Annotated in this window: 54 protein-coding genes (2 of these 54 running past the window's edge); 28 read left to right on the top strand and 26 right to left on the bottom strand. The window is 67.2% G+C overall.

Annotation, left to right across the window (positions count from 1 at the left end; translation table 11 throughout):
- The 4 genes from CBY09_RS13940 to CBY09_RS13925 all read right to left on the bottom strand — a co-directional run.
- Window positions 1-526 carry the 5' portion of an alpha/beta hydrolase gene (locus CBY09_RS13940; RefSeq protein ID WP_094290181.1) on the bottom strand. Its footprint begins 125 nt before the window's first position, so 526 of the gene's 651 nt are visible here — the first part of the coding sequence; it begins with the start codon at window positions 524-526; its stop codon lies beyond the left edge, outside the window.
- Between the two features lie 90 nt (window positions 527-616).
- On the bottom strand, window positions 617-976 hold the full coding sequence (locus CBY09_RS13935) for a (2Fe-2S) ferredoxin domain-containing protein (RefSeq protein WP_063460178.1): 360 nt from the start codon (window positions 974-976) through the stop codon (window positions 617-619).
- A gap of 9 nt (window positions 977-985) precedes the next feature.
- Window positions 986-2089 (bottom strand): VanZ family protein, encoded by a 1104-nt coding sequence (locus tag CBY09_RS13930; RefSeq protein ID WP_240515722.1) that lies wholly within the window; start codon window positions 2087-2089, stop codon window positions 986-988.
- 19 nt (window positions 2090-2108) lie between these two features.
- Window positions 2109-2537 (bottom strand): CopD family protein, encoded by a 429-nt coding sequence (locus CBY09_RS13925; protein WP_094290180.1) that lies wholly within the window; start codon window positions 2535-2537, stop codon window positions 2109-2111.
- A gap of 340 nt (window positions 2538-2877) precedes the next feature.
- On the opposite strand from CBY09_RS13925, the gene hemB reads away from it, so the two are divergent.
- Together hemB and CBY09_RS13915 are read left to right on the top strand one after the other, a co-directional pair.
- A complete protein-coding gene (hemB, locus tag CBY09_RS13920; RefSeq protein WP_094290235.1) occupies window positions 2878-3885 on the top strand; it encodes a porphobilinogen synthase in 1008 nt (335 codons plus the stop codon).
- A 68-nt stretch (window positions 3886-3953) separates the two neighbouring features.
- A complete protein-coding gene (locus CBY09_RS13915; RefSeq protein ID WP_094290179.1) occupies window positions 3954-5108 on the top strand; it encodes a magnesium transporter CorA family protein in 1155 nt (384 codons plus the stop codon).
- 87 nt (window positions 5109-5195) lie between these two features.
- Here the strand turns inward: CBY09_RS13915 and CBY09_RS13910 are convergent, their stop codons facing one another.
- Together CBY09_RS13910 and CBY09_RS13905 are read right to left on the bottom strand one after the other, a co-directional pair.
- The gene (locus tag CBY09_RS13910; protein ID WP_240515721.1) at window positions 5196-6113 is read right to left on the bottom strand and encodes an amidohydrolase family protein; all 918 of its coding nucleotides are present in this window, start codon (window positions 6111-6113) and stop codon (window positions 5196-5198) included.
- Window positions 6114-6156: 43 nt separating this feature from the next.
- A complete protein-coding gene (locus CBY09_RS13905; RefSeq protein ID WP_094290178.1) occupies window positions 6157-6846 on the bottom strand; it encodes a dienelactone hydrolase family protein in 690 nt (229 codons plus the stop codon).
- 116 nt (window positions 6847-6962) lie between these two features.
- Here CBY09_RS13905 and CBY09_RS13900 point away from each other — a divergent pair, with 116 nt between their 5' ends.
- The 4 genes from CBY09_RS13900 to creC all read left to right on the top strand — a co-directional run bounded on the left by CBY09_RS13900 (window position 6963) and on the right by creC (window position 10592).
- Window positions 6963-7709 carry an SDR family oxidoreductase gene (locus CBY09_RS13900; protein WP_094290233.1) on the top strand — a complete coding sequence of 249 codons (747 nt, stop codon included), beginning with the start codon at window positions 6963-6965 and terminating at the stop codon, window positions 7707-7709.
- Window positions 7709-8344, top strand: a complete 636-nt coding sequence (locus CBY09_RS13895) for a MarC family protein (protein ID WP_094290177.1) — start codon at window positions 7709-7711, stop codon at window positions 8342-8344. Before CBY09_RS13900 ends, CBY09_RS13895 begins: the two co-directional genes overlap by 1 nt.
- 6 nt (window positions 8345-8350) lie before the next feature.
- Entirely contained in the window at window positions 8351-9058 is a 708-nt protein-coding gene (locus CBY09_RS13890) for a winged helix-turn-helix domain-containing protein (protein ID WP_094290176.1), read from the top strand.
- 64 nt (window positions 9059-9122) lie between these two features.
- On the top strand, window positions 9123-10592 hold the full coding sequence (gene creC, locus CBY09_RS13885; RefSeq protein ID WP_094290175.1) for a two-component system sensor histidine kinase CreC: 1470 nt from the start codon (window positions 9123-9125) through the stop codon (window positions 10590-10592).
- Between the two features lie 24 nt (window positions 10593-10616).
- Here creC and CBY09_RS13880 read toward each other — a convergent pair whose 3' ends face one another.
- Window positions 10617-10961, bottom strand: a complete 345-nt coding sequence (locus CBY09_RS13880) for a hypothetical protein (protein ID WP_133066292.1) — start codon at window positions 10959-10961, stop codon at window positions 10617-10619.
- A gap of 132 nt (window positions 10962-11093) precedes the next feature.
- Between CBY09_RS13880 and creD the strand changes: the two genes are divergently transcribed.
- Together creD and CBY09_RS13870 are read left to right on the top strand one after the other, a co-directional pair.
- Window positions 11094-12590 (top strand): cell envelope integrity protein CreD, encoded by a 1497-nt coding sequence (gene creD, locus CBY09_RS13875; protein ID WP_240515720.1) that lies wholly within the window; start codon window positions 11094-11096, stop codon window positions 12588-12590.
- On the top strand, window positions 12587-12955 hold the full coding sequence (locus CBY09_RS13870) for a hypothetical protein (RefSeq protein ID WP_240515719.1): 369 nt from the start codon (window positions 12587-12589) through the stop codon (window positions 12953-12955). Before creD ends, CBY09_RS13870 begins: the two co-directional genes overlap by 4 nt.
- Before the next feature lie 166 nt (window positions 12956-13121).
- On the opposite strand, the gene CBY09_RS13865 is transcribed toward CBY09_RS13870, so the two are convergent.
- From CBY09_RS13865 to CBY09_RS13850, 4 genes are all read right to left on the bottom strand, one after another.
- Entirely contained in the window at window positions 13122-14168 is a 1047-nt protein-coding gene (locus CBY09_RS13865; RefSeq protein WP_094290173.1) for a sensor domain-containing diguanylate cyclase, read from the bottom strand.
- Between the two features lie 158 nt (window positions 14169-14326).
- Window positions 14327-14857 (bottom strand): hemerythrin domain-containing protein, encoded by a 531-nt coding sequence (locus tag CBY09_RS13860; RefSeq protein ID WP_094290172.1) that lies wholly within the window; start codon window positions 14855-14857, stop codon window positions 14327-14329.
- A 170-nt stretch (window positions 14858-15027) separates the two neighbouring features.
- Window positions 15028-15609, bottom strand: a complete 582-nt coding sequence (locus CBY09_RS13855) for a hypothetical protein (protein ID WP_094290231.1) — start codon at window positions 15607-15609, stop codon at window positions 15028-15030.
- 122 nt (window positions 15610-15731) lie between these two features.
- Window positions 15732-15950, bottom strand: coding sequence for a CsbD family protein (locus CBY09_RS13850; protein ID WP_094290171.1), 219 nt, complete (start codon window positions 15948-15950; stop codon window positions 15732-15734).
- A 372-nt stretch (window positions 15951-16322) separates the two neighbouring features.
- Between CBY09_RS13850 and CBY09_RS13845 the strand changes: the two genes are divergently transcribed.
- The 3 genes from CBY09_RS13845 (at window position 16323) to CBY09_RS13835 (ending at window position 21296) form a co-directional block, all read left to right on the top strand.
- Window positions 16323-18311: a DUF1800 domain-containing protein gene (locus CBY09_RS13845; protein ID WP_094290170.1), complete on the top strand. Its 1989-nt coding sequence runs from the start codon at window positions 16323-16325 to the stop codon at window positions 18309-18311.
- Between the two features lie 40 nt (window positions 18312-18351).
- Window positions 18352-19800 (top strand): DUF1501 domain-containing protein, encoded by a 1449-nt coding sequence (locus CBY09_RS13840; RefSeq protein WP_094290169.1) that lies wholly within the window; start codon window positions 18352-18354, stop codon window positions 19798-19800.
- Between the two features lie 101 nt (window positions 19801-19901).
- On the top strand, window positions 19902-21296 hold the full coding sequence (locus CBY09_RS13835) for an NAD(P)/FAD-dependent oxidoreductase (protein ID WP_094290168.1): 1395 nt from the start codon (window positions 19902-19904) through the stop codon (window positions 21294-21296).
- A 9-nt stretch (window positions 21297-21305) separates the two neighbouring features.
- Here the strand turns inward: CBY09_RS13835 and CBY09_RS13830 are convergent, their stop codons facing one another.
- From CBY09_RS13830 to CBY09_RS13815, 4 genes are all read right to left on the bottom strand, one after another.
- On the bottom strand, window positions 21306-21980 hold the full coding sequence (locus tag CBY09_RS13830; protein WP_094290167.1) for an ABC-type transport auxiliary lipoprotein family protein: 675 nt from the start codon (window positions 21978-21980) through the stop codon (window positions 21306-21308).
- Window positions 21981-22220: 240 nt separating this feature from the next.
- Window positions 22221-23183, bottom strand: a complete 963-nt coding sequence (locus CBY09_RS13825) for an MlaD family protein (protein WP_094290166.1) — start codon at window positions 23181-23183, stop codon at window positions 22221-22223.
- Complete coding sequence (locus tag CBY09_RS13820; RefSeq protein WP_094290165.1) at window positions 23183-24043, bottom strand: ABC transporter ATP-binding protein; 861 nt, start codon at window positions 24041-24043, stop codon at window positions 23183-23185. The genes CBY09_RS13825 and CBY09_RS13820 overlap by 1 nt, the downstream gene beginning before the upstream one ends.
- 2 nt (window positions 24044-24045) lie before the next feature.
- A complete protein-coding gene (locus CBY09_RS13815) occupies window positions 24046-25170 on the bottom strand; it encodes an MlaE family ABC transporter permease (RefSeq protein WP_094290164.1) in 1125 nt (374 codons plus the stop codon).
- A 287-nt stretch (window positions 25171-25457) separates the two neighbouring features.
- Here CBY09_RS13815 and CBY09_RS13810 point away from each other — a divergent pair, with 287 nt between their 5' ends.
- Window positions 25458-27146: a GMC family oxidoreductase gene (locus CBY09_RS13810; protein WP_094290163.1), complete on the top strand. Its 1689-nt coding sequence runs from the start codon at window positions 25458-25460 to the stop codon at window positions 27144-27146.
- A gap of 25 nt (window positions 27147-27171) precedes the next feature.
- On the opposite strand, the gene CBY09_RS13805 is transcribed toward CBY09_RS13810, so the two are convergent.
- Both CBY09_RS13805 and CBY09_RS13800 read right to left on the bottom strand, forming a co-directional pair.
- Window positions 27172-27498, bottom strand: a complete 327-nt coding sequence (locus CBY09_RS13805; protein ID WP_094290162.1) for a hypothetical protein — start codon at window positions 27496-27498, stop codon at window positions 27172-27174.
- Between the two features lie 43 nt (window positions 27499-27541).
- Window positions 27542-28915 (bottom strand): ammonium transporter, encoded by a 1374-nt coding sequence (locus tag CBY09_RS13800; protein WP_094290161.1) that lies wholly within the window; start codon window positions 28913-28915, stop codon window positions 27542-27544.
- 363 nt (window positions 28916-29278) lie between these two features.
- Between CBY09_RS13800 and CBY09_RS13795 the strand changes: the two genes are divergently transcribed.
- The 6 genes from CBY09_RS13795 (at window position 29279) to CBY09_RS13770 (ending at window position 34914) form a co-directional block, all read left to right on the top strand.
- Window positions 29279-30037: a sulfite exporter TauE/SafE family protein gene (locus tag CBY09_RS13795; protein WP_094290160.1), complete on the top strand. Its 759-nt coding sequence runs from the start codon at window positions 29279-29281 to the stop codon at window positions 30035-30037.
- 250 nt (window positions 30038-30287) lie between these two features.
- Entirely contained in the window at window positions 30288-31049 is a 762-nt protein-coding gene (locus tag CBY09_RS13790; protein ID WP_094290159.1) for an ABC transporter substrate-binding protein, read from the top strand.
- A gap of 24 nt (window positions 31050-31073) precedes the next feature.
- A complete protein-coding gene (locus CBY09_RS13785) occupies window positions 31074-31856 on the top strand; it encodes an amino acid ABC transporter permease (protein WP_063460968.1) in 783 nt (260 codons plus the stop codon).
- On the top strand, window positions 31856-32602 hold the full coding sequence (locus CBY09_RS13780; RefSeq protein ID WP_094290158.1) for an amino acid ABC transporter ATP-binding protein: 747 nt from the start codon (window positions 31856-31858) through the stop codon (window positions 32600-32602). The genes CBY09_RS13785 and CBY09_RS13780 overlap by 1 nt, the downstream gene beginning before the upstream one ends.
- Window positions 32603-32658: 56 nt before the next feature.
- The gene (locus tag CBY09_RS13775; protein ID WP_094290157.1) at window positions 32659-33948 is read left to right on the top strand and encodes a DcaP family trimeric outer membrane transporter; all 1290 of its coding nucleotides are present in this window, start codon (window positions 32659-32661) and stop codon (window positions 33946-33948) included.
- 78 nt (window positions 33949-34026) lie between these two features.
- Window positions 34027-34914: a DMT family transporter gene (locus CBY09_RS13770; protein WP_094290156.1), complete on the top strand. Its 888-nt coding sequence runs from the start codon at window positions 34027-34029 to the stop codon at window positions 34912-34914.
- Between the two features lie 123 nt (window positions 34915-35037).
- On the opposite strand, the gene CBY09_RS24095 is transcribed toward CBY09_RS13770, so the two are convergent.
- The 5 genes from CBY09_RS24095 to CBY09_RS13740 form a co-directional block, all read right to left on the bottom strand.
- On the bottom strand, window positions 35038-36108 hold the full coding sequence (locus CBY09_RS24095) for a hypothetical protein (protein WP_133066291.1): 1071 nt from the start codon (window positions 36106-36108) through the stop codon (window positions 35038-35040).
- Between the two features lie 172 nt (window positions 36109-36280).
- Window positions 36281-38221 (bottom strand): penicillin-binding protein 2, encoded by a 1941-nt coding sequence (gene mrdA / locus CBY09_RS13760; RefSeq protein WP_094290154.1) that lies wholly within the window; start codon window positions 38219-38221, stop codon window positions 36281-36283.
- A 178-nt stretch (window positions 38222-38399) separates the two neighbouring features.
- Window positions 38400-38918: a rod shape-determining protein MreD gene (gene mreD / locus CBY09_RS13750; RefSeq protein ID WP_094290152.1), complete on the bottom strand. Its 519-nt coding sequence runs from the start codon at window positions 38916-38918 to the stop codon at window positions 38400-38402.
- A 43-nt stretch (window positions 38919-38961) separates the two neighbouring features.
- Window positions 38962-39885 carry a rod shape-determining protein MreC gene (gene mreC, locus CBY09_RS13745; RefSeq protein ID WP_094290151.1) on the bottom strand — a complete coding sequence of 308 codons (924 nt, stop codon included), beginning with the start codon at window positions 39883-39885 and terminating at the stop codon, window positions 38962-38964.
- 60 nt (window positions 39886-39945) lie between these two features.
- A complete protein-coding gene (locus CBY09_RS13740; RefSeq protein WP_008907364.1) occupies window positions 39946-40989 on the bottom strand; it encodes a rod shape-determining protein in 1044 nt (347 codons plus the stop codon).
- 207 nt (window positions 40990-41196) lie between these two features.
- On the opposite strand from CBY09_RS13740, the gene gatC reads away from it, so the two are divergent.
- Genes gatC through gatB form a run of 3 tightly spaced genes read left to right on the top strand, consistent with a single transcriptional unit; the run spans window position 41197 to window position 44461 of the window.
- The gene (gatC, locus tag CBY09_RS13735) at window positions 41197-41496 is read left to right on the top strand and encodes an Asp-tRNA(Asn)/Glu-tRNA(Gln) amidotransferase subunit GatC (protein ID WP_094290150.1); all 300 of its coding nucleotides are present in this window, start codon (window positions 41197-41199) and stop codon (window positions 41494-41496) included.
- Window positions 41497-41517: 21 nt separating this feature from the next.
- Window positions 41518-43011 carry an Asp-tRNA(Asn)/Glu-tRNA(Gln) amidotransferase subunit GatA gene (gatA, locus tag CBY09_RS13730; RefSeq protein ID WP_094290149.1) on the top strand — a complete coding sequence of 498 codons (1494 nt, stop codon included), beginning with the start codon at window positions 41518-41520 and terminating at the stop codon, window positions 43009-43011.
- 1 nt (window position 43012) lies between these two features.
- On the top strand, window positions 43013-44461 hold the full coding sequence (gene gatB, locus CBY09_RS13725) for an Asp-tRNA(Asn)/Glu-tRNA(Gln) amidotransferase subunit GatB (protein ID WP_094290148.1): 1449 nt from the start codon (window positions 43013-43015) through the stop codon (window positions 44459-44461).
- 88 nt (window positions 44462-44549) lie between these two features.
- On the opposite strand, the gene CBY09_RS13720 is transcribed toward gatB, so the two are convergent.
- A complete protein-coding gene (locus CBY09_RS13720; RefSeq protein WP_094290147.1) occupies window positions 44550-45209 on the bottom strand; it encodes a DUF4124 domain-containing protein in 660 nt (219 codons plus the stop codon).
- Window positions 45210-45242: 33 nt separating this feature from the next.
- Window positions 45243-45941 carry an orotate phosphoribosyltransferase gene (pyrE, locus tag CBY09_RS13715; RefSeq protein ID WP_094290146.1) on the bottom strand — a complete coding sequence of 233 codons (699 nt, stop codon included), beginning with the start codon at window positions 45939-45941 and terminating at the stop codon, window positions 45243-45245.
- 10 nt (window positions 45942-45951) lie between these two features.
- Between pyrE and CBY09_RS13710 the strand changes: the two genes are divergently transcribed.
- The 7 genes from CBY09_RS13710 (at window position 45952) to CBY09_RS13680 (ending at window position 52912) form a co-directional block, all read left to right on the top strand.
- Complete coding sequence (locus tag CBY09_RS13710; protein ID WP_094290230.1) at window positions 45952-46755, top strand: exodeoxyribonuclease III; 804 nt, start codon at window positions 45952-45954, stop codon at window positions 46753-46755.
- Window positions 46756-46773: 18 nt separating this feature from the next.
- Complete coding sequence (locus CBY09_RS13705) at window positions 46774-48681, top strand: GspE/PulE family protein (protein ID WP_094290145.1); 1908 nt, start codon at window positions 46774-46776, stop codon at window positions 48679-48681.
- 378 nt (window positions 48682-49059) lie between these two features.
- Window positions 49060-49548, top strand: a complete 489-nt coding sequence (locus CBY09_RS13700; protein WP_205734138.1) for a putative pterin-binding protein — start codon at window positions 49060-49062, stop codon at window positions 49546-49548.
- The gene (locus CBY09_RS13695; protein ID WP_094290143.1) at window positions 49529-51172 is read left to right on the top strand and encodes a sensor domain-containing diguanylate cyclase; all 1644 of its coding nucleotides are present in this window, start codon (window positions 49529-49531) and stop codon (window positions 51170-51172) included. Before CBY09_RS13700 ends, CBY09_RS13695 begins: the two co-directional genes overlap by 20 nt.
- A gap of 23 nt (window positions 51173-51195) precedes the next feature.
- Window positions 51196-51558, top strand: coding sequence for a response regulator (locus CBY09_RS13690; protein ID WP_094290142.1), 363 nt, complete (start codon window positions 51196-51198; stop codon window positions 51556-51558).
- Window position 51559: 1 nt separating this feature from the next.
- Window positions 51560-52174: a hypothetical protein gene (locus CBY09_RS13685; protein WP_094290141.1), complete on the top strand. Its 615-nt coding sequence runs from the start codon at window positions 51560-51562 to the stop codon at window positions 52172-52174.
- 99 nt (window positions 52175-52273) lie between these two features.
- Window positions 52274-52912: an MBL fold metallo-hydrolase gene (locus tag CBY09_RS13680; protein ID WP_094290140.1), complete on the top strand. Its 639-nt coding sequence runs from the start codon at window positions 52274-52276 to the stop codon at window positions 52910-52912.
- Between the two features lie 161 nt (window positions 52913-53073).
- Here the strand turns inward: CBY09_RS13680 and CBY09_RS13675 are convergent, their stop codons facing one another.
- On the bottom strand, window positions 53074-55245 hold the full coding sequence (locus CBY09_RS13675) for a TonB-dependent receptor (protein WP_094290139.1): 2172 nt from the start codon (window positions 55243-55245) through the stop codon (window positions 53074-53076).
- A 445-nt stretch (window positions 55246-55690) separates the two neighbouring features.
- Window positions 55691-55846, bottom strand: partial view of a helix-turn-helix transcriptional regulator gene (locus CBY09_RS13670; protein ID WP_240515717.1) — the 3' portion only. It continues 840 nt past the right edge of the window; 156 of the gene's 996 nt are visible here — the last part of the coding sequence; the start codon falls outside the window, past its right edge; its stop codon occupies window positions 55691-55693.

The following is a 55846-nucleotide window of genomic DNA, read 5'->3' as shown; positions in this document are numbered from 1 at the left end:
CGGCAGCCAGCGGCACGGTGTCGTCCGCCTCGCCGTGCACCACCAGGGTGCGCAGGTGGGCGTCGGGCGGCACGGGGGCCACGGTGAATCGGCTGGCGGCGGTGCCGACCAGCACGGTTTTGTCCACACGGCCCGTGGGCCAGAGCGCCTCCAGCGCGTGGCTGGTGACAAAGGCGCCAAACGAAAAACCTGCCAGCGCAATGCGCTGGCCATCTGCCGCAGGCGCGACCTGCTCCACCACGGCCAGCAGGTCCTGCAACTCACCCCGGCCGTCGTCGTGCACACCCGCCGTGCCGCCCACCCCCCGGAAGTTGAAGCGCACGGCCGTGTAGCCGCACTGCACAAAGGCGCGCGCCAGGGTCTGCACCACTTTGTTGTCCATGGTGCCGCCAAACAGCGGATGGGGATGGGCAATGATGGCCACGCCCCGGGGGCTGGCACCGTCGGCCAGCGCGGCGCTGTCGCGCACGGCCTCGATGGCGCCTGCGGGGCCCGACAAGGTCAGGCGTTCGGTCTGGGCATTCACGGGATTGCTATCCTATTAATAGCTTCAAGCGCTTATCCATCAGGCGCAAGCAGCCAAAATCATTCAAAAAAGAAAAGGATGGAGCCCGTGTCAGCGGCCAAGTTCCGCTGGGGTGACCAGGCGCTCCACCACCTGGCCGTTCTTGAGGTGCGATTCGACGATCTCGTCGATGTCGGCGGCGTCCACATAGGTGTACCAGGTGCCCTCCGGGTAGACCACGGCGACGGGGCCGCCCGCGCAGCGGTCCAGGCAGCCCGCCTTGTTCACGCGCACCTTGCCGGCGCCCGCCAGCCCGGCCGCCTTGACCTGGGCCTTGCAGCGGTCAAAACCCGCCTGGGCGTTGTGGTGGGCGCAGCTGTCTTCGCCGTTGGTGCGATCGTTCAGGCAGAAGAAGATGTGGCGCTGGTAGTAGCCGGGCGCTGCGGCCGGTGCGGAGGAGGTGTCACTCATCCGGGCATTTTAAGTTTGCCCATCCCGCCGGGACACCCGCAAAAGCACATACAGCAGCGTGGCATAGGGCCAGAGCCAGCCCAGCCACTGCCCCAGGCCATAAAAGCGGATGAACCGGCCCTGCTCCCAGATCTGCAGGGTCTGAGCAAAATAAGCGCTGGTGGGCGCCTGGTTGAGCAGCGCCAGGTGCCAGGCCAGCGCCAGCAGCAGCACGGCAGCGCAGGCCCGGCGTGGCAGGGCCAGCAGCAGCAGCGCCAGCGCCAGCGCCCCCCACACACCCACGCGCACGGGCAGGCTCATCCATTCCCAGGCATGCACCGGGCCCCAGCTCAGCGCGGCCGACAGCGCCGTGAGGACCACGCCCACCACCACCACCCCCAGCGCAAACAATGCGCGCCGCCCCATCTGGCGGATCACGCAGTAGCCCAGCAGGCAGGGGATGAGCAGGCCCAGCGTGACACACAGCAGCTCGCCACTGGGCGAAAGCGGATCCAGCGCGGCCTCGCGCAGGGGCAGCCAGTCAAGAAATGGCGTGTCGGCCAGCAGCTCGATGAGCGCCGCCTCCAGCCGCTCCAGCACCTGGCCCAGGCCAAAGGGCACGGCCGCCGGGAACAGCAGCGCCAGCGGCCACAGTGCCAGCAGCACCATGCCGCCCGAAGCGTCCGAGACAAACCAGCGCGAGCGGAAGTCGCTCCAGCGGTCCAGCGCGCCCAGGCGCTCCAGCAGGGCGGCACTCAGGGCGCCCGCCAGGGTGCCGCCCATATTGAGCAGCAGGTCCAGGTTGGATGGCACCCGCCGGGGCAGGTAGATCTGCAGAAACTCCAGCGCCAGCGACAGCAGTGCGCCCGCCACCGTGGCCAATGCCACGGCCACCAGCACACGCCGCCAGCCCGAGCGCAACATGCCCAGCACCAGCAAAAAGCCCAGCGGCGCATACCCGGCCGCATTGGTGACCACGTCGAAGCCTGTCCAGTACGGCGGGGGCAGGCGGGCGAGCAGGAACACCAGCGGGTCAATGCCCTGAGCGCGCCAGCCGTCAAACGGAAAAAGGCTCGCAAAAACGATGAGCGCCGTGTAGATCAGCGCAAGCGGCCAGGCGGAGGTCTTGTGCACCAGCGTCAGCCCTGCACCATCAGAAGGGCTTGACCACCACCAGCACCACCGCCACCAGCAGCAGCAGCACAGGCACCTCGTTGAACCAGCGGAACCAGACATGGCTCTTGCGGCATGTGCCATCGCCCAGCTTGCGCAGCAGCACGGCGCAGGCATGGTGGTAACCGATCACCAGCACCACCACGGCCAGCTTGGCGTGCATCCAGCCGTTGCCCGGGCCTCGGCCGATGCCATAGCCCATCCACAGCCACACCCCCAGGGCCAGCGCGGGCACCGCCAGCAAGGTGGTAAAGCGCAGCAGCTTGCGCGCCATCAAGAGCAGCCGGTCGCGCTCGGCCACCGAGCCCGGCGCCACCATCTGCAGGTTCACGAAGATGCGTGGCAAATAGAAAAGGCCAGCAAACCAGCTGGCCACGAAGACGATGTGAAAGGCTTTGACCCAGAGCATGGGTGCAGTTTACGTTCCAGCAAGCTTTGCCACGGCCCAGGCCCGGACAAAAAAAGCCCGGCTGTCCGCCGGGCCAGGAAAGCCTGTTTTTGCATTGCTGCAATCCGAGGCCCCGCTCAGGGAGGAAAGCGGGGGGCAGCAAGCCGCCCGGCGCCAATTTAGCACCGGGCACAGCGTGTTACAAGCGGCAATACCAGGGTGGGTGTGCGAAGCACTGCGGCCCGAGACTGGCACGCGCCAAGCCAGTGCACCCGTGGATCCGGCTTCGCCGGTCCAAGGGGTGCGTCCCCCTCGGGGGAAGGCGCCGACAGGCGCCACAGGGGGGCTTCATAATCCAATGATGCACCTCCAAAGCCCCGCCCCCTTCCCCCAGAACCGCCCCCGCCGCCTGCGCCGCGATGCCTTCACCCGCCGTCTGGTGCGCGAGAACCTGGTCACCGCCGACGACCTGATCTACCCCGTGTTCGTGCACGAGGGCACCAAGCGCAGCGAGGCCGTGGCCTCCATGCCCGGCGTGGACCGTCTGAGCCTCGACCTGCTGCTGCCCGTGGCCGAAGACTGCGTGAAGCTGGGCATCCCGGTGCTGGCACTGTTCCCGGCGATTGACCCCGCGCTCAAGACGCCCGACGGCAAGGAGGCCCTGAACCCCGACGGCCTGATCCCGCGCGTGGTGCGGGCGCTGAAGAAAGAATTCCCCGACCTGGGCGTGATGACCGACGTGGCGCTGGACCCGTACACCAGCCACGGCCAGGACGGCGTGCTGGACGAGACCGGCTACATCATCAACGACGAGACGGTGGAGATCCTCACCGGCCAGGCGCTCACGCATGCCGAGGCGGGCGTGGACATTGTCGCGCCCAGCGACATGATGGACGGCCGCATCGGCGCCATCCGCGAGGCGCTGGAGGTGCAAGGCCACATCCACACCCGCATCATGGCCTACAGCGCCAAGTACGCCAGCGCCTTCTACGGCCCCTTCCGCGACGCGGTGGGCACCCGCGGCGCCCTGGGCAAGGCCGACAAGAACGTCTACCAGATGGACCCCGGCAACAGCGACGAGGCCCTGCGCGAAGTGGCCATTGACATTGCCGAAGGCGCCGACATGGTGATGGTCAAACCCGGCATGCCCTACCTGGACATCGTGCGCCGCGTGAAGGACGAGTTCAAGGTGCCCACCTTCGCCTACCAGGTCAGCGGCGAATACGCCATGATCAAGGCCGCCGCCGCCAACGGCTGGCTGGACCACGACGCCGTGATGATGGAAAGCCTGCTGGCCTTCAAGCGCGCAGGCGCCGATGGCGTGCTGACCTACTTTGCGCGCGACGTGGCCCGTAAGCTTCAAAAATAGTAGCTACCCGCGCTTACCCAGCGCGCGCAGAAGCCATTTTTTGGCAAAAATCCGGGGCCTTGTTGTTCATGCGCATCTTCCACATCCACAGCGGCAGCGTGCAGGAGCTGGCCGAGCTGCCCACACACATGCCCGCCCAGGGTTTTGTCTGGATCGCCTGCGCGCGCCCGGTGTTCCAGGCGCGGCTGGCCGAGATCCAGGCGAGCCTGCAGGCCCTGGTGGGGCTGCAGCTGGTGGACCTGCATGTGTCCGACCTGCTCAACGCCCAGCTGCCCTCGCACTACGACTACACCTCGCAGTACGACCTGCTGGTGTTCCGCCGCCTGGCCACGGCACAGGGCGACGGGGCGGCCCAGCCCCCGGCGCCAGTTCCTGCGCCTTCGCCTGTGGCCCCGGCGGAGAGCCCCGCGCGGCGCAACGGCCCACCCGTGCTGCGCCGCATCGACACCAGCCCTGTGGGTTTTGCCGTGTTCGACCAGTTGCTGCTGACCGTGCACCCCAGCGACTGCGCCGTGCGCGATGCCTATGCCACGCGGCTGCTGGCATCGGCACCCGCCGCCAGCACCAACGGCGAGGGCCGCAGCAACCCGGCGGCCGGTGCCCGCGTGCCCACCAGCCCGGCCGACCTCATGCTGCGCGTGGTCAACCAGATGGTGGACGGCTACCTGGACCTGCGCCGCGAACTCACGCGCCAGCTGGACCACTGGCAGACCGAGCTGCTCAAGCCCCGCGCGCGCTACGTCAACTGGAACTCGCTGCTCGAAGCGCGCCTGTCGCTGCACATGCTCGACGAGATCTGCGAGGACCAGCGCACCGCCGTGCAGGACTGGATCGACGCGCTGGAAACCTGGACCCTGCCCGACACCCCCGCAGGCCTGCGCGAGCTGGACCTGCTCAAGGTGCGCAGCCGCGACGTGCTGGAGCACATCGAGCGCGTGGTGCACCATGTGCGGCGGCTGGAGCAGAGCACCGAAACCGCCGTGCAGATGCACTTTTCGGTGCAGAGCAACCGCACCAACGACATCATGCGCACGCTCACCGCGCTCACCGCCGTGTTCCTGCCGCTGAACCTGATTGCGGGGATTTTTGGCATGAACTTCGACTTCATCCCGCTCATCCACAAGGCCGACGGCTTCTGGTGGGCGCTGGGGTCGATGGTGTTCATCGCGCTGGCGCTGGTGCTGGTGTTCTGGCGCAAGCGGTATTTGGCCAGAACTCGGTGACAACCCCCTGAGCGGCTGCGCCGGTTTCAATGGCTGCCAGCGAAACGGCAGCGAGGGGACGAGCCCCATACCCCAGCAATTGTCAGCTCACGGCCTGGCCACCCCGAACAACCCCGCCCCGTTGTCCCACGCAATCTTGCGCGCCACATCGGCAGGCAGGCCGCCCAGCCACTGGCGGTAGCCCTGCATCAGGCTTTCGTAGTGTTGCCAGCGCTGATTCACCCAGGTGTCCGAGCCGATCACGAAGCGCGTGGGGTACTTGAGCAGCAGCGCACGCCAGGCGGGGCACAGCTGGTTGTCGTCACACACCAGGCCGGGGCGGTACGAGAGTTCGCCCACCAGGCCGGGGTAGCGCGCCATCAGTGCGTCCACCCGCTCCACCGGCGCGCCGCCGATGCCGGTGTGTGCCCAGATCAGGCGCACCTTCTGGCCCTTCGACGGCGTGTTGGCCATGAGCAGGTCGATGGCCACATCGTCCACATGGGCCAGCACTACCAGGTCGCGCTCTTCGGCCAGGGCCATGAGCTTCTGGGCCACGGGGCCGTTGGCATTGGCGCTGTCGTACAGGTGGAATTCGCCAATGCCCCGATACGGCCCGGCCGCCGTGCCGCGCGCCAGTTCGGTCTGCACCATGGTGTAGATGCTCTCGTCGGCAAACCAGCCGGAGTAGTCGGCCCGGTTGCGGTACAGCCGCACAAAGGGCACGACGGTGACGCCTGCCTCGCGTGTCTGCGGCAGGCCCGCCAGCGTGAGCGAACCCGCGTTGGGCCGCGAATTGGCCACGATGGCGCGCACACCGCTGGCCTTCATGCGCGCGAGCACATCGGCGGGCGGATGCGGGCCGGTTTTGCCGTCCCAGGCCTCCTCGTTGTAGTGCAGGTGGGCATCGAACAAGGGGCCGGCGTAGTCGGCCGCGTGGGCGCTGGCGCCAATTGCTACCAAAAAGATAGCTATCAGCGTTTGCTGGATGCACGCCAGGGGTCCAAAAAGCTTGAATTTTTCCATGGCAACCCCCGGTAGATGCGTTGGTAGGTGGGTGTTGGTTGTATCAGGCCAAGTGCTTGTCGAAGAACGCCAGGGTGCGGTCGCGTGCGGTCATGGCCGAGGGCTCGTCGTAGCTGCCGCGCTGGTCGCAGTTGAAGCCGTGGTCGGCGGCGTAGATGTGCACCTCGGCACCCGGCTGGGCGCGGGCAAAGGCCTGCACGCTGTCCACGGGGATCCAATGGTCGCGCTCGCCAAAGTGCGCCAGCACGGGCACGCGGGGCTGGCGGGCGGCTTCGTCGGGGCTGGTCATGCCGCCGCCGTAGTAGGGCACGGCGGCCGACAGACCGTTGAGCGTACAGGCCGCGCGCCAGGTCAGCAGCCCGCCCCAGCAAAAGCCCACGATGCCCACCTTGCGGCCGCTTTGCGCGGCGGCGTAGTCGATGGCGGCCTGGATGTCGGGCATCACGCCGGGGGCGGGCAGCGCCTCCACAGCAGCCTTCAGGCCCATGCCGGCCTGCATGTCTTCACCGGTGTAGCCCAGCTCCACGCCCGGTTTCACGCGGTGGAAGGTCGAAGGCGCCACCGCCAGGTAGCCACGCGCCGCAAAGCGGTCGGCCACGGCGCGGATGTGGGAGTTCACGCCAAAAATCTCCTGCAGCACCACCACGGCGCCGCGCGGTGCGGCATCGGGCTGGGCCACCCAGGCCGGAAATACAAAACCGTCACCCGAAGTCAGATCGACAAACTGTCCCATGCTGCAATCTCCTTGATAAAAAATGCGCCGAAGTGGCGGTGTGCCTGCTGCAAACCGCTGCCCGCAGCACGCAGAACCTGTTCCAATGCGCCATTCTTGCAGGAGACCCCGATTTCATGGACAAGATCGCCTTAATCACCGGTGCCAGCCGAGGCATTGGCGCCGCTACCGCCCTGCTGGCGGCACGCCAGGGATGGGCGGTAGCGGTGAACTACCAGGGCAACCAGGCCGCCGCCGATGCGGTGGTGCAGCAGATCCGCGCCGCAGGCGGCACCGCCCTGGCCGTGCAGGCCGATGTGGCCGACGAGGCCCAGGTGCTGGCCATGTTTGCCACCATCGACGCGCAACTGGGCCGCATCACGGCACTGGTGAACAACGCGGGCGTGGTGGACACCACCCAGCGGGTGGACGAGATGAGCGTGGCGCGCCTGCGCCGCATGTTCGACATCAACGTGATCGGCAGTTTCATCTGCGCACGCGAAGCCGTGCGCCGCATGAGCGCGAAACACGGCGGAGCGGGTGGCAGCATCGTCAACGTCTCCAGCGCCGCCGCGCGGCTGGGCGCGGCCCACCAGTATGTGGACTACGCGGCGGCCAAGGGCGCCATCGACACCTTCACCGTGGGCCTGGCGCGTGAGGTGGCGGCAGAAGGCATCCGCGTGAATGCCGTGCGCCCGGGCCTCATCGAAACCGACATCCACGCCAGCGGCGGCCTGCCGGACCGCGTGCGCGACCTGGCCCACCAGGTGCCCATGTTGCGCGGCGGCACCGCCGAGGAAGTGGCCGAGGCCATCGTGTGGCTGATGTCGGATGCTTCGCCTTACACCACCATGTCATTGCTTGAAGTCTCTGGAGGACGCTGATGGACCTGAAACCTCTTATCACCCTGCTGGCCATCGTGAACCCGCTGGCCATCGTCCCGTTTTTCATCCACTACACCCAGGGCTTCTCCTACGCGCAGCGGCGCCGCACCATCCAGGTGGCCAGCTTCAGCGTGTTCTGCGTGATTGCGGCCTGTGCGCTGCTGGGCCTGCAGATTCTGGATTTTTTCAACATCTCGCTGCAGAGCTTCCAGGTGGGTGGCGGCATGCTGCTGCTCATCAGCGCGATGAACATGCTCAACGCCCAGCCCGCCGAGGCCAAGCCCAGCACCAACGAGTATGAAGAAGGGGCAGAGAAAGCCGCAGCGGGCAGCAGCATTGCCGTGGTGCCACTCACCATCCCGCTGCTCACCGGCCCGGCCAGCATGTCCACCGTGGTGATCTACGCCGACCGCGCCCAGGGCGTGTGGCAGACCGCCACGCTGGTGGGTTACGGCGTGGTCATCGCGCTGGCCACCGCCGTGTGTTTTTCGCTGGCCGACCCGATTGCACGCGTGCTGGGCAAGACCGGCATCAACGTGATGACCCGCCTGATGGGCTTGATCCTGGCCGCGCTGGCGGTGGAGGTGATGGCGGACGGGCTGGGCAAGATTTTCCCCGTACTGATCGCGCGCTGACCGTCCATGTCTGCCCGCCTGCTGCTGCTCGAAGACGACCCCGCCATTGCCCGCACCGTGGCCTACGCGCTGGAACGCGACGGGCTGCTGGTGACGCACAGCCTGCTGGTGCACGACGCGCGCCAGCAGCTGCAGCGCGCACGTTTTGACCTGCTGGTGCTGGACGTGGGCCTGCCCGACGGCAGCGGGCTGGACCTGCTGCGCGACGTGCGCAATGCGCCGCCCACAGCCGCCCTGCCCGTGCTGATGCTCAGCGCCCACGGCGAAGAGATCGACCGCGTGCTGGGCCTGGAGCTGGGCGCGGACGACTACCTCACCAAACCCTTCAGCCCGCGCGAACTGGCCGCGCGCGTGAAGGCGCTGCTGCGCCGCGCGGGTCACGGAAACGGCAACGGCCACCCGGCCGCAGCACCCGCCGCCTCACCCGCTGCACCCTTCCACGACGACGAGGCCGGCCAGCGCATCAGCCTGCGCGGCCAGGCCCTGCCACTGACCCGGCGCGAGTACCGCCTGCTGTCCCACCTGCTGCGCGGTGCAGGCCGCATCCACTCGCGCGACGCCCTGCTGGCCGCCGCCTGGGGCGACGACAGCGAAAGCACCGACCGCACGGTGGACACCCACATCAAGACCCTGCGCGCCAAGCTGCGCGAGCTGGACCCGGGGCGTGAATACATCAGCACGCACCGAGGCATGGGTTACTGCCTGGACATCTAACGCCAAATTGGCCACTACCGCCTGTCCATAAAGCGCAGACAGCTATTGTTTTTGAAGTAACACCATGCGCCTCGGCATCCGACTGCTGTTTGCCTTCTTCCTCATCAACGGCATCGCCGCGTTTTTTGTGCTGCGCGTGTTTATGGCCGAGATCAAGCCCAGCGTGCGCGAGGTGATGGAGGACATGATGGTGGACACGGCCAACATCCTGGCCGAGCTGGCCAGCGAAGACCTGGCGGCTGGGCGGCTGGCGGCGGGGGCCGACAACAGCAGCACCAGCCCGTTTGCCCAGCATGTGCGCCGCTATGCCACGCGGCCCATTGATGCGGCGATCTGGGGCTTTTCCAAGCAGTCGCTCGACTACCGCATCTATGTGACCGACACCACCGGCCGCGTGCTGTTCGACTCGGAAAACCGCGCCGTGGGCGCCGACTACTCGCGCTGGCGCGATGTGGCGCGCACGCTGCGCGGCGAGTACGGCGCACGCTCCACCCGCGATGTGGAGGACGACGACACCAGCGGCGTGATGCATGTGGCCGCGCCCATCTATGTGAACAGCCAGATCGCGGGCGTGCTGACCGTGGCCAAGCCTACGCGCACGGTGCAGCGCTTTATCGACCGGGCCGAGCGCAAGGTGTTCATGGGCGGGCTGCTGCTGCTGGCGCTGTCGGCCGCCGTGGGCGTGGCGGTGACGCTGTGGATGGTGTGGAACGTGCGCCGCCTGCGCGACTACGCCCTGAGCGTGCAGGGCCCGGCCGACGGCGAACGCCACGACCCGAACCTGCCGCCCCCCACGGCCCTGGCCGTGCCAGAGGTACCCGGCGAGCTGGGCGACCTGGCCCGCGCCATGGACCGCATGCGCGCGCGGCTGGAAGGGCGCGACTACATCGAGGGCTATGTGCGCGCGCTCACGCACGAGCTCAAAAGCCCCGTGGCCGCCATCCGGGGCGCGGGCGAGCTGCTGCAGGACGAGCTGCCCACCGCCGACCGCGCCGAGTTTGCGACCCAGGTGGTGCAGCAAAGCGAGCGCCTGCAGCGCATCATCGACCGGCTGCTGGAGCTGTCCAAGCTGGAGCAGCGCCAGCACGCCGAAGGCCGCGCGCCCGTGGCGCTGCACGACTGCGCCGAGGCCGCCATTGCCCAGACCCGCGCCCGCGCGGGCCAACGTGGCATCACCCTGGCGCTGCAAGGGCACGGCACCAGCGGCCCGTGGGAGGCCGAACTGGTGACGCTGGCGCTGACCAACCTGCTGGACAACGCCATCGACTTTGCGCCCGCAGGCAGCACGGTGCGGGTGGAACTGGACGGCGCCGCGGTGGCCGTGCAGGACAGTGGCCCCGGTGTGCCCGACTACGCACTGCCGCGCCTGGGCGAGCGCTTTTTCACCACCGCACGGCCGGGCGGCGAGCGCAGTGGATCAGGGCTGGGGCTGGCGATTGTGCGGCGGGTGATGACCCTGCACGGGGGCCGCATGGTGGCGCGCAACACGCCGCCGGGGTTCCGGGTCGTGCTGGAGTTCGAATCGGCGGGATGAGCGGGATGAGCTGGCGACCAGCGTTCAATCGGAAATTTCTCCTCCCGGCTCCCAGCGCCAGGCCCCCTGCAGCATTGTGGGCCGCTCGCGGCTGAGCTGCCAGATTTGCTTGCGCACCAGGGTTTCCTCAGGGCTTTTGCAACGCGCCTCAATGCGGACATGGATGATCCGGTAGCCCGCATGGTCGGGCTGGCGCTTGGCCGCATGGATCTTGGCCAACTCGCACTTCGCGTTGCGGTACTCCATCTGGAAGCGCTCGCGCACGGCGTCATCGTCGGGGTAAGCCGGCGTTCCGCACGCTGCCAGGAGCAGCAACGGGAGCAGGCTGCCCACGGTCCGGCCAAGCCGGTTGTCAGGTCGATATGACATGGCGATCCCCCTCTTCTGCCCCCATGCTACCCGCCCGAAGCAGGGCGACTTCACACTGACCTCACAAACTTCATAGCGCCCTCACAGCGCGCCACAACACTGCCCCCACAACATTCACTTGTGGAGGATCTTTTGCTCAAACACCCCTTGTTCACCAAACTGGCGGCGCTGGCCGCCATCACCGTGCTGCTGCTTTTTGGCCTCGGGCTGATCGAAGATGTGGTGCGCGACCGGCTGCGCTACCGCAGCATCACCGCACAAAGCGTGGCCGAGAGCCTGGCCGGGCCACAGACGCTGATGGGCCCCATGATCCACAGCGCCTGCGTGGAGAGCTGGGAGGTGGAGACCGGCAAGGGCGATGAGCGCCGCATGGTGGAGCAGCGCCGCGAGTTCTTGCTCACGGCCATGCCCGAGCAGCTCAAGCTCAGCTCCGGCGCCGCGATGGAAGAGCGGGCGCGCGGCCTGCACAAGGTGAACACCTACAACCTCAAGGCTCATGTGACGGCGCAATGGGGGCCGCTGACCAGTCTGCTGCCACAAACCACCATGAAGAATTCGCGCATGGTGTGTGGTGCCCCCGTGGTGATGATGGCGGTGGGCGATGCGCGCGGCATTCGCACCGCGCAGCTCACGCTGGGCAACCAGGCCATGGCCCTCAAGCCCGGCACCTTCCACCCTACGTACAGCCGGGGCCTGCACGCGATGCTGCCGGAGTCTGTGCGTGGCAAGGCCGACGGCCTGACAGCCACGCTGGACCTGGAGCTGGTGGGAACGGAACGCCTGGGCATCGTCCCGCTGGGCGGCAACACCGAGGTGCTGATGACCAGCAGCTGGCCGCACCCTTCGTTTGCCGGGCGCTTTCTGCCGTCGGAGCGTGAGGTCAAGAAGACCGGCTTCTCGGCCCAGTGGCGCCTGTCGTCGCTGGCCACCACGGCGCAGGCCGACGTGGCCAGCGGCAAACGCGTGTGCCTGGCAGGCGCAGAGGACGGCATCGGCCATACCCCCGGCAGCAACGCGGGCGACTGCGCCGACAGCTTCAGCGTGGCCTTCATCGACCCGGTGAATCCCTATTCCCTCTCGGACCGCGCCACCAAGTACGGCGTGTTGTTCATTGCCCTCACCTTCGTGGCCGTGGGCCTGTTCGAGCTGATGAAAAAGCTGCGCGTGCACCCGGTGCAGTACCTGCTGGTGGGCAGCGCGCTGTGCAGCTTCTTCCTGCTGCTGGTGAGCCTGTCGGAGCACCTGCCGTTTGGCATTTCGTACGCGGTGGCCGCCACGGCCTGTGTGCTGCTGCTGGCCTATTACGCCAGCCACATGCTGGGCAGCCTGGCGCGGGGCATTCCGTTGGGGGCGGGCATTGCGCTGCTCTATGGCCTGCTGTATGTGCTGCTGCAGCTGGAGCAGACGGCGCTGGTGGTGGGCGCGATTGCACTCTTCCTGGTGCTGGCGGCGGTGATGGTGCTGACGCGCAAGGTGAACTGGTATGGGCTGTCGCAGAGCGGTGGCACGCCGGGCCGCCCCATGCCGCCCAAGCCACCGTCCACACCACCCACCTCGCCCATGCCACCCACACCAGCCGCGCCCACCGCACCGGCCCGCCCTGTCACCCCAAGCGCGGAGGCCGCATGACACCCGGAGCCCTGGGCCCGCAGCACGGCATCCCACCAGCCCTTCGCACCTGGGCCGCACACCTGGCCCAGGGCCCAGGGGGCGCAGGCCCCCTCACCCCGGCGGCATTGGCGACGACGCTGACGGCGGCCGAGGCCGCCCGCGTGCAGCGCCACCGCGACCAGCTGATGAGCGCGCTGCGCGCCCGGGACCGGGTGGCGCTGGTCAGCGCGAAGCAGCAGGTGCTGGAGGCAGCCTTCTGCCCCCACGAAGTGCCGGGCACGGCCGGTGCAGCCGCAGCGCCGTCGCCCGCCCTGCGCCGCGCGCTGCGCGATCTGTCGTGGCGCATGGCGGCGCTGTTGCTGCCACGTAGCCCTGGTTGCTGAAAGGCTGGAGGTCGTTTGCCCGCGCCCGCGTGGCAGAGCCCGGCATGCCCGCCTGGACATGCCGGGCTTTTACATGCCTCGGAACCTCAAAAACAATGATCAAAAAGAGGCTTTTCGCTTGCCCATCAAGCGGAAATAGCTATCAATAAATGAGCAAACTATTCCTCTACACCACCACCGTGCGGCTGCGGCCCTCGCGTTTGGCGGTGTACAGCGCGGAATCGAGCAGGCGCAGGGTCACGTCGAGCGGGCGCAACGGGTCAAACAGCGTCAGCCCCATGCTGACCGACAGCTGCTGCGGGGGCTCGATGCCGGGCAGGGGCTGCTGGGCGAGCGCAACATGCACACGCTGCGCCACGGCCTGGGCTTGCTCCACCCCGGTGGCGGGCAGCAGGGCCAGAAACTCCTCGCCGCCCCACCGCCCCACCACATCGGCGGCCCGGAACACACTGCGGCACAGGTCGGCAAACAGCTGCAGCGCCTGGTCCCCCACATGGTGGCCATGCACGTCGTTGATGCGCTTGAAGTGGTCCAGGTCCATCATCAACAGGCAGGCGGGTTCATTGCCCCGCTGCAGCAGGGCCTGCTCCTGCCGCAGGCGTTCGGTGAATGACCGTCGGTTGGCCAGCCCGGTCAGCACATCGGTGTGGGCCAGCACAGCCATCTGCTGGCGGGCGGCGTCCAGCTCGGCCAGCATCTGGCCCTGGCGGTCGTTGGCGCGGTGCAGTTCCAGCAGCCGGACTACCTGGCGCGCCAGGGCGCTGAGCAGCTCCTGCGCACGCGGCGACAGCTGGCGCGGCCGGTGGTCCAGCACGCACAGGGTGCCCAGGGCGTAGCCATCGGGCGTGATCAGGGGGGCGCCCGCATAAAAGCGCAGCGGGTGTTTCTGGGTGACGATGCCGTAGTGCGCAAACCGCACGTCCTGGGCCAGGTCGGGCACGATGAACACGTTCGGCTGCCGGAGGGCGTAGCGGCACACGGACTGATCGAGCGGCGTCTCCCGATTGGGCAACCCTTGCGCCGACTTGAACCACTGGCGGTCGCGGTCCACAAAACTCACCAGGGCCACGGGCGCCTCGCACACATGGCCCGCAATGTCGGCCAGCTCGTCGTAGGCGGGCTCCATGGGGGTGTCGAGAATCCCGTAGCGCTGCAGGGCCTGCAGGCGCTCGGTGTCATCGACCAGGGCTTCGAGGGAAGAGGTTGCGGCCATGGAGCACAGCGGCCATGCCGCCCACACTTGCCTAAAGAAAAGGCAGCATGCCACACAAGCGGTGCCCGCGCACGGGTAAAAGCACGCTTGCGGCCGCGCAACGCACATCCTTCATTCGCACAGTCGCGCTGCGCGAAGGCCCTCGCAAGCCGGAGACTTCAGGCCACTGCGGCCTGCCGCGCGTTGTCTGTGCTGTCCGCCACAGGCTCATCACCCGCGTCCGAGCAGGTGGCGCCACCGCAGCCGTGGATCAGCTCACCGGGCAGCGCCTGCGGTGCGTGCACCACGCCGGTGGCGGGGTCAAACCCGACACGGCGCAGGTGCAGGGCCAGCGCCGCGTCCATGCTCTGCGCATGCTGGGGGAACCACAGGGCCAGCTCGCTGGCCATCACGCGCAGCACCTGCAGGTCGCCCTGCGCGGCCCGTGCGGCGCCTTCGCGCATCACCTGCAGCACCACGCGGTGCTGCATGCTGTGGCAGTTGCCCGAGGCAAACCGGGTGGAGGCCATCCAGGCGTCTTCCTGGCCAAAGTGCTGCTCAGTGTGCTCCACCAGCGCCTGCCAGGCCGGCTGCAGTTGCGCGTCGTCCGCCTGCGCCACAACCGCCAGCAGATCGACGAACTCCCGGTGGGTGTCGTCCATCAGGGGCAGGTCCAGGTTCAGCGCGTCCGACCATTCGAGTTGGGCCATGGGTATCAATCCCTCTGCCGTCCGGCAGCAAAACAATGGGAACAATGGAAAGCCCAGCTTAGAAGCCGCCCTGGCACCGCGTATTGATGCAGGTCAGGCAAATCCCGCCTGCACACGGAAAAAGCCCCGCCAGAGCGGGGCGTTGTAGAAAAACTGCACGGTGGCAGTGATCAGCTCTTGCCGTACATGCGCTTGATGTCGTCCACACAGGCCGACTTGGCGTTGCCCGACAACGCATCGCAGCGCTCCTTGGCCGCCTGGTAGTTGGCGTCGTTCTTCTCGGCGTTGGCGTCCTTGCGGGCCTCCGCCACGTCGGCCGCCTTCTCGGCCGGATTGTCTGCGGGCTTGGCCTGCACAGCAGCCACCTTGGCGTCCGCCTTGGCCTTCACGCGGGCGGCCTTGGCGTCTTTTTCGCAGACGTCCTTTTCATTGCCCTTGAGGTCGTCGCATTTTTCCTTGGCGACTTCGTAGGCAGCGTCAGCGCGCGCTTCGGCTACCTTTTGCGTGTTTCTAGGGCTGGGTTTGTACTGGGCTTCCAGTTCGGCCTGGGCAACCTTTTCCTTGCCCTTGGCTTCCTTCTGGCAGATGTCCTTGGCGTTGGCGGTCAAGGCATCGCATTTTTCCTTGTCGGCCTTGTAGGTCGCTTCAATGCTGTCCTTGGCGGCCCTGTGCTCGGCCGGTGTCATGGCAAAGGCGGATGTCGCTACCAGACCGGCAGCCACGGCGGCGATCAGCGTGCGTGCGGATGGGATTGGCATGGGGTTCTCCTCGGCATCGGGGGTAGACAGTGCAGTGCGCGTGCAGCAGGGCATGCCTGCTGCTCCTGCGGCGGCGATGGGCGGGCCGCACAACCCGGGTTGTGCAGCCCCGCCCGTCAATCGTTGAAGCGGAAGTCCGGGTGGCGTTCCTGCCATTCCTTGAGCTGCTTTTCGGCCGCTTCGCGGGCCAGACCCTGGCGCTCCTGCAGCTTGCCCAGGAACTGCTCACGCTTGCCGTCGATGACATCCAGGTCATCGTTGGTGAGCTTGCCCCACTGCTCGATCAGCTTGCCCTTGAACTGCTTCCAATTGCCCTTGATGGTGTCTTCATTCATGGTTGCATCCTTCAAAAACCTCGCCCTGGCCATCCACCCGGAATGCGTGGAAACACTGCGTGGGGCGATGGGTTCACTGTAAAAACGAATCAGTCAGCGGGCCGTAGTCCATGCCAAGCGGTGTGCGTGGGCCCAGGCCTACGGGGTTGACGGACGGGGCCGACGGGCGCCGCACAGAGCCCCAGAACACGTGGTGGCGGGGCTGCGTCTGCGCACAAAGTGTTGCAATCGCCCATCATCTGCAAGGGTGACGGACTGCCTCCTCCTGAGGGCCGTTTCCCCTGGTAACACTTGCACCACCGAGCAACGCGCCTGGTGTGATTTAGTCACGGCTGCGCACTTTGGACCGCGCAAGACTCCACACAGGCATTCATGAAAAATACGCACGAGGGACCTCTGGCCACGCAGGGCGCAGAGGCAGTAGAGGAAAAACCCGTCTCCACCGAGCAACAAGACACTGCCAGCAGAAGCCCTGCCCCGCTGCTGGCCACGCTTTTTGCCTCAACTGCCCTTGCAGCATGCGGAGGCGGAGACGGCGGAGGCCAATCCCCCGTCTACACGCCCGTGACACTGCCGCCCGCTGCGGGAACACCGTCCCCCGGCGTCATGCCCCCCCCGGCACCATCTCCCACACCCGCCCCTGCGCCAAGTCAAGGCCCCGCGCCTTCTCCAGCGCCGGGGCCTTCCCCTGCACCCAGCGCTCCTCCAGGCAACTACGCCTACCCCGCAGCCACCACCGACCAGGAAGCCGCGCGCTTCCTGCTGCAAGCGCAGTTCTCCGCCTCCACGGCCGAGATTGCAGCCCTGCGCTCCACCACCTATGCCGACTGGCTCAGCAGCCAGTTCAGCGGCCCCACCAGCCAGACAGGCTGGGACTGGCTGAACCAGCGTGGCTACGCGGCCATCAGCGACAGCACGGCCTACTACGACAACTCCTACCCGGCGGACTACATGATCTGGAAGCAGCTCATGACCTCCCCCGACGGCCTGCGCAAGCGGGTGGCCCTGGCGCTGTCCGAAATCTGCGTGGTCTCGCTCACCGGGGTGGACATCACCTGGCGCTGCCATGCCATGGCCTGGTACTGGGACCAGCTGGTCAGCAACGCGTTTGGCAACTACCGCTCTGTGCTGGAAAACGTCACGCTGAACGCGGCCATGGGCTACTACCTCAACACCCGGGGCAACCAGAAGGAAAACGCGGCCACCGGCCGCCAGCCGGACGAGAACTACGCCCGCGAAATCATGCAGCTGATGTCCATTGGGCTGGTGGCACTCAACCCTGATGGGACGATCAAGAAGGATGGCGCGGGCAAACCCATCGACAGCTACACGATGGACGATGTGACCAACCTTGCTCGGGTGTTCACCGGCTACGACTACGACCAGACGCAGAACGTACCCACCACGGTGCCAGGCACCTCGCGGGTGGTGTCCAACACCACCTTTGCACGCCTGCCCATGGCGCTCAATGCATCGCGCCACTCCACTCTGGCGGCCACCTTCCTCGGCACCACGGTGCCCGCCAACACGCCCGGGGCGGCGGCGCTCCAGATGGCGCTGGACACCCTGTTCAACCACCCCAACGTGGGTCCGTTCATCGGCAAGCAGCTCATCCAGCGCCTGGTGACCAGCAACCCCTCGCCCGCCTATGTGGCGCGCGTGACGGCGGCCTTCAACAACAACGGGGCGGGGGTGCGGGGTGACCTGCGCGCCGTGGTCCAGGCCATCCTGCTGGACGACGAAGCCCGCTCGCCCGCCGGCCTCAGCCAGCCTGGTTTCGGCAAGCTGCGCGAGCCCATGCTGCGCTTCGTGCAGTGGGGTCGCACCTTCGGGCTGAACTCGGCCCAGGGCAGCTGGAAAATCGGCGACCTGACCGACCCTGGCTCCCGCCTGGGGCAAAGCCCGCTGCGCTCGCCCTCGGTGTTCAACTTCTTCCGCCCGGGGTATGTCCCCCCGTCCACCGCGCTGGCGGCCACCGGGGCCGTAGCGCCCGAGTTCCAGCTGGTCAACGAAAGCAGCGTGGGCGGCTACCTCAATTACATGCAAGGCGTGATCCGCAATGGCATTTTTGTGACCGCACCCGACCAGCCCAACAGTGGCAGCAACGCCAACAACGGCTACGACATCAAGGCCACCTACGCCAACGAACTGGCCATCGTGGCCGATGCCGATGCCCTGGTCGCACGCATCAACCTGCTGATGTGTGCAGGCCAGCTCTCGGCGGCCACGGTCAAGCTCATCTCCGATGCACTGAAGGCCACGGCCGTCACCGCCACCAGTTCGGACAACGCCAAGCTGGACCGCGTGGCGGCCGCCGTCTTCCTGGTGATGGCCTCGGCCGAGTACCTCATTCAAAAGTAAGCCCCGTCCACTCCGCCGACAGAACCCAAGAAGCCCAGCCATGCACCTGCTTCAACCCGAACTCCACACGCGCCGCGCCTTCCTGCGCCGCTCCACCCAACTGGGCCTGGCAGGCACCGCCCTGCCCTTTGCCCTGAACCTGGCCGCCATGGGCGAGGCCGCCGCCTTCACTGCCACCGACTACAAGGCCCTGGTCTGCGTCTTCCTGTATGGCGGCAACGACTACGCCAACACCGTGGTCACCTACGACGACGACAGCTACAACCGCTACAACACCATCCGGGGTGGCGGCTCGGGCCAGACAGCGGGGGGCATCGCGCTGGCCAAAGCCGACCTGACCCCCACGCTGCTCACGCCCACCACCGCCCTGCCCGGAGGCCGCCAGTACGCGCTGCACCCGGCCATGACGGGGCTCGCAGGCCTGTTCAACAGCGGCAAGGCGGCGGTGCAGCTCAACGTGGGCCCGCTGATCGTGCCGCTGACCCGCACCCAGTACAACAGCGCCGACCGCACCACCTACCCCATCCCGCCCAAGCTGTTTTCGCACAACGACCAGCAATCGGTGTGGCAGTCGTCGTCGCCCGAAGGCTCCACCGTGGGCTGGGGCGGCAACATCGGTGACCTGGCGCTGTCGTCCAATGGCAACTCGCTGTTCACCTGCATCTCGGTCACGGGCAATGCAGTGTTCCTGTCGGGCGACTCGGCCCTGCAATACCAGGTCAGCACCAACGGCGCAGTGGCCATCAATGGCGTAAAAAACAATGTCTACGGCTCCTCGGCTGTGCGCGCCGCCCTCACTTCGCTCATCCAGCAAGGCAGCACGCAGACGCTGGAGAACGAGTACACCCGGGTCACCACCCGCGCCGTCGCGGCCGAAAGCCAGATCACCAACGGCCTGTCCGCCGTCACGCTGGCCACCCCCTTCCCCAGCAACAACTCGCTGGCCAACCAGATGAAGATGGTGGCGCGCCTCATCGGGGCACGCTCGGCGCTGGGCAGCAAGCGCCAGGTGTTCTTGGTGTCGCTGGGCGGCTTCGACCTGCACGACAACCTGATCTCGCAACAACCCGTGCTGATGCAGCGCGTGAGCGAGGCCATGACCGCGTTCTACGACGCCACCGTCGAGCTGGGCGTGGCCGACAAGGTCACCGCCTTTACGGCCTCGGACTTCGGCCGCACGCTCAGCTCCAACGGCGACGGATCGGACCACGGCTGGGGTGGCCACCACCTCATGGTGGGCGGCGCCGTCAAGGGCAAGGCGTTCTACGGCAAGGCGCCCCCGGTGAGCATCACCAACAACACGGGCGACCCCAACGACCAGTGGCATGTGGGCCAGGGCCGCCTGCTGCCCAGCACCTCGGTGGACCAGTACGCCGCCACACTGGCCAGCTGGTTTGGCGTGAGCAACAGCGAACTCGCGGGCGTGCTGCCCAACCTGAGCCACTTTGGCGGGGCCGATTACCCCACCAACCTGGGCTTCATGGCCTGAATGGCCTGAGCGCAGGGCACGCTGGAGCGTGCCCTGCCTCCCCAACGCCCCGACCCCCACCTCTGCGGCGGAGCGGGCGCAGCAGCCCCAATAATGGCGGCATGACAACGCCTTCCATCCCCACAGGACACACCCCGCAACGCCCCCGCATCGTCATCATCGGCTGCGGCTTTGGCGGCCTCGAAGCGGCCCGGGCACTGCAGGGTGCGGCGGTGGACGTGACCCTGGTGGACAAGACCAACCACCACCTTTTCCAGCCCCTGCTCTACCAGGTGGCCACGGCCGGGCTGTCGGCCCCGGCGATTGCGGCGCCCATCCGCCACCTGTTTCGCCGCCAGTCCAATGTGACCACCTTGCTGGGCGAGGTCACATGCATCGATGTGGCCCGGCGCGACGTGCACCTCGCGGACGGGAGCCACCTCCCCTACGACCACCTCATCGTCGCCGCAGGCGCCACCCACAGCTACTTCGGCCGCGACGACTGGGCGGCCTACGCCCCCGGCCTCAAGACCCTGGACGACGCGTTCGAGATCCGCCGCCGCGTGCTGCTGGCCTTCGAAGCCGCCGAGAAAGAGCCCGACCCGGCGCGCCGCGCAGACTGGCTCAACTTTGTGGTCGTGGGCGCAGGCCCCACGGGCGTGGAGATGGCGGGCACCTTGGCCGAGATCGCGCGCCACACGCTGCCCGGCGAGTTCCGCCACATCGATCCGGCCAGCGCAAAAATCATCCTGCTCGAAGGCGGCGCCCGTGTGCTGCAGGCCATGCCCGAGGCTCTGAGCCAGCGCGCCAAGGAACAGCTCGAGAAACTGGGCGTGGACGTGCGCCTGAACGCCCGCGTGACGGCCATCGACGCGCAGGGTTTGAGGGTCGAATCGGCCTCTCCCGCGCAACCATCAAACCCCAACAGCTATCAAATAAATAGCAAATGCATTGTCTGGGCGGCGGGTGTGGCCGCCTCCCCCTTGGGCCGCCACCTGGCCGAGGCCACCGGCGCCACCACCGACCGCGCAGGCCGCGTGGTGGTTGCGCCCGACCTGGCCCTGCCCGGCCACCCCGAGATCAGCGTGATCGGCGACCTGGCTGCTGCCAAAAGCCACAGGCCCGGCCACGAACCCACCCCCGTGCCCGGCGTATCGCCCGGCGCCAAGCAGATGGGCCGCGCAACGGCCGCCAACATCCTGCGCCGACTGGCCGGGCAGCCCACCCAGCCGTTTCGTTACCGCGACTACGGCAACCTGGCCACCATCGGCCGCAACTCGGCCGTGGTGGACCTCACCTCGCCCGCCGGGCCGGTGCGGTTTTCAGGCTACTTTGCCTGGCTGTTCTGGCTGTTTGCGCACGTGTATTTCCTCATCGGCTTTCGCAACCGCCTGGTGGTGCTGCTGGACTGGGCCTGGGCGTACTGGAGCTTTGCGCGCTATGCACGGGTGGTGACGGGGATCGAGGGGGGACCGCACCAGCCTCCCGCCCCCTCTTCGGCAAAGCCGCCCGGCTGAGCCCCCGACCTACCGCCCCACCTGCTCCACCCACTCCGCCAGCTCCTGCGCCACACGGCCCGAGGCCTCGGCCAGTGCCGCCACACCACCCGCCGCATCCGCAGAGCGTGCGGGCTGCTGGGCGATGAACACGCGCTGGCCGCGCAGGGATTCGCCTGCCGGGGTCAGTTCGACCACGGTGGCGCGCAGGCGCACCACGCCGCTGCTCTCGGTGGGGCGGGCGAACAGGTGGCTGAATTCCTCCAGCTCCACGCGCAGCACCAGCGGCAGCTTGCCGCCCTGGGCCGGGTCGCGGGCCTGGGCGGCGCCGTCGTCGGCTTTCAGGATGGCGCGGCGCTGGCCCAGCTGTTCGCGCAGGCGCTGCTGCACCAGCTGGGCGGGCGGCTGGCTCCAGCGGGCCTGGCTGTAGGGGCGCAGCTGCTGGCCGTCGGCATAGGCCAGGCGGTAGAGCACGGCGTTGCTGCCCTCGGGCAGGCCGGTGGCCTCCACGTCGGCCAGGGCCAGCGGCGGCAAGGGCGCACGGCGGTCGGTGGGCGCCGGGGCCACGGCGCCGGGACCAAAGTCGTACAGCGCCGGGCGCGCGGGTGGGGCGGGCAGGGCCGAGCAGCCCGCCAGAATCAAGCAAAAAATGCCGCTTACGCCTGCTGCATATGACCTTTTAGCTATATTTTTCATAGTACCCATCCATTTCTCAGTGACCCATGCCACGCCCGCCTCGCCGTCATCGCGCGCAACGGGCGCGGCACATCCCAGTGCACCCGTGGAACTGGCTTCGCCAGGCCACCGGGTGCGTCCCCCTCCCGAAGGAAAGGGGCTGAGGGCCGCGGCTCCAAGTCTGCCTGCGCAGGCTTGGACGGCCCCGAAGGGTTGCCTCCTCTGGTGGCTGCACGGAGGCTCCGCAGGCGACTCAGGGGGTGCTTCATCTCAAGGCGCAAACCCGGCCTCGCCCGGGCCGGGCGGGACACGGCCCGAGCCGTAGATGAACAGCTGCGGGTTGTCAGTGATGCCCCCGGCCGCGCGCCCCAGCTGGCGGGCGGCGCGCGAGGTGTCGTCGGCGGCTCGGTTCACGCGGGGCAGCGTGGTGTTGCTGAACTGGTCGGCCGCGCGGGCGAGCGACTGGGTGCCGAGGGTGATCTGGTCGATGGCGCCGCCTTCGGCGTTGAGGCGCTGGGTGGTCTTGCCCAGATCTGCCGCCAGGGCCGACACCCCGGCGCCCGCCTGCTGCAGTGACTGCAGGGTCTGGCGCGCGTCGCTGGCCAGAGGCGGCAGCGCGGCCAGGGCCGGGTCCAGGCGCTGGGTCACAGTGGCATCCAGCCGCTGAGTCAGGGTGTTGACGCTGCCCGCAGCCTGGCCAATGTTCGACAGCGCCTCCGTGAGTTTTTGCTGGTTGCCATCACCCAGCAGCTGGTTGATGCGGCGCGTGGCCTCTTCCACCTGAGTGAGGATGGCGGGGGCCTGCTCGGCCAGCTTGCCAAAGGGCGAGGGCTTGAGTGGCAGGCGCGGCAGGCCGCTGGGGCCAGGGGGCAGTTCGGGGTAGGGCTTTTCGGCGTCGTCGAGCAGGACATGGGCCAGCCCCGTGACGCCCTGGTAGCCCAGCACCGCAAAGGTGGTGGGGCTGATGGGCGCCTGCTCGTTGACGGCGATGCGGATCAGCACATTGCCGGTGACCTGCGGGTCAAAGCCGATGCGGGTGACCTTGCCCACGGCCACGCCTTTGTAGCGCACGGCGGCCTGGGGCTGCAGGCCGCTCACGCCGTCGCGGGTGGAGAGTTCGTACTGCTCGTAGTTGGCGTTGTCGCGGGTGAGCCAGACGGCCAGGCCCGCCAGCATGGCGGCCACCACCAGCACAAAGATGCCGGCAGCGAGGGCGTGGGATTTGTTTTCCATCAGCGGGGTTCCTTTGCGGGCGTGGGCGCGACGGCGGGCTCCACGGATTGCACCGGGGCCATGGCACGCTGGCCACGTTCGCCCAGGAAGAAATGTTCGATGAACGGGTGCCTGAAATGCGCCACCTCGTGGGGCGGGCCGGTGACGATGACCTTTTTATCGGCCAGCACGGCCACGCGAGTGCTGAGCGCAAACAGCGTATCCAGGTCGTGCGTGACCATCACCACCGTCAGCCCCAATGCCGCGCGCAGCTCGCGCAGCAGGGCACAGAAATCGTCGGAGCTGCTCGGGTCGAGCCCCGCCGTGGGCTCGTCGAGCAACAGCAGCGGCGGGTCCATGATGAGCGCGCGCGCCAGCGACACGCGCTTGACCATGCCGCCCGACAGGTCGGCCGGCATGCGCGTGGCGTGCTCGGGCTTGAGGCCGACCATCTGCAGCTTGACCAGGGCGGCATCGCGCACCAGCTCATCGGGCAAGGTGCCCTGCTCGCGCAGCGCAAAGGCCACGTTGTCGAGCACGTTGAAGGCAGAGAACAGCGCGCCATGCTGGAACAGCATGCCCACCCGGCTGGCCGCGCCCTCGCGCCCCATCTCCGACGCGGGGCGGCCCAGCACCGTGACGCTGCCGCGCGCAGGCCGGGCCAGGCCCAGGATCTGGCGCAGCAGCACCGTCTTGCCCGTGCCCGAGCCCCCCACCAGCGACAGCATCTCTCCACGCTGCACGCTGAAGTTCAGGTCCTGGTGCACGGTGAAGGTTTCGCTGCCCTTGCCAAACTGCGACCACAGGCCACGCACGTCCACAATGGGCGGCTCGTGCGCGGCGACGGGGATGTGCTCGGGAAGCGCGGTACGGGCCGTCATCATCAGATACCAATGTTTTTGAAGGCGACCGCAAACAGTGCGTCCACGATGATCACCATGGTGATGGACGACACCACCGAGGCCGTCGTGCCCTCGCCCAGGCTTTGTGTATTGGGCTTGACGCGCAGGCCCCAGTGGCAGCCGATGAGGGCGATGAACGCCCCAAACACCACCGACTTGGCCATGGCCAGCCCGAGGTTGCCCACCTTCACGGCGGCGGGCAGTGCCTGCACAAAGTACGACGGCGAGATATCCATGGCAATGTCGGCCGCCAGCATGCCGCCCGCCAGCGCGGCCAGCGTGGTCCACACGCTGATGAGCGGCATGGCCAGCGCCAGCGCCAGCGTGCGTGGCATCACCAGCCGGAAACCGTGCGGGATGCCCATCACGCGCATGGCGTCCAGCTCTTCGGTCACGCGCATCACGCCGATCTGGGCCGTGATGGCCGAGCCCGAACGCCCTGCCACCAGGATGGCAGCGAGCATTGGGCCCAGCTCGCGGATCAGCGAAATGCCCAGGATGTTGACGATGAAGGACTCGGCACCAAACTGCCGCAGCTGCAAGCTCATGAGGTAGGCCAGCACCACACCGATCAAAAAACCCACCAGCGCCGTGATGGGCAGCGCCGTGGCGCCCATGCGGTACAGGTGGCCGGACACATCGCGCCACGGCCCCTTGCGCGGGGCGCGCGCCAGGCGCACGAGGTCCAGCACCAGCTGGCCCACCATCTCCAGCAGGTGGCGGGCATGGTCCACACCATGCAGCACCAGCACGCCCAGGTGGTCGATCTGGTCTCCCAGGCGCCAGGGCTCGGGCGGGGGGGCCATGCAGGTGAACTGCGCCACGCGCGACAGCATGGTGCGCTGGCCCTCGGTGCAGGCCAGCTGTGCGGGCCAGGCGTGCTGCCAGTGGTTCCACAGCAGCTGCGCGCCCACATGGTCCAGCCACTGCAGCTCCCGCAGGTCCCAGCCCAGGGCAGGCTCTGCAGGGCAGCCGCGCAACTGCTCGGACACGGCCTCCCACTGCGACTCGGAACCCAGCTCGGCCGCGCCCCAGCGCCCGCGCAGCTGCGCACATGGCCCCTGGGGCGTCTCGGTGCGAACAATGCGGGGGGTGTGGTCGGTCATGGGCCGGGCTGCGCAAGCAGCCAGAGGTAGGTGACAGTCAAGAAGCAGCAAGGAAGAGGGTGCATGGTAGCGGACCCCACCCTGCCCGCCCCACCGGGCAAGCGGGCGCCAAGCACAGGCCAGCCCCGATGGCATGTAATTATTATCAAAACAGGGCCCAGCGCGCTACCAGCAAACCCCAACAGCTACCAAATATGTAGCAACCCGCACACACCCTATCGACAGGGCTTGGGCGATCCGCACAATGGCCCACCGTTACAACCCCCTCATTGCCCGCCCCTTCACCCATGAGCGACACCACGTTTGACACCATCATCATCGGCGGGGGCACGGCCGGTGCCCTGCTCGCCAACCGCCTGAGCGCCGACGGCCGCCACCGCGTGCTGCTGATCGAGGCGGGCCGCAAGGACGACTACCACTGGATCCACATCCCCGTGGGCTACCTGTACTGCATCGGCAACCCGCGCACCGACTGGCTCTACAACACCGAACCCGACGCGGGCCTGAACGGCCGCACCCTGCGCTACCCGCGCGGCAAGACGCTGGGCGGCTGCAGCAGCATCAACGGCATGATCTACATGCGCGGCCAGGCGCGCGACTACGACCAGTGGGCCGAGCTGACCGGCGACGCCAGCTGGCGCTGGGACAACGCCCTGCCCTACTTCCGCCGCCACGAAGACCACTGGCGCCTGGACCAGCCCGGGGGTGTGAACGAAAATTTCAAACGCCTGCACGGCAACAAGGCCACCGGCAGCACCGGCGAGTGGCGGGTGGAAAAACAGCGCCTGCGCTGGGACGTGCTCGACGCCTTTGCCCACGCCGCGCAGCAGGCCGGCATCCCCGCCACCGACGACTTCAACAGTGGCAGCAACGAAGGCGTGGGCTACTTCGAGGTCAACCAGAAGAGCGGCTGGCGCTGGAACACCGCCAAGGCCTTTTTGCGGCCCACCTGCTATGGCCGCCCCAACTTCGAGATGTGGACCAGTGCACAGGCCTCCAAGCTCATACTCGAAACCCAGCCCGACGGCAGCCAGCGCTGCACCGGTGTGCTGGTGTGGGACGGCCAGGAGATGGTCACCGCCCGCGCCACGGGCGAGGTGATCCTGAGCGCGGGCGCGGTCAACTCGCCCCAGCTGCTGCAGCTGTCGGGCATCGGACCCGCCGCATTGCTGCGCCAGCACGGCGTGGAGGTGAAGGTGGACCTGCCCGGCGTGGGTGCCAACCTGCAAGACCACCTGCAGATCCGCGCAGTGTTCAAGGTGCAGGGCGTGCAGACGCTCAACACCATGGCCAGCTCGCTGGTCGGCAAGGCCAAGATCGGGCTTGAATACGCGCTCAAGCGCAGCGGGCCCATGAGCATGGCGCCCTCGCAGCTGGGCGCGTTCACCCGCAGCAGCCCCGACCAGCCCTACCCGAACATCGAATACCACGTGCAGCCGCTGTCGCTGGATGCGTTTGGCGAGCCGCTGCACAGCTTTCCGGCCTTTACCGCCAGCGTGTGCAACCTCAACCCCACGAGCCGGGGCACGGTGAATATCAAGAGCGCCGACTTCAAGGCCGCCCCCGCCATTGCGCCCAACTACCTCAGCACGCCCGAAGACCGCCAGGTGGCGGCCGACAGCCTGCGTGTGACGCGCCGCATCGTGGCCCAGCCCGCGCTGGCCAGGTACCAGCCGCAAGAGTGGAAGCCCGGCGTGCAGTTTGAAAGCGACGAAGACCTGGCACGCCTGGCGGGCGACATTGCCACCACCATCTTCCACCCCGTGGGCACCACCAAGATGGGCCGCGACGGCGACCCGATGGCCGTGCTGGACGCGCAGCTGCGCGTGCGCGACGGGCGCGGCGGCGTGGTGGCCGGCCTGCGCGTGGTGGATGCGGGCGCCATGCCCACCATCACCAGCGGCAACACCAACTCGCCCACGCTGATGATGGCGGAGAAAGCGGCGGAGTGGATCATCGCCGCGCGGAAGGCCTGACCCTCAAGGGATCGCGCAAGCCCGGTCAGCGGATGCCGCCCACGTAGCGCGGCACTTCGGGCGGAGGCGGTGGTGGAGCGAGGCGCTGGCGCACCGCCTGCGCGGCCACATCCAGCAAGGGCTTGCGCGCTGCGGGCGCAGGTTCCTGGTGCACGGCGTGGTCGAGCCGGTCGGCCCACTCGGCCAGCTCGGGCACGTTGTCCTCCTGCGCACGCAGGCGCGCAAAGCGCACGATCTCCAGCGCGTACTCGGCATTGGCCGCCATCCATTCGGTGTCGGTCACGCGCCCCGTCTTGCGGCGCAGCAGCACGTGCAGATGGGCGGCAATGGCAAGCTTGTCGGAATCGGGCATGGTCGGCTCCTTACGGCATTTCAGTCATCTAGGGAACTGTGGGTCACCCCCCAAGGTGCTCGCGGTGCTGGGCGATGTCGAGCCCGGTCTGCTCGCTTTGTTCGTCCACCCGCAGGCCCATCGCAAAGTTGACAAGCCACAGCAGCGCGGCCGTCACCACCAGGCTGTAGGCCATCACGGCGCCCACACCAATGGCCTGGGTGAGCAGGCTGCCCGGCACACCACCCACCGTGCGACTGGCCAGCACGCCCGTGAGCAGCGAGCCCACGATGCCGCCAATGCCATGCACGCCAAATACGTCCAGTGAGTCGTCCACCCGCAGCAGACGCTTGAGCCCCGTGGCGCCCCAGTAGCAGGCCAGCCCGGCCACCAGGCCAATCACCACGGCCGAGCGCAGCGTGACAAAACCGGCAGCGGGTGTGATGGCCACCAGCCCCGCCACCAGACCGGAGCACAGCCCCAGCAGCGACGGGCGTCCACGCACCACCCATTCGCCCAGCATCCACGCCAGCGCCCCGGCCGCAGCGGCCAGGTGCGTCACCGCCATGGCCAGCCCGGCACGCCCGTCGGCGGCCACGGCCGAACCCGCGTTGAAGCCGAACCAGCCCACCCACAACAGGCCCGCGCCCGCCATGGTGAGCCCCAGGCTGTAGGGCTCAAAGGGCTCGCGGCCGTAGCCCGTGCGGCGGCCCAGGAACCAGGCGCACACCAGCCCGGCCACGCCCGCATTCACGTGCACCACCGAGCCGCCTGCAAAGTCGAGCGCGCCCATCTGGGCCAGCCAGCCACCGGGCTCCCACACCCAGTGCGCCACCGGGGCGTAGACCACCAGGGTCCACAGGCCGATGAAAACCAGCATGGCCGAAAACCGCATGCGTTCCACCAGCGCACCCACCAGCAACGCGGCGGTGATGATGGCAAACGTGAGCTGGAACATGGCGTACACCGATTCGGGGATGTGGGGCGCCACATGGCTCACGGCGAGCTTGCCGCCCACCAGGTCAAAGTCCAGCCCCGCAAAGCCCGCGCGCTCCCAGCCCCCCAGCCAGGCATTGCCGGGCGTGAAGGCGAGGGAGTACCCTGCCGCAAACCACAGCAGGCTCACCAGTGCCGCAATCGCCACCACGCTAGCCATGGTGTTGAGCACGTTCTTCTTGCGCACCATGCCTGCATAGAACAGCGCAATGCCCGGCAGAGTCATGAGCAGCACCAGCGCGGTGGAGGTCATCATCCAGCCGGTGTGGGCGGCATTCACGGTGTCCTGCGCGGCCAGGGATGGCCGCGTGAGTGCCACCGCCGCAGCTGCCGGGGCCACCCCACCGGCCACTGCCTCGGGCGGGCTCTGCGCCAGCGCACTGGCATACAGCCCCAGACACAACCCCACAACCGCCACGAACCGGTGCAAGACTCCCCGCATGAAGGCTCCCTTTCGCAATTTGTTACAGCGCATTGCACGAGCCATGCCAGGCGGCGCCCCCCGTTTCGGGGCCCGCACCGGGCCACGCGCCCAACAAAGGGGGGCGGGAAACCCCCAATGCACCACCGGGGTGCAGCCGTTACAGTTGCGGCACTCGAAAGCGCGCTTCGGTGTGCCAAGCGAGGGGCCCGAGGAGACACTCTTTCTACCAACAACCCAATTCAAAGCACCCAACGAGGTGCATCACTTTCCAGGCGCTGGCGATCCCAGCGCCTTTTTCTTGCCTGTTCGAAAAGTGACCCAGGCGCCCAGCGCGCAAATTCAGTCCTGAATTGATAGCACTCCAGGTGCGAAAATAGCGCCATGGAATGGATTTTGATGACCCTGGCCTCGCTGCTCGCAGGCTTTGTGGATGCGATCGTGGGGGGTGGGGGGCTGGTGATGGTGCCCGCATTGTTTGCAGCGTTTCCGGGGGCGCCACCGGCCACCCTGCTGGGCACCAACAAGGCGGCGTCCGTGTGGGGCACGGCCATGGCCACCTGGCAATACAGCCGCCGCGTGCAGATCCGCTGGCAGGCCATGTTGCCCGCTGCGGCCGCCGGTTTTGCGGGGTCGTTTGCGGGCGCCTGGGCCGTCACGGTGATCTCGGCCGACTTCCTGCGCAAGCTGCTGCCCCTGGTGCTGCTGGCCGTGCTGGTCTACACCCTGGCCAAAAAGGAACTGGGCCGGCACCACACCCCACGTTTTGCGGGCCGCACCGAAGTGCTGGTGGCCGGGCTGATCGGCGTGCTCATCGGGTTTTATGACGGCTTCTTCGGCCCGGGCACTGGCAGCTTCTTTGTGTTCCTGTTCGTGCGGCTGCTGGGCTACGACTTCCTGAACGCCTCGGCATCGGCCAAGCTGCTCAACTGCGCCACCAACATCGCGGCCATCGTGCTGTTTGCGGCCAAGGGCCACGTGTGGTGGCACTTTGCCGTGACGCTGGCCGTGGCCAACGTCGCAGGCAGCCTGCTGGGCACCCACATGGCGCTCAAGCATGGCACCGGCTTTGTGCGCGGCATCTTCATCCTGGTGGTGAGCACGCTGATCCTGAAGACGGGCTACGACGCGTTCTTGCGCTGACACCGGGCCCGAAAACTGCTCCTGAAAGTTTGGGAGCCCCGTCTAAACCTGTTGTGAATAGGCACACAAGCGCGCGCTGGGGGTTGTCCGCAGTGTCAAGGAAAAAATTCGCATCTTTATAATCGTGTCCATTTGATGACGGCAGGCTTCGCCATTGGCGATGACCCTGTTCTTGTTCCCCGAGCCTCCGGCCTGCTTACCCGCATGCCGGATTTTTTGTACCTGAAATACCCCGTACAGGACCCATCCCATGAAATTGTTCAAGGCTGTCGCCACCGCCCTCGCGCTTTGCGCCGCATTCGCCGCCCAGGCCCGGACACTGGACGAGGTGAAGAAGGACGGCAAGATCCTCATCGCCACCGAAGGGCAGTTCGCCCCGTTCAATTTCTTCAACGGCACCACGCTGACCGGCTTTGAAGTGGAAGTGGCCGAACTCGTGGCCAAGAAGATGGGCCTGACCATCCAGTGGAAGACGCTGGGCTTCGACGCCCTGCTGACCGGCCTGCGCCAGGACCGCTGGGACCTCGTGATCGCCTCGCACGGCATCACCGAAGAGCGCGCCAAGGCCGTGACCTTCACCGAGCCCCACTACTGCTCGGGCGGCATGATCATCGCCATGGACCCCGCCATCAAGGGCGCCAAGGACCTGGCCGGCAAGATCGTGGCCGTGCAGACCGGCACCAGCTACCTCGAGAACGTGCAGAAGGTCTCGTCCATCAAGGAAATGAAGAACTTCCCCACCGACGTGGATGCCCGCAGCGCCCTGAACTCGCGCCGCGTGGACGCCTGGGTGACCGACCGCTTCGTGGCCAAGGCCGTGGCCGAGAAGAACCCCGGCGCGGGCTTCAAGCTCGGCGACATGCTGTTCATCGAGCGCATTGCTGCCGCCGTGGCCAAGGGCAACAGCTCGCTGGCCGCTGGCTGGAACAAGGCCCTGGCCGAAGTCATGGCCGATGGCAGCTACGCCGCACTGTCCAAGAAGTATTTCAACGAAGACGTGCGCTGCCAGTAAGCGGCACGCCCGGGATATTTCTTCATGCTCACTGCCTTTTGGCCGCAGCGCTGGTCCCGCCAGCAGCGCAGCAACGCCACGCTCGTCTCCGCCGTCATCCTGATGGTGCTGGCGCTGGCGCTGCTGGGCCAGCTGCTCTCCTTCCTGCCCGAGCCCATTGGCTCCAACGCCCAGGCTTTTTCTGACGGCGCGCGCACCACGCTGTGGCTCACGCTGATCAGCGGCAGCGTCGGACTGGTGCTGGGCACCGGCGCGGCCCTGGCGCGCACCGCACGCTGGGCGGTGGTGCGCTGGGCAGCCAGCTTCTACATCTGGGTCATCCGGGGCACGCCCCTCCTGGTGCAGATCCTGTTTGTGTACTTCGCGCTGCCGGTGCTGGTGCCGGGGCTGAATTTGCCCGACTTTGCCGCCGCCGTGCTGGCCCTGGGCCTGAACGTGGGCGCCTACAACGCCGAGGCCATCCGCGCCGGGCTGCTGGCCGTGCCGCGCGGCCAGACCGAGGCCGCCAAGGCCCTGGGCCTAGGCCGCATGCATGTCTTTTTTGACGTGGTGTTCCCCCAGGCGTTCAAGATCTCGCTGCCGCCACTGGTAAGCAACTTTGTGGCGCTGCTCAAGGACTCGTCGCTGGCCTATGCGATTGGCGTGGTGGAGCTGACCAACGTGGGCAACCGCATCCAGTCGGCCACCTTCCAGCCCATTGCCACGCTCTCCACCGTGGCCATCACCTACCTGCTGCTGACCACCCTGGTCACGCAGATCTCGAACGCAGTGGAATACCGCTTCGACGTGGAAGGCCGCAACAAATGATGACGGGCCAAGCCACTCCTTTCATCGTCGTGGACCGGGTCTGCAAGTCGTTCGGCGCCCACCAGGTGCTCAAGGACGTCTCGACCACCTTCAACACCGGCGAGGTGACCGTGATCATCGGCGCCTCGGGCTCGGGCAAGAGCACCTTGCTGCGCGCGATCAACCGGCTGGAGCCCCACGACAGCGGCACCATCACCATCGGCGGCGAGCCGGTGGGCGACGACCATCACCTGCTGCAAAAGCAGCGCAGCGAGGTCGGCATGGTGTTCCAGCAGTTCAACCTGTTCGGCCACATGAGCGTGCTGGACAACGTGACACTGGCGCCGCGCCGCATCCGCCACACGCAGCGCGCGCAGGCCAACGAGCAGGCCATGGCGCTGCTGCGCCGCGTGGGCATGCAGGACCACGCCCACAAGTACCCCTGGCAGCTCTCGGGCGGCCAGCAGCAGCGGGTGGCCATTGCACGCGCGCTGGCCATGCAACCCAAGGTGATGCTGTTCGACGAACCCACCTCGGCCCTGGACCCCGAAATGGTGCAGGAGGTGCTGGACGTGATGCGCGAGCTGGCCCGTGGCGGCATGACCATGATTGTGGTGACCCACGAAATGGGTTTTGCGCGCGAGGTGTCCGACCGCGTGATGTTCTTCGACCAGGGCCGCATCGCGCACGACGCCCCCCCTGCCGAGTTCTTCAACAACCCCGCCAACGACCGCATCCGCGCCTTCATCGGCCGCATGGGGGCCTGAGATCCAGGTCCATGCGCACCGCATAACAAAAGCCAACAACCCCTACCGGAGTGACCATGAAACTGAACCACACGTTCCTCGCCCTGATGGCCGCCGGCCTGTGCAGCCTGCCACCCGCAGCCTTTGCCCAGACCGCCAAGGATTTCGAAGACATGCGCAATGAGCTGAAGGCCCTGCGCGCCGAGCTGAACGCGCTCAAGGCCCAGGCACCGGCCGCAGCGCCCGCCGCCTCGGCATCGGGCTGGAACGACCGCATCGAAGCGGTGGAACTCAAGCAGAAGGACGCCGTGGTGCTGGGCGACATCCCTGGCAGCTTCCGCCTGCCGGGCAGCGAAACCTCGATCCGCATCTATGGCTTTGCCGAAGCCAACATGGTCAAGGACTTCAAGGGCACCGCCCCGGGCGACACCTTCACCAACCTGATGGAGCAGCCCCTGGGCAGCTCCAAGAGCGGCAAGACCAGCCTGACCGCGCAGACCTCGCGCTTTGGTTTCGAGACCTCCACGCCCACCGCCGTGGGCACCTTCAACACCAAGATCGAAGCCGACTTTTATGCCTACTGCGGCGCCGAGTGCAACCGCAACCGCCTGCGCCTGCGCCATGCCTACGGCGAATACGCGGGCTGGCTGATCGGCCAGACCTGGTCCACCTTCATGGACACGGACAACCTGCCTGAGACCGTGGACTTCAACGGCCCGCCCGGCGCCACGTTCCGCCGCCCCACGCAGATCCGCTACACCTACAACAACCCCAGCCTCGCCAAGTTCCAGTTCGCCGTGGAAGAGCCCACGGACGGCGCGCGCAGCCCCAACCTGGTGGCCCGCGTGGACAAGGCCTATGACTGGGGCAACGTGAACGCCCGCCTGCTGTCGCACGAGCAACGCGTCTCGGGCGTGTCCAAGCGCGGCACCGGCTTTGGCCTGGGCGCGGGCTACAAGATCACCGGCACCACCACGCTGATGGCGCAGTACACGCGCCTGGACGGTGATGGCGACGGCGCCTACCTGGTGGGCACCAACTACCCGGTGCTGGACGGCGGCACGGTGCGCCTGGACAAGTCGCACGGCCTGGTGCTGGGCCTGTCCAACGTGTTCAGCGAAAAACTGCGCGGCACCGTATCGCTGGGCCTGGTGCGCTCGCGCAACCACCTGGGCGACGCCTACGTGAACGCCTATGGCGCCGAAGGCAACCACAAACTCTACCAATGGCATGCCGGCATGTACTACCTGCCGATCAAGAACGTGGAACTGGGCGGCGAGTTGATCGGTGGCCGCCGCACGACGTTCGACGGCCAGCAGGGCGACATGCTGCGCCTGAACCTGCAGGCCCGTTATCTCTTCAACTAAGCCTTCGCCGCGTTGAAGCAGGCTGGCCGGGCAACCGGCCAGCCTTTTTTGTTTACTGCATTGCCTCTTTACCTGTCGATGAAACCCGAACGTTTTGGCCTGATGGCCCTGCTGGCCGTGACCGTGGTGTGGGGCACCACCTTCCCGGCCATGAAGCTGCTGTCCACCCAGCTTGATGCGCTGCAGATCATCTGGCTGCGGTTTGTGATTGCGCTGGCGGTGCTGGCGCCACTGTGGTGGGGCATGTGGCGCCATGAGCGCCTGTGGGGCTGCGCCCTGGGCGCGCTGCTGTTCCTGGCGTTCTGGCTGCAGATCGAGGGGCTGGCGCGCACCAGCAGCAACCGCAATGCGTTTGTGACGGGCCTCAATGTGCTGGTGGTGCCGCTGATTGCCATGGCTGCCATGGGCCGCCGCTACGGCTGGCGGTTGTGGGCGGCCTGCGGGATGGCCCTGCTGGGCATGACCCTGATGTTCCACGAGAACGAGCCCTGGAACCTGGGCGATACGCTGACGCTGGCCAGCACCGTGTTCTATGCGCTCTACATCCTGGCGCTGGAGGAGTGCGCGCGCCGCACGGTCGCGCGCCCCCTGCGCGCCACGCGCATGGCGGCGGCGCAGGCCCTGGTGATGGCGGTGGCATCCACCCTGCTGCTGCTGGGCCGCGACGGGGGCATGGGCTGGTTGCAGGCCACCGCCCACCTGCCCACCGATGCCTGGGTCGCCCTGCTCTACCTGGGCCTGCTGGCCAGTGTGGTGGTGGTCACGCTGCAGGCCTGGGGCCAGCAGCGCGTGGACGCCATGCGCAGCGCCATCGTGTTCGGGCTGGAGCCGGTGTTTGCCGCACTCACGGCCTGGGCGCTGCTGGGCGAGCGACTGGGCTGGGCGGGCCTGGCGGGCGCGGCGCTGATCGTGGCGGCACTGGTGTTCAGCCAGATCCCGCCGTCGGCGCGGGCACAGCCCGCTTGATCTGGAATTTCAAGGAAAAACAGGCTTTTCCGCTCGACCATTATGCCTTTGCAGCTATCCAAATGATAGCAATATCACCGCTTACAGTACGGACACATGCCCCATGCGGCGCGGGGCGCGGCGCTATACCTGCGTGACCAGCCCCACCATCTTCACCACCTCCAGGTCACGCCCCTTCACCGAGGCCAGCTCGGCGCGCAGGCGGTCGTTGTTCCAGCGCGCATCGGGGGCACCGCTGAGGAACCAGTCCGAGCCGTTGTCGGCCAGGAACATGCCGTAGGTCTTGAGCGCCGCCAGGATGGCCTGGGCCTCGGGGCTGAAGCTGGCGGGGATGGCGTAGGCGGTCTTCAGGCGCACACGCATGCCCATGGGCGGCAGGTTGGCGTCGGTATTGGACGACGCATAGTGTGTGGCCGGGTGCACAAACGCGCGGCGTGTGCGCGCTGCGGTGAAGCGCAGCGCATGGCGGATGCCACCCGCGCCCTGGGATGCCTCGTCATACCGCACCAGCCCCGGGAAGATGGGCAGCCCGGCGGCGTCAGCACTGGTCCAGCCGGGTTTGGCCGTGGGGCGCACATGGTTGTTGTCGAGATGGAAGGCCGCACCCACATCGGCCGCCCAGCGGTCGCCGCGCGCAAAGGCGCGCCCCAGTTCATACAGCCGCTGGTTGTCGCGGTCGATCACCAGCACATGGCGGTCGCCGTTCTGCCCTGGCGCACCTTCCACGGGCGCGTCGAGCGGGATGGGAAACGGGCCGGGGTCGCTTTCGTCGCCGTAAGCCTGGTACTCGATGGCCAGCCGCGCCTGCTGGCCCGAGACCACCTGGTAGGGAATGCCGATGGGTGCGCCCTCCCACAGGCCGGAGCCAAAGTCGCGGTACAGGCCCTTGTCAGCACCGATGCTGGCGATGAGGCGGTCGGAGGCCGGGTCCACATCGGCGCCGCTGATGTCGGTGTTCCAGGGGTTGTCGGCCGGGAAGGGGATGGCGCCATTGAGCGCCGCACCGGCCCCCAGGCTGGCGCGCGATAGGTTGCCATAGGCCACGCTGCCGGGCGGTGGTGGGGGCAGGGGCGACGGTGATGGGGATGGCGCCGGAGCGGTGCTGGCCGGGGCATCGCCACCACCGCCGCCTCCACACGCCGTGAGCAACAGAACAGGAAGGGCTCCCAGGGCCCGGCGGCGTTGGCGTTGCATGGTGCTTGTCTCCGGTGCGTGGCGATCGGGCGCGGCCCCGGGGCAGGGCCGGAATCTGGTTTCCGGTGATCCAGCGGGGGCGGGCGGATTCTGCCGCAGAAGCTGGGCGCGGCCTGTTAGAAGATGTTCGCGGGGTGGGCTGCGGGGGCAGACCAGCACACGCCCCCGGCCATCAAGGCAAGGGCAGGGTCACCTCGGCAGCCCGGCGGGGCTTGCCAATGGGGGCTGCGGCCTGGCCCTTCTGCACGGCGGCGATGTCTTCCTCGCTGGGGTATTCGCCTTGCAGCCAGTAGTCGAACACCCGCCGCACAATGGGCGCTGCGTGGGCGGCGCCAAAACCGGCGTTCTCCACGATCGCAGCGACGGCGATGGTCGGGTTCTCGGCCGGGGCAAACGCGGCAAACAGCGAGTGGTCGCGCTGGTGCTCTTCCAGCGCCTTGGCGTTGTACTTCACGTTCTGGCCCAGGCTCACCGCCTGCGCCGTGCCGGTCTTGCCACCGGCGGTGTAGGGCGCACCGGCGAACACGCGGGTGCCGGTGCCGCCCTTGTTCACGGCCACCATGGCGTTGCGCACGATTTCCACGTTTTTGGGCAAATAGCCCAGGTTCTCGCCGGGCGGCTGGGCGATCTCGGTGATCGCCCCCGTGACGGAGTTCTTCACCGCCTTGGCCAGGTGCGGGCGGTAGCGGGTGCCCCCGTTGGCCATCGTGGCCTGGGCCAGCGCCAGCTGCAGCATGGTGAAGTTGTTGTAGCCCTGGCCAATGCCCAGCGACACGGTTTCGCCCGGGAACCAGCGCTTCATCTCGGGGCGCTTGTAGGCGTTGCGCTTCCATTCGGTGCTGGGCAGGGTGCCGCGCACTTCGCCGTTCAGGTCAATGCCCGTGGACTGGCCAAAACCCAGCGGCTTCATGAAGTCGTGGATGGCGTCCACGCCCATCTCCACCGCCAGCGAATAGAAATAGGTGTTGCTCGACTGCTGGATGGCGCGGTGCATGTCCACCCCGCCCAGCCCGCCCTCGTGGCTGCGGAAGGTGTGGCCGCCAAAGGTGTAGAACCCCGGGTCGTTGACCACCAGGCTGGGCGAGCGCTTGTTCAGCTGCAGCGCGGCCAGCGCCATGAAGGGCTTGTAGGTGGAGCCGGGTGGGTAGGTGCCGCGCAGGGCGCGGTTGAGCAGCGGCTTGTCGATGGACTCGTTGAGCGCCGCCCAGTTTTCGGCATCAATGCCCTCGACGAACAGGTTGGGGTCGAAGGTGGGCTTGCTCACCAGCGCCAGGATTTCGCCGTTGCGCGGGTCGATGGCCACCAGCGCGCCCCGGCGGCTGCCATACAGCTCTTCGATGAGTTTTTGCAGCTTGACGTCGATGGACAGCATCACGCTGTCGCCCGGCGTGGCCGCGTGGCTGGACAGCTTGCGCACGGCCCGCCCGCCCGCCGAGGTTTCCATCTGCTCGAAGCCGGTCACGCCGTGCAGCGCCGCCTCGAAGCTCTGCTCCACACCCAGCTTGCCGATGTATTCCGTGCCCCGGTAGTTGGCCTCGTCCTCCGAGTCCTGGATGCGCGCCTTCTCGGTCTGGTTGATACGGCCGATGTAGCCAATGGCATGGCTGCCCACATCGCCCAGCGGGTAGTTGCGGAACAGCCGCGCCTTGATGTCCACCCCCGGAAAGCGGTAGCGCTGGGCGGTGAAGCGCGCCACCTCCTGGTCGGTCAGGCGGGTGCGGATGGGCAGGGATTCAAAGTTGCGCGACTCGTCCATGAGCCGCTTGAAGCGCCGACGGTCCCGCGTCTGGATGTCCACCACCTTGGACAGCGCGTCAATGGTTTCGTCGAGCACCCCGGCGCGCGAGGGCGTGATCTCCAGCGTGTAGGCCGAGTAGTTGGTGGCCAGCACCACCCCGTTGCGGTCCAGGATCAGGCCCCGGTTGGGCACGATGGGCGCGACCGCCGTGCGGTTGCTCTCGGCCTGGGCCGCGAGGTCGTCGTGGCGCACGACCTGCAGAAAAATCAGCCTCGCCACCACCAGGCAGAACGCGGCAAACACCACCAGGCCCACCACCACGGCCCGCAGGCGAAAACGCGATGCGTCGGCTTCGCTGCTGCGCAGTTCGGTCATGGCTGCGCCCCCACAGGAACGGAGCAGACGCTCGCGGCCTGTGCGACTGGCACGGCCCAGGCCAGAGGACGCCGAGCCAGGGCCGCCCCGCCGCGAGGGCGTCGTCCCCCTTCCCGCAGTGCGCAGCACTGCGAGAGAAGGGGGAAGCGGCGCAGCCGCTCAGGGGGTTGCCTCATGTTCACAACGGGCGGTTCTGGTCGCTGTCGGGCGGGCGGCGCTGGGGCGCCAGCAGCACCCAGCTAGCCAGGGGCCAGAGCAGCGCCTCGATCAGCGGCGCCAGCAGGCTCCACAGGCCCGGAAAGATCCCGCCCGCCGCCATGCGCAGCAACAGCTCGATGGCATGGGCCAGCGCAAACAGCGGGAACACCTGCAGCGCCTGCGACGGCACGCTGAACCACAGCAGGCGGCGGTGGATGGCAATGGCACCAAACGACAGCACGGTGTACGACAGCGCATGCTGGCCCAGCAGCGCCGACTGGCTCACGTCCATGCACAGGCCCAGCACAAAGGCCGCGCCCATGCCAATGCGCAGCGGCTGGTGCACGCCCCAGAACACGAGCAGCACCATGAGCAGGTCGGGCGTCCAGACGATGCGGCCCAGCGGCAGCATGTTGATGGCCAGGCCCGCCACCAGGCTGAACCACATGAACACCGGGTTCACCGGCATCAGCAGGGGTTCACCACGCGGCATGATCATGGCGTGGGCCCTTTCGTGTGGATGCGGGGGATGACGCAGCGGCTCACTTGCGGCCTCCGCGCTTGTTCGACGGCACCGGGTGCGCTGGTTCGGGGCGCTGCAGTTCGTGCTCGGCCAGCGGCTTGAGCACCACCACGTGGCGCGCGCCCTGCACCTGGGCCAGGGGCGCGCAGTAGATGCGGGCAAACGCCGAGTCGGCCCGGCGCTCCACCCGCACCACCCGCGCCACGGGCAGGCCCGGGGGGTAGAGGCCGTCCACACCGCTGGTGGTCAGCAGGTCGTCTTCGCGGATGTCGGCATTGGCGGGCATGAAGCGCAGCTCCATGCCACCGCCATGCCCCGCCACGGGGTCGCCGTAAGCCACACCCCGCACGCCAGTACGGATGTTCAAAACAGGGATCGCCTGGTCGCGGTCCACCAGCAGGGTGACCTCGCTGACCAGGGGGAACACGCGCGTGACCTGACCCAGCACCCCGGCCTCGTCCATGACCGGTGCGCCCAACTCCACGCCGCCCAGCTGGCCCCTGTCCAGCACCACGCGGCGGGTGTAGGGGTCGGCGGTGTCATAGATCACCTCGGCCGCCTGGGCCGGGGTCTGCAGCCGGTCGCGCAGTTCCAGCAGCTTGCGCAGGCGGCCGTTTTCCAGGGCCAGCTGATCGGCCTGGTTGGCGCGCTGGCCCATCTCGGTCATCTTCTTGCGGGCGGTGTCCAGGTCCTGCTGCGCGGTCTGCAGCGACTGGAAGTAGCCAGCGCCCTGGCTAGCGAATTCCACCGGCTTGAGCATGAGCCACTGCACCGGGTAGAGCACGGTGGCCACCACCTTGCGCAGCGGGTCTGTGATGTGGAAGCGCGCGTCGGCCACCATGAGGAACAGCGCCAGCGCACTGAACACGGCCAAACGCGACAGGGCCGAAGGGCCCTGTTTGAAGAAAGGGGGAGCGCTGCGCTCTAAAGTACCCAGTGGCATGTGCGGCGCATGCGGTCAATGAAGTGGTCGCGTGCCTGTGGCATGACAGGCATCCCCGGATTACTCGCTGGTAAAGATGCTGCCCAGGCGGTCCATGCGCTCCAGCGCAATGCCGCAGCCGCGCACCACACAGGTCAGCGGGTCTTCGGCCACCAGCACGGGCAGGCCGGTTTCCTCGGCCAGCAGGCGGTCCAGGTCGCGCAGCAGCGCGCCGCCGCCGGTGAGCATCATGCCGCGGTCGGCAATGTCGGCGCCGAGTTCCGGAGGGGTTTGTTCCAGCGCGTTCTTCACGGCCGAGACGATCTGGTTGAGCGGGTCGGTCAGGGCTTCCAGCACTTCGTTGGAAGAAATGGTGAAGCTGCGCGGAACGCCTTCGGACAGGTTGCGGCCCTTGACTTCCATCTCGCGCACTTCGGAGCCGGGGAAGGCCGAACCGATGTTCTTCTTGATGGCTTCGGCGGTGGGCTCACCAATCAGCATGCCGTAGTTGCGGCGGATGTAGCTGATGATGGCTTCGTCGAACTTGTCGCCGCCCACGCGCACGCTGCCCTTGTAGACCATGCCGCCGAGCGAGATCACGCCCACTTCGGTGGTGCCGCCGCCGATGTCCACCACCATGGAGCCCGAGGCTTCCGACACGGGCAGTCCCGCGCCAATGCCGGCGGCCATGGGTTCCTCAATCAGGTAGACGGCGGTGGCGCCTGCAGCCTCGGCCGCGTCCTTGATGGCGCGGCGCTCGACCTGGGTGGAGCCGCAGGGCACGCAGATGATGATGCGCGGGCTGGGAGTGAACAGCGTACGCGGATGCACCATCTTGATGAACTGCTTGATCATCTGCTCGGTGATCACGAAGTCGGCGATCACGCCGTCCTTCATCGGGCGGATGGCTTCGATGTTGCCAGGCACCTTGCCCAGCATGGCCTTGGCCTCGTGGCCTACGGCCTGGATGACTTTTTTGCCGTGGGGACCGCCCTCGTGGCGGATGGCGACCACGGAAGGTTCGTCGAGGACGATGCCTTTGTCGCGGGCGAAGATGAGGGTGTTGGCTGTGCCAAGGTCAATGGCAAGGTCGGTGGAGAAGTACCGACGGAAAGCTCCGAACATTCAAAAGTCCTCTCGGGCACGGCATGCACGTCGGCCTGCCATCGCCAGGTATTTCAGGGGGTGTTTATTGGCTTTTTTCACGCAATTGACTCCCATTCCGGGAGCTTTGCGGCAAAGCCGGGATAATACCCCATCCCCTGTGAATAACTCCCTCCGGCGAGCCCCGGATCACAGCTTTACTTCTGGTTTCTCTAGATTCTCCTCCCTATGGCACTGACCCCCCAGGACATCGGCCGCATTGCCAACTTGGCGCGGCTTGAGCTGACACCCTCCGAAAGTGAGCGCATGCTCACGCAGCTCAACGGCTTCTTTGACATCGTGGAACAGATGCGGGCTGTGGATACCTCGGGCGTCACGCCCCTGGCCCACCCCGTGGCCGCCATCCAGGACGTGCAGCTGCGCCTGCGCGAGGACGTGGCCAGCGAGCCCAACCAGCGCGAAGCCAACCAGCAAAGCGCCCCCGCCGTCGAACGAGGTCTGTTCCTCGTGCCCAAAGTGATCGAGTAAGTAAGAACTGACTTTCGCCGCATGACTTCCACCGCACTGCATGACCTGGGCGTGGCCCAGCTGGCCACCGAGCTGCGCGAGCGCCGCGTCTCGGCCGTCGAGGCCGCTCAGCATTTCCTCGCCCGCGCACAGGCCCACCAGAACCTGGGCGCCTACGTGGCCGTGAACCCCGACATCACCCTGGCCCAGGCCCGCGCCCAGGACGCCGCCCTTGCAGCAGGCACGGCAGGCCCCCTGGCCGGCGTGCCGATTGCGCACAAGGACATCTTTGTCACCAAGGGCTTCCCCAGCACTGCGGGCTCCAAGATGCTCGCGGGCTACCAGTCGCCCTTTGACGCCACCGTGGTCACCAAACTGGCCGACGCGGGCGCCGTGACCCTGGGCAAGCTCAACTGCGACGAGTTCGCCATGGGCTCGGCCAACGAAAACTCCGCCGTCGCCCCCGTAGGCGCCGATGCCCCAGCCCCCGTGCGCAACCCCTGGGACACCGACCGCATCCCGGGCGGCTCGTCCGGCGGCAGCGCCGTGGCCGTGGCTGCGCGCCTGGCCCCGGCCGTCACCGGCACCGACACCGGCGGCTCCATCCGCCAGCCCGCATCGTTCTGCGGCATCACCGGCATCAAGCCCACCTATGGCCGCGCCAGCCGCTACGGCATGATTGCTTTCGCCTCCAGCCTCGACCAGGCGGGGCCCATGGCCCGCTCGGCCGAAGACTGCGCGCTGCTGCTGTCCGCCATGTGCGGCCCCGACCCAGACCGCGACTCCACCAGCCTGGATGTGCCCGCCGAGAACTTCAGCGCCCAGCTCAACGACAGCATCGACGGCCTGCGCATCGGTATCCCCGCCGAGTTCTTTGGCGAAGGCCTGGCGCCCGATGTGCGCGCCGCCGTGGATGGCGCCCTCAAGGAATACGAAAAGCTCGGCGCCAAGCTCGTGCCCATCAGCCTGCCGCGCACGCAGCTGTCCATTCCGGTCTACTACATCATTGCTCCGGCCGAGGCGTCGTCCAACCTCTCCCGCTTTGACGGCGTGAAGTTCGGCCACCGCGCCAAGGACTACACCGATCTGGTGGACATGTACAAGAAGACCCGCGCCGAAGGTTTTGGCGACGAGGTCAAGCGCCGCATCATGATCGGCGCCTATGTGCTCTCGCACGGCTACTACGATGCCTACTACCTGCAGGCACAGAAGATTCGCCGCATGATCGCCGACGACTTCCAGAACGCCTTTAAGGCATGCGATGTGATCGCCGGCCCCGTGGCCCCCACCGTGGCCTGGAAGCTGGGCGACCACGGCAACGACCCGCTGGCCGACTACCTGGCCGACATCTTCACCCTGCCCGGCTCGCTGGCCGGCCTGCCCGGCATGAGCGTGCCCGCTGGCTTTGGCGAGGGCGGTTTGCCCGTGGGCCTGCAGCTGATCGGCAACTACTTCCAGGAAGCCCGCCTTCTGAACGCTGCGCACCGCCTGCAGCAAGCAACCGACTTCCACCTCCGCCGTCCGGAGGGCTTCTGACATGACCGCCAAACTGATCCACGGCTACGAAGTCGTCATCGGCTTCGAAACCCACACCCAACTCGCGACAAAGAGCAAGATTTTCAGCCGCGCCGCCACCGCGTTTGGCGCAGAGCCCAACACCCAGGCCTGCGCGGTGGACCTGGCCCTGCCCGGCACCCTGCCCGTGATGAACCGCGAAGCCGTGGCCTGTGCTATCAAATTAGGACTGGCCCTTGGCTCCCACATTGCGCCCGTGAGTATTTTTGCGCGCAAGAATTACTTCTACCCGGATCTGCCCAAGGGCTACCAGATCAGCCAGTTCGAGATCCCGGTGGTGCAAGGCGGTGAGGTGTCGTTCTTTCTGGGCGATGAAAAGAAGACCGTGCGCCTGGTGCGCGCCCACCTCGAAGAAGACGCGGGCAAGTCGCTGCATGAAGACTTCATCGGCCAGTCGGGCATCGACCTGAACCGTGCCGGCACCCCCCTGCTGGAGATCGTGACCGAGCCCGACATTCGCAGCAGCGAAGAAGCCGTGGCCTATGCCAAGGAGCTGCACAAGATCGTCACCTGGATCGGCATCTGCGACGGCAACATGCAGGAAGGCAGTTTCCGCTGCGACGCCAACGTGTCGGTGCGCAAGCCGGGCCAGCCGCTGGGCACGCGCCGCGAGATCAAGAACCTGAACTCGTTCAAGTTCATGCAGCAGGCCATCGACTACGAGATCCGCTGGCAGATCGAGCAGATCGAAGACGGCCATGCGATCCAGCAGGCCACCGTGCTGTTCGACCCCGACACGGGCGAAACGCGTGCGATGCGCACCAAGGAAGATGCAGCGGACTACCGTTACTTCCCCGATCCGGACCTGCCTCCGCTACACATTTCGGAGCAATGGATCGAGGAGCAGCGAGCGCAGATGGCCGAATTGCCTCGCACCATGGCCGCACGTTTTGTGGCGGACTACGGCTTGCCCGAGTACGACGCGACAACGCTCACGCAAAGCAAGGCGATGGCCGCCTACTTCGAAGCCGTGGCCAAGGCCTGCGGCCAGGCCAAGCTGGCCAGCAACTGGATCATGGGCGAAGTCTCGCGCCGCCTGAACATGGCCGAGATCGGCATCGAGCAGGCGCCCGTGTCGTCGGCTCAGCTGGCCGCGCTGATCGCGCGCATTGCCGACGGCACCATCTCCAACAACGCAGCCAAGCAGGTGTTCGACGCGCTGTGGACTGGTGAGGGGCAGGACGTGGACGCCGTCATCGAGGCCAAGGGCCTCAAGCAGATGAACGATTCCGGCGCGCTCGAAAAGATCATCGATGAGGTGATCGCCGCCAACGCCGACAACGTGGCGCAGTTCCGTGCGGGCAAGGACAAAGCCTTCAATGCGCTGGTGGGCCAGATCATGAAGGCCAGCAAGGGCAAGGCGAACCCGACGCAGGTGAACGAGCTGCTGCGCGCCAAGCTCGCAGGTTGATGGCTTGATGGACTGAACCCAGCAACGACCAAAACACAAGGGGCCTCGCGGCCCCTTTGTTTTTTTCGTGCTTTGCAATGGCCCGAATTTACCGGCTGGCGGCGGGCGTTTCTGCCGCAGCACCGGCGGCCGCAGCAGGCAGGCGCTGCGACTCCCACAGCTTGCGCAACTGGGCCAGCTCGGCATCAAAGCGCTGGTGCACGCGCCGCTTTTCCTGGTCCTGCCCGGCGATGAAGCGCTGCTGCTCGGCGATGCTGTCCTCGTTCTCGGCGATCTTGCGGCGCAGCGCCATGGGCGCCTTGTTCGGGTCGCGTTTGTAGAACTCCATTTCCACCTCAAACGCCTTGTGCTGCTGCTTGAGTTCGGCAATGCGTTTTTCTGCGGTGGCGGTCACGTCATCGACCATCTGGATGGCCGCCGCGCGCTCCACATCGTGGGCCGCCTTGTCGGGGTAGCGGGTGGTGAGCACGCGCTCGCGGCGGCGCTCCTCCACTTCGCGGGCGCGGGCCTCGGCCTCTTTGCGCTGCTGGGCCTCCTGGGCGCTGCGCTCCTGTTCGGTGAGGGAGGGGCCGATCTGTCGGCGCACAGTGCCCGAGGGGCTCAGCTCGCGCTGCTCACGGTCCAGGCATTCGGGGATGGGGCGGTCGGCAGTCAGGCGTCGGCCATTGCGGTCCACACAGGTGTAGATACCTCCTGCCTGCGCCCGCGCCAAATCGGCGGCCAGGGTGGCCAGCAGAACCCCGCCCATGATCCACGCCGATTTGCTGCCGCTCAAAGTTGTCTACCCCTCGTTGACGCCATACCGCTGGCGGTAGGCCAGCACTTTGTCATGGTGGGAACGCATTGCGTCCTCCCCGTTATGCTCCAGATAGAGCAATAAGTCTGCCAGACGCGCAATGGCGCACACCTGCATGCCTAGCTGGTGGCGCACGTACTGCACGGCGCTGTGGTCTACGTCCTGGCCATTTTCTGTGGCTTTTTCCTGGCGGTCCAGCGCAATGGCCACCGCATGGGGCGTGGCGCCTGCCGCCTTGATGATGGCGATGGACTCGCGGGCGGCAGTGCCGGCCGACATCACATCGTCCACGATCAGCACCCGGCCCTTCAGGGGCGCGCCCACCAGGGTGCCACCTTCGCCATGGTCCTTGGCCTCCTTGCGGTTGTAGGCAAACGGCACGTTGCGGCCCAGGCGGGCCAGCTCCACCGCCACCGTCGCAGCCAGGGGAATGCCCTTGTATGCAGGGCCGAACACCATGTCGAATTCGATGCCGCTGGCCAGCAGGGCTTTTGCATAGAATTCCGCGAGGCGGCCGATCTTGCGGCCGTCGTCAAACAGACCGGCATTGAAGAAATAGGGGCTCAGGCGCCCGGCCTTGGTCTTGAATTCACCAAACCGCAGCACGCCCGATTCAACGGCAAAACGGACAAAATCCTGCGCCAGCTGGCCCTGCTCCGAGGTTTGCGCGCCAACATCCACCATGGGGAAATCCTTGTTCAAATTAACCAGCCTCAATCTCAATGGCATCCGCTCGGCCACCAGCAAAGGCGTGGAAAGCTGGATGGCAGCCACGCGGCCGGATTGTATTTGTGTGCAGGAAGTCAAGGCACAGGCGCCCGACATGGCCAACCGCTTTGAACGGCTGGCCGACCTGCAGGGCCACTTCCACTTCGCCCAGAAAAAGGGGTATTCCGGTGTAGGGGTGTACACCCGGCACGAGCCTTCCGACATAGTGGTTGGCTATGGATCTGAAGAGTTTGATGCAGAAGGCCGCTATGTGGAGCTGCGCTTTGACACGCCCGCCCGCAAGCTGTCCATCATCAGCGCCTATTTCCCCAGTGGCTCCTCGGGCGAAGAACGCCAGCAGGCCAAGTTCCGCTTTCTGGCCGAGTTCCACCCGCATCTCATGCGCCTGAAGGCCGAACGCGAGTTCATCCTGTGTGGTGACATCAACATTGCGCACCAGCAAATAGACCTCAAAAACTGGCGCAGCAACCAGAAAAACAGTGGTTTTTTGCCCGAAGAACGTGCGTGGATGACAAAGTTGTTGCACACAACTGATGAAGGCGGCGGCATCATCGACGTGTACCGTCAGCTACAACCGACCGCGACCGACACCGCCTACACCTGGTGGAGCAACCGCGGCCAGGCCTATGCCAACAACGTGGGATGGCGTCTGGACTACCACCTGGCCACCCCCACGCTGGCGGCGCTGGCACGCACCGAATCCATCTACAAGGGCGAGAAATTCTCCGACCACGCACCGATCACGGTGGACTACGAATTCCGTCTATGACCCGGCCCCGCTGACCCGATGACCGACGCCGCTGCCTCCGCACCCCCACCCGCCCACAGCTTTCGCCCCCCCAGTGCGGAGGCCTTGTGGAAGCAGATTTCCACCCCCCACCCCACAGTGGGGAAGGCGCGGCACCTGGGCGAGGCGCTGGTGCATGCCGGGCTGCTGGCCACCCCCGCGTTGTCCGAGGGCCTGCAGGCGCAGCAGGCGGAACGCAGCCAGGGCCAGCACCGTCCCATCGGCCAGATCCTGGTGGACCGGGGGGCCCTGACCCAGGAGCAGCTGCGCAACGTGATCGCCACCTGGCTCGGTGAGTACACGGTGCACCCCGGCGACATCACCCCCGAGCCGTCGGCGCTGGCCCTGATCCCCCGCGCCGTGGCCGAGCGCGAGTCCGTGCTGCCGCTGATTGCGCGCGAGGACGCGCTGGTGCTGCTCATGGCCGACCCCTGGGACCGGGTCCTGGTGGACGAGATGCGCTTTCTGACCCAGCGGCGCCTGATCCCGCTGCAGGCTGCGCCGGGCACCCTGATGCCCGCCATCCACAAGGCCTACCGCACCACCTCCGCAGCGCCGGGCAACGCCAGCGCAGGTGCCCGCGCCACCTCGCAGGAGCTGCTGACCAACCTGAGCAGTGCCGCGCCGGACGCCGATGCCGAACAGGCCGATGTGATCAGCGAGTCGGACAACACCCTGGTGCGGCTCATCAACTCGGTGATCGACGAGGCCATCAACCACCGCGCCTCCGACATCCACATCGAGACTGAGCCCGCCCCGCGCAATGTGCGCGTGCGCCTGCGCATTGACGGCGATCTGGTGCCCTATCTGGAGTTGCCTGCGCGCTACCGCTTTGCGATGGTGGCGCGCATCAAGATCATGGCCAGCATGGACATCTCGGAGCACCGCAAGCCCCAGGACGGCAAGATCGACTTCGCGCGCTTTGGCGGCCCGCCGGTGGAGCTGCGCGTGGTCACCGTGCCCACCTCGCGCGGGCTGGAGGACGTGGTGCTGCGCCTGCTGGCAGGCGCCAAGCCCCTGCCGCTGGAGAACATTGGCCTGAGCCAACCCAACCTGCTGGCGCTGCGCTCCGTGGTGCAGAAAAGCTATGGCCTGGTGCTGGTGTGCGGCCCCACGGGCTGCGGCAAGACGACCACGCTGCACTCGGTGGTGCGCGACATCAACACCGCAGGCCGCAAGATCTGGACGGCCGAAGACCCCATCGAGATCACGCAGGAGGGCCTGCGCCAGGTGCAGGTGAACCCGCGCATCGGCTGGACCTTTGCCGCCGCCATGCGCACCTTTTTGCGCGCCGATCCGGACGTGATCATGATCGGCGAGATGCGCGACGAGGAAACCGCGCGCATCGCCATCGAGGCCTCACTCACCGGGCACCTGGTGCTGTCCACCCTGCACACCAACTCGGCACCCGAGAGCATTGCGCGCCTGCTCGAAATCGGCCTGGACCCGTTCAACTTTTCCGACTCACTCCTCGCGATCCTGGCCCAGCGCCTGGTGCGCCGCCTGTGCCCCGCCTGCCGTGAGCCGCGTGTGGCTGACCACGACACGCTGCTGGGGCTGGCATCGCAGTACCTGGACAGCGGCACCAACAACACCACCGATGCCCGCGAGGCGCAGATCGCGCGCTGGCGCCAGCAATACGGCGGGCCCCAGGGCGAGCTGCGGCTGTGGCGCCATGTAGGCTGCAAACAATGTGACAACCACGGCTACCACGGGCGGCTGGGCATCCACGAACTCATGCTGAGCGACGAGGCCATCCGCCAGCACATCCGCCGCCGTGCACCGGCCTCGGACATCCGCCACTCGGCGCTGGCGGCCGGCATGCGCACCCTGCGCCAGGACGGCATCGAGAAAGTGCTGCAGGGCCTGACCGACATGGCCGAAGTGGTGGCCGCCACCAACCTGTAGCGCACTGCGGGCGCAAGCGCTTCACCACGCACTGGGCCCGGTGTGCGGGTAAGCCGGGGTTGCACACCCCGGAGCCCGGTGGGACCATGTAAGCAAGTGCAACCACTGCGACCCCACCGGGGCGCACGCACCAAAAACGTCGCAAGCAACGTCAACAATTGTCAAGACGCCCCATTTGTGGCGATTTTCCGTTTTGGACCTGTCGGATTTCGTGCTTTCCCCTGCATAGTCACCCTGTGCCCGCCCCCCTGCCCCTGCGGCCGGGGCTTCGATGAAAGACCCGCACCAGCCCCGGCCCTTGCATCGGCGGAAACGGAAGACGTGAAAGTTGTGATGATGTTCAGAGCCACTGCCGTCCTACCCCGCGCAGGCGCCGCCTTGATTTCCCTGATGGCCTTCTGCGGCCCGCAGTGGGCACATGCGGGCCCGGTGTGCCCCGGCCTCGAAAGTCGGCGGGTGCTGCAGCTGCACGCATCCCAGAGCAGCAAGCCCCAGGCCTGCGACCTCAAGGGCCTGGCCAAGCTGCCAGCCAAAGAGATCGTGGCCACGCTCCCTGCCGCGCTCGGCCTGGCAGGCGAGCACCGCTGGCGGGGCGTTTCGCTGCGCTACCTGGTCGAGCAGATGGGTGGGGGTGAACGCAGCCAGATCCTGCTGACTGCACTGAACGACTACGCCATCGAAATCCCCTGGAGCGACCTCGTGCGCTTCGACCCCATCCTGGCGTACAGCCGCGATGGCGAGCACATCAGCATCCGCGACAAGGGGCCGCTGATCCTGATCTACCCATTTGGCACCCACCCCCAGCTTCAGGGCCAGGACTACATCAACCGATCCATCTGGCAGGTCCATGCAGTCGCCCTCCGGTAAACCGCTGCCCCGCCGGGCGGCCAACGACATCCCCCCCGGCCAGCCCCGCCCGCATGCCACCTACTGGCTGCTGGCCATGGTGGCGGCCATGGCGCTGGCCACGGCCGCCACCCTGTGGTGGACGCTGCGCCAGACCCATGTGCTGGCGCAGCCCCACCAGCAGAACGACCTGTGGTACGTGTCCAGCGTGCACAACGAGCTGGCCCGGGTCAGCCTGCTGGCGCGCAAGGTGCGGGCCCGCGAGGCCAGCACACAAGACCTGCAGGAGCGGCTGGAAGTGCTGCTCGGCACACTCGACACCTCCGGCCGGGGGCCCCGCGTCAGCACCCAGCTGCGCGAGGCATTGCCCGAAGCCGCCCAGGACCTGGACAGCCTGCGCCCGCTGGTCGAGCGCTGGTCCACCCAGCTGGCCCCCCTCGCCACCCAGAACGGCAATGGCAACGGCAAGGCTGCGGCCATCACCGCCGACATCGTGCGGCAGTCCGACACCCTGCTGGACCGCCTGCGCAAGGTGGTTGCCACCGTCCACCTCTTCAGCGCCCAGGAGGCCAGCCAGGCACGCCAGCAACTGTCCCAGCGCTTTTTGTTGCTCAGTGCCGTGCTGGGTGGGCTGCTGCTGGGCACGGCCCTGCTGATTGCCAAGCTGGTGCGCGACACCCGCCTCGTCCGCGCCGCGTCGCAGCAGCTGGTGCAGGCCAACCGCCAGCTCGAAGTGCGGGTGGCCAGCCGCACCCGCAAGATCGAAGAAGGCCGCGCGCTGCTGAGCTTCATCCTGGACACCAGCCCGAGCGACGTTGTGCTGGCCGAGGTCGAAAGCGGCCGCGTGCATTTCATCAACCGCCGCCTCACCGAGCGCCTGGGGCTCAAGGCCGCACCCGAGACCCTGTTCCTGCCCGAGCTGCTGCACGACCCCGAAACCCGCGAACGCTTCACCCAGGCCCTGGACCGGTATGGCCAGGTCGATGCCATGGAAGCGCTGATTGGCGAACATGACCCCTGCTGGAGTTCGCTGTCGGCCCGCCTGATCGAGGTGGAGGGGCAACTGGCGCACCTGCTGTGGGGCTTTGACATCAGCGCCCACAAGGCGCTGGAAGGCCAGCTGCGCGAGCTGGCCACCCGCGACGCGCTCAGCGGACTGCTCAACCGGCGAGCGTTCCTGGAGCGCAGCACCGCCCTGTTCGACCATTGCCGCCGCCACGGCCAGCCCTGCGCCGTGCTGATGATCGACATCGACCACTTCAAACGCATCAACGACCGGCACGGCCACCAGATGGGCGACGTGGCCATCCGCACCTGCGCCGAGGCCATTGGCCACGCCCTGCGCGACGCCGACCTGCTGGGCCGCCTGGGGGGCGAAGAATTTGCCGTGCTGCTGCCCCACGCCACGGCCGACAGCGCGATGGTGGTGGCCGAACGCATCCGCAGCGGCATGGCCCAGATGAACATCGTGTCGCCCCAGGGCCAGCCGCTCTCGTTCACCATCTCGATCGGCGTGGCCGAAATGGCGGCGCACCATGCGGGCATCGAGCCCCTGCTGGTGGATGCCGACCAGGCGCTGTATCGCGCCAAGGCCACAGGCCGCAACAAAGTGCTTGCCTACGAAGTCGCTATCGGACAATCTTGACCCCACCGCCTGCCCCACACACCATGAGCCTGCGCCTAATGATCGTTGACGACAGCCGCATGTCGCGCCTGATCCTGCAGGGCCTGATCCTGCAGACCCACCCCCAATGGACCATCGTGCATGCCAGCAGCGGCGAAGAAGCCCTGCAGCTGGTGCGCGAAAACCCCGTGGACCTGGTGTCCATGGACTTCAACATGGCGGGCATGAACGGCCTGGAGGCCGCCCTTGCGCTGCGCGAGATCCTGCCCGCCGTGCCGATTGCCATCCTCACGGCCAACGTGCAGGCTGCCGTGCAGGGACGCATCGAGGAAGCCGGCATGGTGTTCATCGCCAAGCCCATTACCGCCAGCGCAGCCGCCCAGCTCGCAGCGCTGGCAGGAGCCTGACATGACGGTGCAGCTAGATGCCGAACAAATCGACGCGCTCAGCGAAATCTTCAACATCGGCGTCGGCAAGGCCGCCGCCGCCATGGGCGCACTCATGCACGACGAAGTGCTGCTGTCGGTGCCCCATGTGAGCATCTTCACCGTGAGCGAAGCCGCCCAGCAGCTGGGGGCCGCAGGCAGCACCATGTACGGCGTGCGCCAGCCGTTTCGCGGCACTTTCAACGGCGACGCCCTGCTGATCTTTCCCGGCCACAAGAGCCTGGAGATCGTGCGCATCGTCGCAGGCCAGAGCGTGCCCGGCGAAGACCTCAGCGCCATCGAGCAGGACGCGATGACCGAGGTGGGCAACGTCATGCTCAACGCCTGCATCGCCGCCCTGTCCGACCTGCTGGGCAACGAATTCCAGCTCAGCCCCCCCAGCATCGACGTGGGCGACAGCCGCACCATCCTGGGCACCCGCATCCAGAACCACCTGGTGGTCTTCCTGCACATCCGCTTCGAGCTGCTGAGCAGCCAGATCGAGGGGTTTGTGGTGTTTGTGCTCAACACCACCTCGCTGGAAGGCCTGCGTGCGGCGGTGAACCGGCTGCTGGGGCGGCCGGCGGAGATGGACTGACGCCGAGGCCCGCGCGGCGCGCTGTGCGACACTCGCCGCCACCTCCGTTGCGCCACCCCATTGCGGCTGGCGCGCCCTGGACTCCACCTCCCACCCCGCATGCTCCGCTACCTCACCGTCCCCGTGACCGCGTTCCAACAGAACTGCTCCCTTGTCTGGTGCGATGCCACCCAGCAGGCCGCCGTGATCGACCCCGGGGGCGATCTGGATGTGCTGCTGGCTGAAGTCCAGCGGCTGGGCCTCACGCTGTCGCAGATCTGGCTCACGCACGCGCACATCGACCATGCGGGGGGCACGGGCGAGCTGGCCACGCGTTTGGGGCTGCCCATCGTGGGGCCACACCCGGGCGACCAGTTCTGGATTGATGGCCTGCCGCAGCAAAGCGCGATGTTCGGCTTTCCGCCCGCGCAGCATTTCACGCCCACGCGCTGGCTGGCGGATGGCGACCAGGTACAGATTGGCAATGAGACGCTGGCCGTGCGCCACTGCCCCGGGCACACGCCGGGGCATGTGGTGTTCCATGCGCCGCAGATCGACCGGGCCTTTGTGGGCGATGTGCTGTTTGCGGGCAGCATCGGGCGCACGGATTTCCCGATGGGCAACCACCAGGATTTGATCGACAGCATCACCCAGCGCCTGTGGCCCATGGGCGACCAGACGGTGTTCATCCCCGGGCATGGACCGGAGAGCAGCTTTGGCCGCGAGCGCAAGAGCAATCCCTACGTGGGCGGCACCTGAGGCGGCGCGCCCGCGCGCTGAAATTTGTGTTTTTTTGGCCGCTTCCGCGCACTGGATAAGCCGCAACAGCTATCAAATTTTGAGCAATAGCCCCCTGCCCTGAAGCCCGGCGCGCCCACCAGGTCGCGCGCCGGTCTCCGTGACAAGGGCCGCTCCCCACCTTAAAAGTCAAACGCGGCCGACAGGCGCACGGCACGCGGCGCGCCCACGTTCACCCGGCCCGCACCCCAGATGCTGTCGAAGTACGCGCGGTTGGCCAGGTTGGTGACTGTGGCGCGCAGCACCACCGGCTGTGCACCAAAGCGCGTGGCGTAGCGCGCGCCCACGTCCAGCGTGGTCCAGGCGGGCAGCTTGACGCTGTTGTCGCCCGTGAGCCACTGGGCGCCCGTGTGGTTCACCCGGCCGTTGACCGACAGGCCCTGCACACCAGGGATGGCCCAGTCGGCGCCCAGGTTGAGCGTGAGCTTGGGCACGCCAAACTGCGCACGGCCCTGGTTCACGCCCTTGGTGGTTTGGGTCTGGTCGGCCTCGGTGTAGGCCACGCCGCCCAGCAGGCTGAGCGCCGGGGTCAGCTGGCCGAATACATTCCACTCCACGCCCCGGTTGCGCTGCTCACCGTCCAGCACCTGGCGGTTGTTGGCCTCGATGAGGGCAGGCTTGCTGATCTGGAACAGGCTCACCGTTTGCGTGAGGCTGCCGCTCACCCACTTCACGCCCACCTCCATCTGCTTGCTTTTATAGGGCTTGAAGGTTTCGCCCTCGTTGGCATAGGGCGCCTTCACGGTGGTGCCCGCGCTCAGGCCTTCCACGTAGTTGCCATAGAGCGAGACGTTCTCGCCCCAGGGCTTGGCGACCAGGCCCACCAGGGGGGTCACGGCGCTTTCCTTGTATCGGCTGAGCTTTTGCTCCACCTGCTGCGCGCGCAGGCCCAGCGTGAGCTGCAGCCTGTCATCGGCAAACGCGAGGGTGTCCGCCACGCTCAGCGCCGTCATCACGTCGTCGTTGAGCTTGTTGTAGGTGGATGCGGCACCACCCGCCGGCATGGTGATGGGCCGGGGGTGGTAGATGTTGCTGTTGATGGCGGCCGTGCCGTTGGCGCGGCTGCCGCCTTCGTAGCTCATCACATTGGCGGCCAGGGTGAGCTTGTGGGCCACGGCGCCGGTGCTGAACTGGCCGCGCAGGCCCAGCTCGGCCGTGGTGGTGGTGTACTCGCCCCAGGAGTTGTAGGCCGTGCCCGTGGCATTGCCGGTGGCGGCATTGGCCGGGGTCCACACGGGCCGGGTGCCGAAGATAAAGCCGTCGTACGCGTGCTGCGCCTTGCCCGCCGATGCAAACGCCGTCCAGCCCGCATTGAGCTTGGCCTGGCCACGCAAGATGAGGCCCTGCGTCTGTGTGTTGCTGTACACCCCTTCGCCGTAGAAGAAGTTGGTGGAGCCGTCGGGTGCCCTGGGCACGGTGGTCCAGCCGGTGAGGATGGGCTGCATGGGCGAGCCCTTGCGCACCTTGTTTTTCAGCGAATAGGCATCGGCCTCCACGTTCCAGCCCTCGCCCTGGTAATCGAGCGCCAGGTGGCCGATCTCGCGCGCCTTGGTCTGGTGGTTGAGCCAGGTTTCGCCGCCCGACAACACGCCATTGACGCGCACGCCCAGGCGCTGGTCCGCGCCAAAACGGCGCGCCACGTCGGCATGCACGCCCAGGTTGGATTGGGACGAGTACGTGGTGGTCACGCGCGTGAGCGGCGTCTTGCCCGCGCGCTTGGGCACGAGGTTGATGGCGCCGCCCACATCGCCCGCAGGTGGCAGCCCCAGCATCATGGCGCCGGGGCCCTTGAGCACTTCCACCCGCTCGAAGAGCTCGGTGGGCGTGTTCTGCTCGGGCGCCAGGCCAAACGCTCCGTTGATGGCCAACGAGTTGGCAGAGACCCCGAAGCCACGAATGATGAAGTTCTCGACGATGTGACCTTCATTGGTGGTGGTGCGCACCGAGGGGTCGTTCTTGAGCACCGCGCCCACCGTCTGCGCCTGCTGGTCGGCAATGCCTTCGGCGGTGTAGCCCGTCATGTTGAATGGCGTGTCCATCACGCCCACATTGCCCAGCACCCCCAGGCGCGTGCCCTGGGCCACCTTGCCGCCGGGCGCTGCGGCGGGCAGGCTCTCGGGCGTTTCGGCCGCCGCGTTCACGGTCACTTCCTTCAGCGCCACCGGGGCGGCCGGGCTTTGTGCCAGTGCCGCGCCAGCCCCGGCCAGCAAGGTCCACGCACAGGCCTGGGCGATCTGGCGCAGGGCAAAAGGATGGGCCGGGGTGGCACCCCGGGATGGGCGGCGAGTCTGCATAGAGAAAGTCCTGAATCAAAAGCGGGAGGAAAGAAATGGGAAAGCCGCCCCGTCAACGGATTACAAACAAGAATGAGTGCGATTCCATACAAGACGCAAACCCGCTCCTTGACGGAGCTGCGCAAAAGCGGCGCCCAGGATGTGCTGCGAGGCGTGCCGACGCGTTCATCCGGCATGCAGCGATGGTTCCACGCGGCCCATGGGCCTGTGTTTGCACGGCAAACAAAGATGTTTGCAGCACCTGCGCCGCCCGCAAAGAGCGCACCACCAGGCTACGTTGGAGGCGCCTTCCCGGGGGAAACGCGCCGCAAAGGAATCGGGAGCGTCCAATCTCCCTAAGCGCCCGCAATGGGCACGCCCCCGCCAGTGCCACCGCGGAGCTGGCTTTGCCAGGCCACGGGTGGCGTCCCCCTGGGGGGAAGCCGCGAAGCGGCTCAGGGGGGCTTCAGATCCTCGCTCGGGCCAGCTTCGGCGGCATCCCGAACCGCTTGCGGTACGCCGTCGCAAAGTTGGCGGCGCTGTTGTAGCCCGCCACCAGCGCCGCCTGCCCCACGGTCAGCCCGTCCTGCTCCAGCGCATGGCGCGCACGCTGCAGGCGGTG

It is taken from the genome of Acidovorax kalamii, assembly GCF_002245625.1.
In the GTDB taxonomy this organism is placed as follows: Bacteria; Pseudomonadota; Gammaproteobacteria; order Burkholderiales; family Burkholderiaceae_C; genus Acidovorax; species Acidovorax kalamii.
The sequence above is the reverse complement of the archived record's forward strand: the minus strand, read 5'-3'. Positions and strand labels throughout refer to the sequence as shown.

Coding starts and splice junctions, on each gene's coding strand:
- CBY09_RS13815 (WP_094290164.1), bottom strand. CDS start 25,170: ATGACCGACCACACCCCCCGCATTGTTCGCACCGAGACGCCCCAGGGG.
- CBY09_RS13900 (WP_094290233.1), top strand. CDS start 6,963: ATGGACAAGATCGCCTTAATCACCGGTGCCAGCCGAGGCATTGGCGCC.
- CBY09_RS13720 (WP_094290147.1), bottom strand. CDS start 45,209: ATGGGCGGGGTTCTGCTGGCCACCCTGGCCGCCGATTTGGCGCGGGCG.
- CBY09_RS13915 (WP_094290179.1), top strand. CDS start 3,954: ATGCGCATCTTCCACATCCACAGCGGCAGCGTGCAGGAGCTGGCCGAG.
- CBY09_RS13905 (WP_094290178.1), bottom strand. CDS start 6,846: ATGGGACAGTTTGTCGATCTGACTTCGGGTGACGGTTTTGTATTTCCG.
- CBY09_RS13895 (WP_094290177.1), top strand. CDS start 7,709: ATGGACCTGAAACCTCTTATCACCCTGCTGGCCATCGTGAACCCGCTG.
- gatC (WP_094290150.1), top strand. CDS start 41,197: ATGGCACTGACCCCCCAGGACATCGGCCGCATTGCCAACTTGGCGCGG.
- CBY09_RS13890 (WP_094290176.1), top strand. CDS start 8,351: ATGTCTGCCCGCCTGCTGCTGCTCGAAGACGACCCCGCCATTGCCCGC.
- CBY09_RS13780 (WP_094290158.1), top strand. CDS start 31,856: ATGACGGGCCAAGCCACTCCTTTCATCGTCGTGGACCGGGTCTGCAAG.
- CBY09_RS13800 (WP_094290161.1), bottom strand. CDS start 28,915: ATGCGGGGAGTCTTGCACCGGTTCGTGGCGGTTGTGGGGTTGTGTCTG.
- CBY09_RS13925 (WP_094290180.1), bottom strand. CDS start 2,537: ATGCTCTGGGTCAAAGCCTTTCACATCGTCTTCGTGGCCAGCTGGTTT.
- CBY09_RS24095 (WP_133066291.1), bottom strand. CDS start 36,108: ATGCAACGCCAACGCCGCCGGGCCCTGGGAGCCCTTCCTGTTCTGTTG.
- CBY09_RS13910 (WP_240515721.1), bottom strand. CDS start 6,113: ATGGAAAAATTCAAGCTTTTTGGACCCCTGGCGTGCATCCAGCAAACG.
- CBY09_RS13865 (WP_094290173.1), bottom strand. CDS start 14,168: ATGGCCGCAACCTCTTCCCTCGAAGCCCTGGTCGATGACACCGAGCGC.
- CBY09_RS13790 (WP_094290159.1), top strand. CDS start 30,288: ATGAAATTGTTCAAGGCTGTCGCCACCGCCCTCGCGCTTTGCGCCGCA.
- CBY09_RS13695 (WP_094290143.1), top strand. CDS start 49,529: ATGCAGTCGCCCTCCGGTAAACCGCTGCCCCGCCGGGCGGCCAACGAC.
- CBY09_RS13870 (WP_240515719.1), top strand. CDS start 12,587: ATGACACCCGGAGCCCTGGGCCCGCAGCACGGCATCCCACCAGCCCTT.
- gatB (WP_094290148.1), top strand. CDS start 43,013: ATGACCGCCAAACTGATCCACGGCTACGAAGTCGTCATCGGCTTCGAA.
- hemB (WP_094290235.1), top strand. CDS start 2,878: ATGCACCTCCAAAGCCCCGCCCCCTTCCCCCAGAACCGCCCCCGCCGC.
- CBY09_RS13820 (WP_094290165.1), bottom strand. CDS start 24,043: ATGACGGCCCGTACCGCGCTTCCCGAGCACATCCCCGTCGCCGCGCAC.
- CBY09_RS13835 (WP_094290168.1), top strand. CDS start 19,902: ATGACAACGCCTTCCATCCCCACAGGACACACCCCGCAACGCCCCCGC.
- CBY09_RS13675 (WP_094290139.1), bottom strand. CDS start 55,245: ATGCAGACTCGCCGCCCATCCCGGGGTGCCACCCCGGCCCATCCTTTT.
- CBY09_RS13880 (WP_133066292.1), bottom strand. CDS start 10,961: ATGTCATATCGACCTGACAACCGGCTTGGCCGGACCGTGGGCAGCCTG.
- CBY09_RS13770 (WP_094290156.1), top strand. CDS start 34,027: ATGAAACCCGAACGTTTTGGCCTGATGGCCCTGCTGGCCGTGACCGTG.
- CBY09_RS13935 (WP_063460178.1), bottom strand. CDS start 976: ATGAGTGACACCTCCTCCGCACCGGCCGCAGCGCCCGGCTACTACCAG.
- CBY09_RS13860 (WP_094290172.1), bottom strand. CDS start 14,857: ATGGCCCAACTCGAATGGTCGGACGCGCTGAACCTGGACCTGCCCCTG.
- mreC (WP_094290151.1), bottom strand. CDS start 39,885: ATGCCACTGGGTACTTTAGAGCGCAGCGCTCCCCCTTTCTTCAAACAG.
- gatA (WP_094290149.1), top strand. CDS start 41,518: ATGACTTCCACCGCACTGCATGACCTGGGCGTGGCCCAGCTGGCCACC.
- pyrE (WP_094290146.1), bottom strand. CDS start 45,941: ATGGTGGATGTTGGCGCGCAAACCTCGGAGCAGGGCCAGCTGGCGCAG.
- CBY09_RS13805 (WP_094290162.1), bottom strand. CDS start 27,498: ATGCCCGATTCCGACAAGCTTGCCATTGCCGCCCATCTGCACGTGCTG.
- CBY09_RS13685 (WP_094290141.1), top strand. CDS start 51,560: ATGACGGTGCAGCTAGATGCCGAACAAATCGACGCGCTCAGCGAAATC.
- CBY09_RS13850 (WP_094290171.1), bottom strand. CDS start 15,950: ATGAATGAAGACACCATCAAGGGCAATTGGAAGCAGTTCAAGGGCAAG.
- CBY09_RS13690 (WP_094290142.1), top strand. CDS start 51,196: ATGAGCCTGCGCCTAATGATCGTTGACGACAGCCGCATGTCGCGCCTG.
- CBY09_RS13825 (WP_094290166.1), bottom strand. CDS start 23,183: ATGGAAAACAAATCCCACGCCCTCGCTGCCGGCATCTTTGTGCTGGTG.
- CBY09_RS13775 (WP_094290157.1), top strand. CDS start 32,659: ATGAAACTGAACCACACGTTCCTCGCCCTGATGGCCGCCGGCCTGTGC.
- CBY09_RS13845 (WP_094290170.1), top strand. CDS start 16,323: ATGAAAAATACGCACGAGGGACCTCTGGCCACGCAGGGCGCAGAGGCA.
- CBY09_RS13795 (WP_094290160.1), top strand. CDS start 29,279: ATGGAATGGATTTTGATGACCCTGGCCTCGCTGCTCGCAGGCTTTGTG.
- mreD (WP_094290152.1), bottom strand. CDS start 38,918: ATGATCATGCCGCGTGGTGAACCCCTGCTGATGCCGGTGAACCCGGTG.
- CBY09_RS13740 (WP_008907364.1), bottom strand. CDS start 40,989: ATGTTCGGAGCTTTCCGTCGGTACTTCTCCACCGACCTTGCCATTGAC.
- CBY09_RS13680 (WP_094290140.1), top strand. CDS start 52,274: ATGCTCCGCTACCTCACCGTCCCCGTGACCGCGTTCCAACAGAACTGC.
- mrdA (WP_094290154.1), bottom strand. CDS start 38,221: ATGACCGAACTGCGCAGCAGCGAAGCCGACGCATCGCGTTTTCGCCTG.
- CBY09_RS13840 (WP_094290169.1), top strand. CDS start 18,352: ATGCACCTGCTTCAACCCGAACTCCACACGCGCCGCGCCTTCCTGCGC.
- creC (WP_094290175.1), top strand. CDS start 9,123: ATGCGCCTCGGCATCCGACTGCTGTTTGCCTTCTTCCTCATCAACGGC.
- CBY09_RS13810 (WP_094290163.1), top strand. CDS start 25,458: ATGAGCGACACCACGTTTGACACCATCATCATCGGCGGGGGCACGGCC.
- CBY09_RS13785 (WP_063460968.1), top strand. CDS start 31,074: ATGCTCACTGCCTTTTGGCCGCAGCGCTGGTCCCGCCAGCAGCGCAGC.
- CBY09_RS13830 (WP_094290167.1), bottom strand. CDS start 21,980: ATGGGTACTATGAAAAATATAGCTAAAAGGTCATATGCAGCAGGCGTA.
- CBY09_RS13705 (WP_094290145.1), top strand. CDS start 46,774: ATGACCGACGCCGCTGCCTCCGCACCCCCACCCGCCCACAGCTTTCGC.